General features: G+C 71.7%; 56 protein-coding genes (1 of these 56 cut by a window edge). 36 read left to right on the top strand and 20 right to left on the bottom strand.

Annotated elements, in window-relative coordinates:
• Positions 1 to 166, bottom strand: the beginning of a protein-coding gene (locus VK611_23140; GenBank protein HMG44248.1) for an SDR family oxidoreductase. It extends 593 nt beyond the left edge of the window; only the first 166 of its 759 coding nucleotides appear in the window; it begins with the start codon at positions 164 to 166; its stop codon lies beyond the left edge, outside the window.
• A 559-nt stretch (positions 167 to 725) separates the two neighbouring features.
• Here VK611_23140 and VK611_23135 point away from each other — a divergent pair.
• The 9 genes from VK611_23135 to VK611_23095 all read left to right on the top strand — a co-directional run bounded on the left by VK611_23135 (position 726) and on the right by VK611_23095 (position 9,333).
• Positions 726 to 1,817 carry an ABC transporter substrate-binding protein gene (locus VK611_23135; protein HMG44247.1) on the top strand — a complete coding sequence of 364 codons (1,092 nt, stop codon included), beginning with the start codon at positions 726 to 728 and terminating at the stop codon, positions 1,815 to 1,817.
• On the top strand, positions 1,814 to 2,704 hold the full coding sequence (locus VK611_23130) for an ABC transporter ATP-binding protein (protein HMG44246.1): 891 nt from the start codon (positions 1,814 to 1,816) through the stop codon (positions 2,702 to 2,704). The genes VK611_23135 and VK611_23130 overlap by 4 nt, the downstream gene beginning before the upstream one ends.
• On the top strand, positions 2,701 to 3,468 hold the full coding sequence (locus tag VK611_23125) for an ABC transporter permease subunit (GenBank protein ID HMG44245.1): 768 nt from the start codon (positions 2,701 to 2,703) through the stop codon (positions 3,466 to 3,468). The genes VK611_23130 and VK611_23125 overlap by 4 nt, the downstream gene beginning before the upstream one ends.
• Positions 3,456 to 4,262, top strand: coding sequence for an ABC transporter permease (locus VK611_23120; protein ID HMG44244.1), 807 nt, complete (start codon positions 3,456 to 3,458; stop codon positions 4,260 to 4,262). The genes VK611_23125 and VK611_23120 overlap by 13 nt, the downstream gene beginning before the upstream one ends.
• A 33-nt stretch (positions 4,263 to 4,295) precedes the next feature.
• Positions 4,296 to 5,057 (top strand): glutaredoxin domain-containing protein, encoded by a 762-nt coding sequence (locus tag VK611_23115; GenBank protein HMG44243.1) that lies wholly within the window; start codon positions 4,296 to 4,298, stop codon positions 5,055 to 5,057.
• Positions 5,054 to 5,383 (top strand): thioredoxin domain-containing protein, encoded by a 330-nt coding sequence (locus tag VK611_23110; protein HMG44242.1) that lies wholly within the window; start codon positions 5,054 to 5,056, stop codon positions 5,381 to 5,383. Before VK611_23115 ends, VK611_23110 begins: the two co-directional genes overlap by 4 nt.
• A 39-nt stretch (positions 5,384 to 5,422) precedes the next feature.
• Entirely contained in the window at positions 5,423 to 6,766 is a 1,344-nt protein-coding gene (locus VK611_23105; GenBank protein ID HMG44241.1) for an amidohydrolase family protein, read from the top strand.
• 93 nt (positions 6,767 to 6,859) lie between these two features.
• Entirely contained in the window at positions 6,860 to 8,308 is a 1,449-nt protein-coding gene (locus VK611_23100) for an MmgE/PrpD family protein (GenBank protein ID HMG44240.1), read from the top strand.
• Positions 8,309 to 8,328: 20 nt separating this feature from the next.
• A complete protein-coding gene (locus VK611_23095; protein ID HMG44239.1) occupies positions 8,329 to 9,333 on the top strand; it encodes a dihydrodipicolinate synthase family protein in 1,005 nt (334 codons plus the stop codon).
• Here the strand turns inward: VK611_23095 and VK611_23090 are convergent.
• From VK611_23090 to VK611_23070, 5 genes are all read right to left on the bottom strand, one after another.
• Positions 9,310 to 9,840 (bottom strand): fatty acid--CoA ligase family protein, encoded by a 531-nt coding sequence (locus VK611_23090; protein ID HMG44238.1) that lies wholly within the window; start codon positions 9,838 to 9,840, stop codon positions 9,310 to 9,312. The two genes, VK611_23095 and VK611_23090, sit on opposite strands and share 24 nt — an antisense overlap.
• A 274-nt stretch (positions 9,841 to 10,114) precedes the next feature.
• The gene (locus VK611_23085) at positions 10,115 to 10,399 is read right to left on the bottom strand and encodes a hypothetical protein (GenBank protein ID HMG44237.1); all 285 of its coding nucleotides are present in this window, start codon (positions 10,397 to 10,399) and stop codon (positions 10,115 to 10,117) included.
• A 67-nt stretch (positions 10,400 to 10,466) separates the two neighbouring features.
• Positions 10,467 to 11,432, bottom strand: coding sequence for a zinc-binding dehydrogenase (locus VK611_23080; GenBank protein HMG44236.1), 966 nt, complete (start codon positions 11,430 to 11,432; stop codon positions 10,467 to 10,469).
• Positions 11,433 to 11,446: 14 nt separating this feature from the next.
• Entirely contained in the window at positions 11,447 to 12,280 is an 834-nt protein-coding gene (locus tag VK611_23075) for an SDR family oxidoreductase (GenBank protein HMG44235.1), read from the bottom strand.
• Positions 12,277 to 12,909, bottom strand: a complete 633-nt coding sequence (locus tag VK611_23070; GenBank protein HMG44234.1) for a TetR/AcrR family transcriptional regulator — start codon at positions 12,907 to 12,909, stop codon at positions 12,277 to 12,279. Before VK611_23070 ends, VK611_23075 begins: the two co-directional genes overlap by 4 nt.
• A 194-nt stretch (positions 12,910 to 13,103) precedes the next feature.
• Between VK611_23070 and VK611_23065 the strand changes: the two genes are divergently transcribed.
• From VK611_23065 to VK611_23015, 11 genes are all read left to right on the top strand, one after another.
• Entirely contained in the window at positions 13,104 to 14,684 is a 1,581-nt protein-coding gene (locus VK611_23065; protein HMG44233.1) for an ABC transporter substrate-binding protein, read from the top strand.
• Between the two features lie 27 nt (positions 14,685 to 14,711).
• Complete coding sequence (locus tag VK611_23060; protein ID HMG44232.1) at positions 14,712 to 15,737, top strand: ABC transporter ATP-binding protein; 1,026 nt, start codon at positions 14,712 to 14,714, stop codon at positions 15,735 to 15,737.
• 5 nt (positions 15,738 to 15,742) lie between these two features.
• Positions 15,743 to 16,774, top strand: coding sequence for an oligopeptide/dipeptide ABC transporter ATP-binding protein (locus tag VK611_23055; GenBank protein ID HMG44231.1), 1,032 nt, complete (start codon positions 15,743 to 15,745; stop codon positions 16,772 to 16,774).
• On the top strand, positions 16,774 to 17,715 hold the full coding sequence (locus VK611_23050) for an ABC transporter permease (GenBank protein ID HMG44230.1): 942 nt from the start codon (positions 16,774 to 16,776) through the stop codon (positions 17,713 to 17,715). Before VK611_23055 ends, VK611_23050 begins: the two co-directional genes overlap by 1 nt.
• Before the next feature lie 3 nt (positions 17,716 to 17,718).
• Positions 17,719 to 18,642: an ABC transporter permease gene (locus tag VK611_23045; GenBank protein HMG44229.1), complete on the top strand. Its 924-nt coding sequence runs from the start codon at positions 17,719 to 17,721 to the stop codon at positions 18,640 to 18,642.
• Between the two features lie 35 nt (positions 18,643 to 18,677).
• Positions 18,678 to 19,718, top strand: a complete 1,041-nt coding sequence (locus VK611_23040) for a hypothetical protein (protein HMG44228.1) — start codon at positions 18,678 to 18,680, stop codon at positions 19,716 to 19,718.
• A 17-nt stretch (positions 19,719 to 19,735) separates the two neighbouring features.
• Positions 19,736 to 20,188, top strand: coding sequence for a zinc ribbon domain-containing protein (locus tag VK611_23035; protein HMG44227.1), 453 nt, complete (start codon positions 19,736 to 19,738; stop codon positions 20,186 to 20,188).
• Positions 20,185 to 21,387 (top strand): thiolase family protein, encoded by a 1,203-nt coding sequence (locus VK611_23030; GenBank protein ID HMG44226.1) that lies wholly within the window; start codon positions 20,185 to 20,187, stop codon positions 21,385 to 21,387. Before VK611_23035 ends, VK611_23030 begins: the two co-directional genes overlap by 4 nt.
• 42 nt (positions 21,388 to 21,429) lie before the next feature.
• Positions 21,430 to 22,671 (top strand): CoA transferase, encoded by a 1,242-nt coding sequence (locus VK611_23025; protein ID HMG44225.1) that lies wholly within the window; start codon positions 21,430 to 21,432, stop codon positions 22,669 to 22,671.
• 105 nt (positions 22,672 to 22,776) lie between these two features.
• Positions 22,777 to 24,036, top strand: coding sequence for an acetyl-CoA C-acyltransferase (locus tag VK611_23020; GenBank protein HMG44224.1), 1,260 nt, complete (start codon positions 22,777 to 22,779; stop codon positions 24,034 to 24,036).
• Complete coding sequence (locus VK611_23015; protein HMG44223.1) at positions 24,036 to 26,102, top strand: 3-hydroxyacyl-CoA dehydrogenase NAD-binding domain-containing protein; 2,067 nt, start codon at positions 24,036 to 24,038, stop codon at positions 26,100 to 26,102. The genes VK611_23020 and VK611_23015 overlap by 1 nt, the downstream gene beginning before the upstream one ends.
• 10 nt (positions 26,103 to 26,112) lie before the next feature.
• Here VK611_23015 and VK611_23010 read toward each other — a convergent pair whose 3' ends face one another.
• Positions 26,113 to 27,015 (bottom strand): ABC transporter permease, encoded by a 903-nt coding sequence (locus VK611_23010; protein ID HMG44222.1) that lies wholly within the window; start codon positions 27,013 to 27,015, stop codon positions 26,113 to 26,115.
• Between the two features lie 130 nt (positions 27,016 to 27,145).
• On the opposite strand from VK611_23010, the gene VK611_23005 reads away from it, so the two are divergent.
• Genes VK611_23005 through VK611_22990 form a run of 4 tightly spaced genes read left to right on the top strand, consistent with a single transcriptional unit; the run spans position 27,146 to position 30,268 of the window.
• Complete coding sequence (locus VK611_23005) at positions 27,146 to 27,823, top strand: SDR family oxidoreductase (protein HMG44221.1); 678 nt, start codon at positions 27,146 to 27,148, stop codon at positions 27,821 to 27,823.
• The gene (locus VK611_23000; GenBank protein HMG44220.1) at positions 27,820 to 28,605 is read left to right on the top strand and encodes an SDR family oxidoreductase; all 786 of its coding nucleotides are present in this window, start codon (positions 27,820 to 27,822) and stop codon (positions 28,603 to 28,605) included. Before VK611_23005 ends, VK611_23000 begins: the two co-directional genes overlap by 4 nt.
• Before the next feature lie 2 nt (positions 28,606 to 28,607).
• Positions 28,608 to 29,591: an LLM class flavin-dependent oxidoreductase gene (locus VK611_22995; GenBank protein ID HMG44219.1), complete on the top strand. Its 984-nt coding sequence runs from the start codon at positions 28,608 to 28,610 to the stop codon at positions 29,589 to 29,591.
• A 2-nt stretch (positions 29,592 to 29,593) separates the two neighbouring features.
• Positions 29,594 to 30,268, top strand: coding sequence for a TetR/AcrR family transcriptional regulator (locus VK611_22990; GenBank protein ID HMG44218.1), 675 nt, complete (start codon positions 29,594 to 29,596; stop codon positions 30,266 to 30,268).
• Positions 30,269 to 30,278: 10 nt separating this feature from the next.
• Here the strand turns inward: VK611_22990 and VK611_22985 are convergent, their stop codons facing one another.
• Complete coding sequence (locus VK611_22985; GenBank protein HMG44217.1) at positions 30,279 to 31,250, bottom strand: aldo/keto reductase; 972 nt, start codon at positions 31,248 to 31,250, stop codon at positions 30,279 to 30,281.
• A 50-nt stretch (positions 31,251 to 31,300) separates the two neighbouring features.
• Between VK611_22985 and VK611_22980 the strand changes: the two genes are divergently transcribed.
• Positions 31,301 to 32,365, top strand: a complete 1,065-nt coding sequence (locus VK611_22980; protein HMG44216.1) for an amidohydrolase family protein — start codon at positions 31,301 to 31,303, stop codon at positions 32,363 to 32,365.
• Here the strand turns inward: VK611_22980 and VK611_22975 are convergent.
• Positions 32,344 to 33,570, bottom strand: coding sequence for an alpha-hydroxy acid oxidase (locus VK611_22975; GenBank protein ID HMG44215.1), 1,227 nt, complete (start codon positions 33,568 to 33,570; stop codon positions 32,344 to 32,346). The two genes, VK611_22980 and VK611_22975, sit on opposite strands and share 22 nt — an antisense overlap.
• The gene (locus VK611_22970; protein HMG44214.1) at positions 33,567 to 34,784 is read right to left on the bottom strand and encodes a cytochrome P450; all 1,218 of its coding nucleotides are present in this window, start codon (positions 34,782 to 34,784) and stop codon (positions 33,567 to 33,569) included. Before VK611_22970 ends, VK611_22975 begins: the two co-directional genes overlap by 4 nt.
• 90 nt (positions 34,785 to 34,874) lie before the next feature.
• On the opposite strand from VK611_22970, the gene VK611_22965 reads away from it, so the two are divergent.
• The 5 genes from VK611_22965 (at position 34,875) to VK611_22945 (ending at position 39,549) form a co-directional block, all read left to right on the top strand.
• Complete coding sequence (locus VK611_22965; GenBank protein ID HMG44213.1) at positions 34,875 to 35,912, top strand: LLM class F420-dependent oxidoreductase; 1,038 nt, start codon at positions 34,875 to 34,877, stop codon at positions 35,910 to 35,912.
• Positions 35,913 to 35,980: 68 nt separating this feature from the next.
• Positions 35,981 to 36,535, top strand: a complete 555-nt coding sequence (locus VK611_22960) for a hypothetical protein (GenBank protein HMG44212.1) — start codon at positions 35,981 to 35,983, stop codon at positions 36,533 to 36,535.
• Positions 36,532 to 37,575, top strand: coding sequence for a hypothetical protein (locus tag VK611_22955; GenBank protein ID HMG44211.1), 1,044 nt, complete (start codon positions 36,532 to 36,534; stop codon positions 37,573 to 37,575). The genes VK611_22960 and VK611_22955 overlap by 4 nt, the downstream gene beginning before the upstream one ends.
• 19 nt (positions 37,576 to 37,594) lie before the next feature.
• On the top strand, positions 37,595 to 38,806 hold the full coding sequence (locus VK611_22950; GenBank protein HMG44210.1) for a Rieske 2Fe-2S domain-containing protein: 1,212 nt from the start codon (positions 37,595 to 37,597) through the stop codon (positions 38,804 to 38,806).
• The gene (locus tag VK611_22945; protein HMG44209.1) at positions 38,806 to 39,549 is read left to right on the top strand and encodes an SDR family oxidoreductase; all 744 of its coding nucleotides are present in this window, start codon (positions 38,806 to 38,808) and stop codon (positions 39,547 to 39,549) included. The genes VK611_22950 and VK611_22945 overlap by 1 nt, the downstream gene beginning before the upstream one ends.
• 15 nt (positions 39,550 to 39,564) lie before the next feature.
• Here the strand turns inward: VK611_22945 and VK611_22940 are convergent, their stop codons facing one another.
• From VK611_22940 to VK611_22905, 8 genes are all read right to left on the bottom strand, one after another.
• Positions 39,565 to 41,088, bottom strand: a complete 1,524-nt coding sequence (locus tag VK611_22940; protein HMG44208.1) for an MDR family MFS transporter — start codon at positions 41,086 to 41,088, stop codon at positions 39,565 to 39,567.
• Entirely contained in the window at positions 41,088 to 41,999 is a 912-nt protein-coding gene (locus VK611_22935) for a cyclase family protein (GenBank protein ID HMG44207.1), read from the bottom strand. The genes VK611_22940 and VK611_22935 overlap by 1 nt, the downstream gene beginning before the upstream one ends.
• A 4-nt stretch (positions 42,000 to 42,003) precedes the next feature.
• A complete protein-coding gene (locus tag VK611_22930; GenBank protein HMG44206.1) occupies positions 42,004 to 43,026 on the bottom strand; it encodes an LLM class flavin-dependent oxidoreductase in 1,023 nt (340 codons plus the stop codon).
• 78 nt (positions 43,027 to 43,104) lie between these two features.
• Positions 43,105 to 44,076: an acyl-CoA dehydrogenase family protein gene (locus tag VK611_22925; protein ID HMG44205.1), complete on the bottom strand. Its 972-nt coding sequence runs from the start codon at positions 44,074 to 44,076 to the stop codon at positions 43,105 to 43,107.
• Positions 44,073 to 45,590 (bottom strand): class I adenylate-forming enzyme family protein, encoded by a 1,518-nt coding sequence (locus VK611_22920; protein HMG44204.1) that lies wholly within the window; start codon positions 45,588 to 45,590, stop codon positions 44,073 to 44,075. Before VK611_22920 ends, VK611_22925 begins: the two co-directional genes overlap by 4 nt.
• Positions 45,587 to 46,732, bottom strand: a complete 1,146-nt coding sequence (locus VK611_22915; GenBank protein HMG44203.1) for an acyl-CoA dehydrogenase family protein — start codon at positions 46,730 to 46,732, stop codon at positions 45,587 to 45,589. Before VK611_22915 ends, VK611_22920 begins: the two co-directional genes overlap by 4 nt.
• Positions 46,732 to 47,436 carry an enoyl-CoA hydratase/isomerase family protein gene (locus VK611_22910; protein ID HMG44202.1) on the bottom strand — a complete coding sequence of 235 codons (705 nt, stop codon included), beginning with the start codon at positions 47,434 to 47,436 and terminating at the stop codon, positions 46,732 to 46,734. The genes VK611_22915 and VK611_22910 overlap by 1 nt, the downstream gene beginning before the upstream one ends.
• Positions 47,437 to 48,627: an acyl-CoA dehydrogenase family protein gene (locus tag VK611_22905; GenBank protein HMG44201.1), complete on the bottom strand. Its 1,191-nt coding sequence runs from the start codon at positions 48,625 to 48,627 to the stop codon at positions 47,437 to 47,439. It abuts the gene before it with no gap.
• Positions 48,628 to 48,795: 168 nt separating this feature from the next.
• Here VK611_22905 and VK611_22900 point away from each other — a divergent pair, with 168 nt between their 5' ends.
• Positions 48,796 to 49,524: an FCD domain-containing protein gene (locus VK611_22900; GenBank protein HMG44200.1), complete on the top strand. Its 729-nt coding sequence runs from the start codon at positions 48,796 to 48,798 to the stop codon at positions 49,522 to 49,524.
• Here the strand turns inward: VK611_22900 and VK611_22895 are convergent.
• Positions 49,510 to 50,613, bottom strand: coding sequence for an LLM class flavin-dependent oxidoreductase (locus VK611_22895; GenBank protein HMG44199.1), 1,104 nt, complete (start codon positions 50,611 to 50,613; stop codon positions 49,510 to 49,512). The two genes, VK611_22900 and VK611_22895, sit on opposite strands and share 15 nt — an antisense overlap.
• A 73-nt stretch (positions 50,614 to 50,686) precedes the next feature.
• Complete coding sequence (locus VK611_22890; GenBank protein HMG44198.1) at positions 50,687 to 51,457, bottom strand: SDR family oxidoreductase; 771 nt, start codon at positions 51,455 to 51,457, stop codon at positions 50,687 to 50,689.
• Positions 51,458 to 51,591: 134 nt separating this feature from the next.
• On the opposite strand from VK611_22890, the gene VK611_22885 reads away from it, so the two are divergent.
• From VK611_22885 to VK611_22865, 5 genes are read left to right on the top strand one after another with little or no spacing between them, the layout of a single operon-like run.
• Positions 51,592 to 52,767 (top strand): acyl-CoA dehydrogenase family protein, encoded by a 1,176-nt coding sequence (locus VK611_22885; GenBank protein ID HMG44197.1) that lies wholly within the window; start codon positions 51,592 to 51,594, stop codon positions 52,765 to 52,767.
• Between the two features lies 1 nt (position 52,768).
• Positions 52,769 to 53,743, top strand: coding sequence for an acyl-CoA dehydrogenase family protein (locus tag VK611_22880; GenBank protein ID HMG44196.1), 975 nt, complete (start codon positions 52,769 to 52,771; stop codon positions 53,741 to 53,743).
• Positions 53,743 to 54,783: an ABC transporter ATP-binding protein gene (locus tag VK611_22875; protein ID HMG44195.1), complete on the top strand. Its 1,041-nt coding sequence runs from the start codon at positions 53,743 to 53,745 to the stop codon at positions 54,781 to 54,783. The genes VK611_22880 and VK611_22875 overlap by 1 nt, the downstream gene beginning before the upstream one ends.
• Entirely contained in the window at positions 54,776 to 55,795 is a 1,020-nt protein-coding gene (locus VK611_22870) for an oligopeptide/dipeptide ABC transporter ATP-binding protein (GenBank protein ID HMG44194.1), read from the top strand. The genes VK611_22875 and VK611_22870 overlap by 8 nt, the downstream gene beginning before the upstream one ends.
• 20 nt (positions 55,796 to 55,815) lie before the next feature.
• Entirely contained in the window at positions 55,816 to 56,628 is an 813-nt protein-coding gene (locus tag VK611_22865) for a sugar phosphate isomerase/epimerase (protein HMG44193.1), read from the top strand.
• The last annotated feature ends 64 nt before the right edge of the window (positions 56,629 to 56,692 follow it).

The raw sequence follows: 56,692 nt of genomic DNA, 5'->3' as shown, positions 1-56,692 counted from the left end.
CGTCGCGGAGCGAGTCAAGGCCGCTTTCGTTGCGGTCGATGACCCAAAGTCTTTTCGCTCCTCGACGAGCTGCCTCGATAGCGGTATGCCGACCGATGCCACTGGCTGCTCCGGTGATGGCCACGGCAGTCATATCGCCTTCTTCGGCGGTCTCGCGTCCAGTCATTGAATGTTTGCCTCGCTCCCTGTTGCGGCTACGGCTGCAAACGCCGGATCGCGATCGTGACGACGCACCCGAGGTCGCCGACCTGACCGCGCGGTCCCCTTTCGCGTGCGGTAGCCGGTAGGCCCTAACGATCGATCGATAGATCCAGTGTTCCGGCGCCTGGCCCCGGGTGTCAACCCCCATGGTGCCCGTGTGGTGCGTCGCGCGGACGTGGGAGCGGGTGCCGAGATCGACGTCGGTCCAGGTCAGCGGCATGACCGCGGCGAAGCGTCGGCTGATCCGGTCTGCGACCGACCCTCGCGGCTGGGCCCGCACCCGGCCGCGTCCTGGGTCTGGCGAGTGGTTCGTTCTGGGATTCGAACCCTTGACACGGTCCACCCTGCATGAGACGCTCGTCACAGTTCAGCCTACCGAACGATCGATCGGGCATCGATCGGATCTCGACGTCAGTCGCGGGAACGTGCGCTGAAGTTCGAACATGCAAACAGGGGGAGACGTCTTGTTCCAGGTACGTGCGACTCCGCGGGAGTCCGTTGTCCAGGGTCGTCGTACGTTGCGAATGATCGGCGTGGCCCTGATCCTTTCTCTGGCTGTTGCCGCGTGCGCCGGTGACGACGACGCGACGACGACTGCCGAGAATGGCGACGCAGGGCAGTCGCTGAGCCAGGACACCCTCAAGGTCGCGATCTACGACGCCCCGAACAACGCCATGCTGCTTCGCACCGCCCTCGCTCGCGGGTACTTCGAGGACGAAGGACTCTCCCTGGAGATCCTCAACATCGGCACAGGGGCCGAGCAGCTCGCAGGCCTCACCGGTGGATCGCTCGACATGACCCAGTCGGGGCCCTCGACGACCATGATCCCGATGGAGAAGGGGGAGATCGACGTCAAGTTGGTCGGCACGGCGGCCGTCGGGAGCGATTGGCAGTTGGCGATCGATCCGGACTTCGCGGAGAGCCGAGGCTTCGATGCCGACACCGACCCCGAGGAGATCATCCCCGAGCTGGCGGGAGCGAAGTTCGGCGGAGTGGTCGGGCCGACCGATTCCATCGCCACGGTGCTGAGCTACGTGCTGAGCCAGTACGGCGTCGACCCCGCCGGCGAGACGACGACGGAGTACCTGGGTAGCACGCCGGCGATGTTGGCGTCGCTCGAAGCCGGCCGGATCGATGCGTTCCTCTCTCCGTCCGATCAGACGTCGTTCGCCAAGGACCGCGTCGGAGCGGTCATCGTCTCCCTGCAGGACCTCGAGAAGGTCCCGAACATCACGGACGGCGTGGCGAACTTCTTCACCGTGACGAGCTCCTTCGCGGAGGAGCATCCCGACACGCTCGATGCGTTCATGAAGGCCTACTGGAGCGCCTGGGACTACCTGAAGGACGAGGGCAACCAGGAGGAGGTCCACGACCTGATGAAGGAGGCCTACCCGGACATGAGCGAGGCGGTGTTCGACGCCACCTTCGACATCGGCTACCAGGTGTACAGCCGGAACGGCGCCTACGTCTCCGAGGGCGCCTTCGACTCGACCCTCGACCTGGTGAACAGCACGCAGGAGGCGCCGTTGGAGACGGTCTCGTACTCGGCGTCGTTCGACTCCTCGTTCCAGGACGCGGCGATCGCGGACCTGGGCATCACGCCGCCGAACGCATGACCGTGACGGACACCGCCCGGGATGTGGCAGAGCTGGGGACCCGCAGCGGGGCGAGCCTCGAGCTCCGCGGCGTCTCCCTCGCGTATCCGGGGCCGGGTGGCGCACCTCCGGCCCCCGTGCTGCAGGACGTGGACCTGTCCCTGCGGCCCGGTGAGCGCGTGGCGCTGATCGGGCCGAGTGGGTGCGGCAAGTCGACGCTGCTCAACATGATCGGAGGGCTGCTCGAGCCGGATGAGGGGCAGGTCACCTACGACGGCGGTCCCATCGCCGGGGTCAACACCGATGTCGGCTACATGACCCAGCGCGACACGCTGCTGCCGTACCGGACGGTGGAGGCGAACGTCGCCCTGCCCTTGAAGTTCCGGCACGAGAGGCCGGACGACATCCGCCGTCGCGTCGACGAGACGCTCGAGCAGGTCGGCCTGAGCGGCTTCGGGCGGGCGTACCCGGGCCAGCTCTCCGGCGGCATGCGCAGTCGGGCGATGATCGCCCGGACGTTGGTGTACCGCCCGCGCACGCTGCTGATGGACGAGCCCCTTGCGGCGTTGGACGCCCTGCTGCGTCAGAAGATGCAGAGCTGGTTGCTCGAGATGTGGGGGCGGGAATCGATGACCGTCCTCTACGTCACCCACGAGATCGAGGAAGCGCTCCTCCTGGCGGACCGGATCGTCGTCTTCTCCCGGCGTCCGGCGAGGGTGCTGCTCGACCTGGCGGTGACGGCCGGGAAGCCGCGGGACACCCGACGAGATCCCGACCTGATCGCGCTGCACGACCTCGTGTGGGAGACCCTCCGCGACCAGCTGGAGGCTCCCTCCGATGCCACGGCGTTCCAGGAGCACCGAGGGAGCTGGTGGAGCAGGCTCGCGAGGCGGCGGCACGCGGGGTGAGGGCGATCGTGCGTCGGCTCTCGTCGGATCGCCTGCACTCGGCGGCGGCGTTGATCGTCTTCCTCGCTCTGTGGGAAGGCGCGGTGCGCCTCGGCTACCAGGACGAGTTCTGGGTCAGCCGCCCGACGCTCGTCGTGGACAAGATCGGCGAGTGGCTCCAGGACGGGACGCTCTCCACGAACCTGGTGCGCACGATGAGGATCGCCGCCACGGCCTTCCTCATCTCGGCGGTCGGAGCCGTCGTCGTCGGGTCGGCGTTCGCCCGGCTCCGGTGGATCGACGACGTCCTCGGCTGGTACGTCGACATCGTCTATGCCGTTCCGAAGCCGGCGTTGGTCCCGCTCTTCCTCTTCGCCTTCGGCCTCGGTGACACCCCGAAGTTCCTCCTCGTCGTCCTGCTCGTCTTCTTCGTCTTCTACTACAACGTCCGCGCCGGCCTCGCGACGTCGAAGCAGAGCCATCGCGACGCTCTGCTGATGCTCGGCGCGAGCGAGCGCGACGTCTGGGTCAACCTGACGTTGCCGACGCTGGTCCCCTTCCTCGTCGCGTCCGCTCGGCTGAGCGCAGCCTTGGCGATCCTGGGAACGGTGTTCGCCGAGTTCTTCTCCTACACGCCGGGCATGGGACGGCTCGTGATCAGCGCCCAGTACGCGCTCGACGCGACGAGCCTGCTGTCGGTGGTGACGGTGCTCACCATGGTCGGCGTGCTCGTCGACAACCTCCTGCGGCGCTTCGATCGGAGGGTCTCGTCGTGGCGGCTGTGAAGGACCGGTCGGGCGCCAGGTACCGCTCGTCCGTGTGGCTCGGGAGGACGCTCATCCTCGTGGGGCTGCTGGCGTTCTTCGAGGTGGCCCCGGGCCGCTGGCTGGACGAGCTGCTCGTGGCGCAGCCCTCGGCCATCGGCCGGACCCTCGGGGAGTGGATGGGGTTGGACGGCGGTGACGCGGTGCTCTGGGGAGCGATCCGGTCGACGTTGGGCCGCGCCGCCGGCGGCCTGATCATCGGAACCGTCCTCGGGCTGGTGGCGGCGTTCCTGGTCTGGCGCAGCAAGCACATCGCCAACCTCTTCGAGCCGGTCGCCGCCGTCGTGAACAGCGTGCCCCGCATCGTGCTCGTGCCGCTGTTCATCCTGTGGCTCGGAAGTGGCCTCGCACCCATCATGGTCTACGTCGTCGGGACGGCCTTCTTCCCCATCTTCTACAACGTCCTGCAGGGGCTCAGGTCGTCCGATCGGGTCATGCTCGACAGCCTGCGGGTCATGGGCGCGCAGGACCGCGACCTCCTGTCGGCCTACCTCGTTCCGCACTCGCGGGAGTACGCCCTCGCGGCCCTGATGATCTCCGCTCCGTTGACGCTCGTGTCGACGATCGTGGGGGAGATGCTCATGAGCGCCGGCGGCCTGGGCGGCCTCCTCGTCGCGAGCCGGAACGACTTCGATACCGATGGCATCTACGCCGCGACGTTGGTGGCCGCGTCGCTCGGCGTCGTCACGAACGTCGCGGTGAGGAGCTGGAACACCAAGCAGAGGTCGCGGGCCCTGGAAGCCGAGGGCCTGTGAATCCGTGATCCTCACAAGGGGGGATGAGGTCAGATGAACATCGAGTTGTACTGGATCCCGGGGTGCACTGCATGCCTGCGGATGAAGGAGTTCGTCGAGTCGGCCGGACTCGCGTTCGACAGCGTCAACGTCGACGAGGACCCGGCTCGCGCGGAGCGGCTCCTCGAACTGGGAGCATCTGCGCCCGCCGCGGTCGTCGACGGTCGGTGGGCCGACGGTTGCGACCTGGCTGCGGTCGCGAGGCTGCTCGATGTTCCCTACGACGCTCGCGAGCCTTGTCCGCCGGGCGAGCTCCAGGCGCGGTACGAAGCGATCATGGCCGCGCTCTGCCGGCACATGGCCCAGGTAGCGCCGGAGGTCCTCGACACGAAGCCTCCATCCTGGGAGTGGACGTTGCGGGACATCTCACACCATGGCGCCTCGGTGATGCGCGAGTTCCTGTTCCTCTACGACCCGGACGCCTACCCCGATCGCTACGAGATGGACTACGAGAGGAACCGGGCACCCGGGGACATCTCGTCGGCGGAGCAGATCGTCGACCATGCGACGGAGACCCTGACGCGGGTTCGCCGGTGGTGGGAGGACGACGGCCACGACGATCCCCTGGATCGCGTGGTGGACACCTACTGGGGTCATCAGACGTTGCACGCAGCCTTCGAACGCGAGGTGTGGCACACGGCCCAGCACGTGCGTCAGGTCGAAGCGCTGCTGAGCGCGAGCGGCATCGAGCCGGACGGTCCGCTGGGGCCGAGCGAGCTCGACGGGCTACCGATGCCCGAGCGCCTGTTCACATGAGCGCGGACATCGTCGAGCTGTCGTTCGGCAACTTCGACGCCGTGGTGGGGCGGGCGGCACTGCCGGTCGTGGCGGACTTCTGGTCGGACGCATGTCCGCCCTGCGTCCAGGTGCGGTCGATCCTCCACGAGGTCGCGGAGGAGTACCGGGAGAAGGCGATCGTCGGATCGATCGACGTGAAGGCCAACCCCGGGCTCGCCGAGCGGTTCTCGGTCGCATCGGTGCCGACGTTGATCATCTTCGTCGGCGGAGAGCCCGTGAGGCGGTTGGTCGGCGCCCGACCGAAGCGGCACATCGTGCGTGAGCTGTCGAGCTGGACGCACTGAGCCCGGCGCGTGCCGGGTTCCACAAGGAAGGAGATCCGAGTGGACAGAATCCTCTTCGTATCGGCGGACGGGCACACGACGGCCCCGCCCGAGACGTTCCGGCCCTACATGGAGGCGCGCTACCGGTCGTGGATCGACGACGCGCTCCAGCGTGAGAACGAGAACTTCACCCGCTTCACCGGGGCCATCTCGAACCCTCCTCCGGAGGTGCTCGAGGCGATCGACGAGCGGCGGGCGATGCGGTCCGGCGGGTTGCTCGGGTCGTACGACGTCGGCCGGCGCCTGGCCGAGATGGACCAGGAAGGGGTGGCGGCGGAGATCCTCATCTACGGCACCCAGCTGGCGACGGTGCCGTTCTTCGGGGTCCAGAACGGCCCGTACCCGGCCGACGTCCGCTTCGCCGGCGTGCAGGCGTACCACCGTTGGGTCGCGGACTGCATGGCCGAGGCCGACGGTCGGCTGTTCGGGCTGGCCGATCCCGGCCCGTGCCTCGACATGGACGGGACCGTCGAGGAGCTGGAGTGGGTGGCGGCTCACGGCTTCCGGTCGATCGCCGTGCCCGGGATCATCTCCGACCCCGCCCTCCCGCCCCTCTACGACCCCTACTACGAGCCGTTCTGGCGGGCCTGTGCGGAGCACGGCATGGTGCTGTCGGTCCACGCCGGGCACGGCTACCCGCAAGGTCACATGCTCGGCTTCATCGAGCGGATCACGGTCGGCAAGACGCAGGAGGAGATCATCGCCGCGATGGTCAGCGGGGTCGAAGGGTCTCCCTTCGAGCTGGACCTGATTCCCCGCCAGGTGATGTGGTCGCTGATGCTGGGCGGCGTCTTCGACCGGCATCCCGGCCTCCAGCTCGCGCTGACGGAGGTCCGCGCCGACTGGGTGCCAGCGACCCTCGACCTGCTCGACGCGCGGTTCGAGCAGGGAGGCACACCTCTGGCCCGGAAGCCCAGCGAGTACTGGGAGCAGAACTGCTGGGCGGCGGTCTCTTCGATCAAGCACTCCGAGGTGCGCCTGCGCGCCGAGATCGGCATCGACCGGATGATGTTCGGCCGTGACTACCCCCACTTCGAGGGCACATGGCCCAACACGTGGGACTGGATACGGGACACGCTGCGCGACGTGCCCGAGGACGAGCTGCGCCTCCTCCTCGGCGAGAACGCGGTGCGCTGCTACGGGCTGGACCGCGAGAAGCTGGCGGCGGTCGCCGAGCGGATCGGCCCTCGTCCGAGCGACCTGCTCGGCGAGCATCACGTCGATCCCCGCGTGGTCGCGAACCTCCACATCCGGGGCGGTGGCACCACGTCGTACGAGCAGATCGACAGGGCCGAGGTGAGCGGGCTCTTCGAGGAGGACCTTGCAGGCGTGACCGGGCGATGACCCGGCCGTCCGCTTGACAAACGTCGGGCGCGGCTCGTTCAATGCCGGGAGTACCGATCGATCGTTCGGTAGGGAGGATGGAGGCATGACAGGGTGACAGTCATCGGAGATAGGCCGAACGTCGCGAGGGCCTGGGCCGAGTTCGCCGTCGAGACCCGCTTCGACGACCTGCCCGCCGACGCCGTGCACCGCATGAAGCGCAGCCTCCTCGACTGCCTCGGTGTCGGCATCATCGGTTCGCAGGCGCCGTCGAGCCGAGCGGTCCTCTCGTGGCTCCGGGAGCAGGGCGGCACCGAGGAGGCCACGGTCCTTCCGGGCGGGTTCCGGACCACCGCCTCCAACGCCGCCTACGCCTTCGGCACCTACGTGCACGCCACCGAGCTGGCGGAGTCCTTCACCCGAGCGACGATGCACGCCGGCAACGCCGTGCCGCCCGCGGCGCTCGCCGTGGCCGAGAAGGCCGGGGCCAGCGGCCGTGAGCTGCTGGCGGCGCTCGTCGTCGGCTACGAGATCTCGATCCGCTCGGGGCTGTCGGTCCGGGTCCATCCCGATTCGCCCACGTTCGCGGCGAAGGACGAGACGCGGACGTCGATCATCCCTCTCTTCCACCCCGTGCCGACCTTCGGGGTGTACGGCGCCACCGCCGCCGCCGGGCGGCTCCTGGGGCTCACCGTCGACGAGATGAAGCACGCGCTCACGATGTCCACGGCGATGACGCCCGCGGTCGGCCTCATCCGCTCGTTCATGGACGGCGGCCTCGTGAAGGACCTGTACCAGGGGTTCTCGAACAGCACCGCGGTGACGTACGCGGAGATGGCGGCGCACGGCGTGACCGGCCCCGCCGACGTGCACGACCACTACACGGTCCTCGTCGAGGACTACGAGCCCTCGCTGCTCCTCCGCAACCTCGGCAGCGAGTACCTGGTCAGCTCCGGCGGCCTGCACTTCAAGCTCCACCAGACTGCCGGGATGACCCAGTCGGCCGCGGACGCCATGCTCGACGCCCTCGAGGGCCAGCCGGCGATCCGGCCGGAGGACGTCGCGGAGATCGTCGTCGAGACCAACCACCGCGGGACGAGGCCGATGATGACCGATCCCGACCCCCGCACGGGGGTCGCCGCGAAGGTGAGCGTTCCCTACGTCACGGCGGCCGTCCTCGCCTACCACGACGAGCTGGCGGACGATCCGTACTTCCTCGACCTCTACACCGACGACAAGGTCGACGACGCCCCGCGGCGCGCTCTGTCGCAGCGCGTGCGCATCGTCGGGTCGGACGATCTGGAGCGCGGGTTCGAGCAGGAGTGGCCGATGCGCTTCGGGTCGAACGTCGAGATCCGGCTGCGCGGCGGCCGGTCGCTCCACGGGACCGCCGAGATCTGGTCGGTCAGCGCCAACCTCCCGGACGAGAAGGTCGTCGAGAAGTTCGCCCACCTGACCCGTCGCGTGCTGCCGTCGGCGGACGTCGAGGCGGCGTCGGCCGCGGTCTTCGGCCTCGACGGGGACGGCACGGTCGCCGACGTGGTCCGACTCCTCACCGCCTGAGCGCCCCTGGAGGGAGAAGCATGGTCAAGGCAAGCGAGCGCAAGGAATGGGCCCGCGAGCGGTGCGCCGGTCTGTTCTTCGGCAACACGACGCCGTTCACCCCGGACCTCTCGGCGCTCGACGAGGAGGGTCTGCGGCACAACCTGCGTCGCTGTGTCGAGCTGTCGGCCGACGGCCTCGGGGCCGGCGGGCCGCTGGGGGAGCCCTACACCCTGACGGTCGACGAGCGGAAGCGGGTGCACGAGATCCTCGCGGAGGAAGCCCGGGCGGCGGGCGTGGTCTCCTACGCGTACCCGGTCCACGAGACGCTCCCGGAGTTGCTCGACCTCGTCTCGCACTGCGCGCAGGTGGGCTGTGACCTGGCCATGGTCAACGTGCCGTTCGAGTGGGCGAAGAGCGACGGGACCATCTACCGGTTCTTCGAGCTCGTGTGCGAGGCCGCCGGCGACATGGGCGTGATGCTCTACAACACACCCCATGCGGGCTACATCCTGCCGCCGGAGCTCGAGGACCGCATCGTCGACCTCCCCAACGTCTGCTGCATGAAGGGCCACGACCAGAGCGTCGACCACGTCGTGAAGGTCAACGAGGCGATCGGTGACCGCATCGTCGTGTCGGCCGGCAGCGTGACCGACTGGCCCGCGTACGCGGAGGCGGGCATCGTGATGATGTCGCCGACGTCGGGCAACTACATGCTCCAGACCCCGGGCTGGACGCCCGTGCGGGAGATGTACGACCTCAGCGTGCAGGGCCGGCTCGACGAGGCACGCCGCATCTACGAGCGCGACCTCGCTCCCCTGGTGAGCTCCTGGCTGCGCATCTACGCACCGCTCTTCGACCGGCCCTTCGGGCGCGAGGAGCACCCGTGCGCGGGCATCAAGGCGTGGCAGGACGAGATCGGCATGGTCGGTGGGCCGGCCCGCCCGCTCACCCTCGAGTTCTCGGACGAGGACCGGACCTGGCTCCGCGCCGAGATCGCCTCCCACGTCGGACAGGGCCGGCTACCGGGTGTCCTGACGACCTGACCGAGGCTCCGCACCCGCGGTCCCGAAGACCTGGGCCAGCTCCGTGCGCAGGACGCGGCGGAGGAGCTTCCCGGTCTCGTTGAACGGCAGCCCGGTGCGGACCTGGATGTGCTCCGGCGTCTTCGTCGACCGCAGGCGGGCCCGGACGAAGGCGCGCAGCTCGTCCTCGTCCACGGCCACCCCGTCGGCAGGAACGACTGCTCCGACGACCTTCTCGCCCCACTCCGCGTCCGTGATGCCGACGACGGCCGCGGCCTGCACCTGCGGATGTTGGAGCAGGACGCTCTCGATCTCGCCGGGCGAGAGGTTCTCACCGCCGCGCACGATGACGTCGTCCAACCGACCGTGCACGAAGAGGTAGCCGGCCTCGTCGACGTGCCCGGCGTCGCGGGTGGGGAACCAGCCGTCGCCGGGCCCGCCGGCGTCCGGACCGAGGTACTCGCCGGAGACCTGCTCGCCCCGGACCCAGATCTCGCCGCGCCGGCCCGAGTACGTCGACGTCAGCACCGACGAGATGCCGGCGATGTGGTAGGGCGGTACGCCGACGATCGCCGCCTCGTCCTCGCCGGCGGACGCGAACTCGACGGTGGCGAGGACGTAGGCGGCGAGGTTCCAGGGCGGACCCGAACAGCGCGATCGGCACGGCCTCGGAGCTCAGGTCGACCAGGGCGACCCGCTCAGCGGCCCGGCCGGCGAACACGGCGGCGGCCCGACGGCCACGCGCTCGCCCACGCCGTCGGCGGCCATCTGCAGCAGCAGCTCGAGGCGCACGACCCGTGCCCTAGTCCGACGAGGGCAGCGGCTTGGCGCCCTTGACCACGAGCGGTTCGCCGGCCGTGGACAGCGCCGACGGCCCCGACTTCGTGCACAGCACCTCGATGGCGCCGGTGGCGTCGACGTACCGCTTCCCGATCGACGAGCCCCCGTCGACGGCCGTCCCGGGGCTGCCGGTGACGTCCTGTCGCACGACCCCGGCGATGACGGGCTCGCCGCCGCAGCGCAGGTCGACGGGCTCCGCCGGCGCCTTCACCACGATGAACTCGGCGGTGCATGTCGCCGAGCGCACTCGGCCTCCCGTTCGGAGCTGGATCGCCACGGTGTTCTCCTTCGTCGTAGGTCCGGACCGGTGCGGCTCATCGATGGAAGACGACCTTGCCCGCCGTCTCTCCGGCGATCATCGAACGGAAGCCCTCCTCCGCCTCGACCATGGGCAGCTCCCGGCCGATCTCGGGGCCCAGCCCGGCGCTCGCGGCGAAGTCCAGGAGGTCCGCCAGCTCCTGACGGGTGCCCATCGTCGATCCTTCGACCCGGAGCTGGAGGAAGAAGAGCCGTTGCAGGTCGGCCGGCGGGTTGGGGCCGCTCGTGGCGCCGCAGCAGATGACGGCCCCGCCGGGGCGCAGCGAACGCAGGGAGTGTGACCACGTCGCCGCCCCGACGCTCTCGAAGACCGCATCCACCCTGCCGGGAAGGCGCTCGCCGGTCTGGAAGGTCTCGTGGGCACCGAGGCGTTCCGCCAGCGCTCGCTTCTCGGGCGATCGCCCGGTCACCCACACGTGGAACCCTGCGGCGCGCCCCAACTGGACGAGTGCCGTGGACACGCCTCCCGACGCGCCCTGCACCAGCATGCGCTGGCCGGGGCGGAGTCGTGCCTTCGTGAACAGCATGCGGTAGGCGGTGAGCCATGCAGTGCCCATGACCGCGGCCTGCGCGGAGGACAGGGACGGGGGCTTGGGCAGCACGTTGCCGGCAGGTACGACGACGACGTCGGCGAACGTCCCTTGAGCCTGCTCGGTGAGCAGCTTCCGGCCCGGGTCGAGCGTCTCGTCGCCGCGCCACTCCGGGGCGTTGACGACGGGGTAGATGACGACCTCCGTCCCGTCGTCCAGCGTCCCGACCCCGTCGCAGCCGAGGATCATCGGGAACTGGTCGGGCGTTATGCCCACCCCGCGCAGGGTCCAGATGTCGTGCATGTTGAGGCTTGCGGCTGTGACCTGCACGCGCACCCAGCCCGGCGGGGGGACGGGTGCGGGCCGCTCGCCGATCCGGAGTGACGCGAGCGGTGCGTCGGCGTTCGGCTCGGATGCGTAGACGGCGAACATCTCCGGGCGCCTGCTCACCCGGTGCCGGCGCGGCGGGACGCGTCCCACCCGGCGGCGGCCGCGTTGTGCGCGGCCATGGTCGACAGGCCGCCGTCGACGACCAGCATCCCTCCCGTCTGGTAGCGCAGCGCGGGGTCGGCCAGGTAGAGCGCCGCCATGCCGAGGTCCTCGGGCAGGCCGAAGCGACCGGCGGGGATCGACGCCAGGCTGACCGCCCGCTTCTGGTCGGTCAGGTCGGCGGCGACGAGGCGTTCGCTCTCGGTGAAGCCGGGCACCAGCGCGTTGCAGCGGATCCCCGCCGGTGCCAGCTCGTGGGCGACCGCGCGGACCAGGGCATGGAGCCCGGCCTTCGCCGCGGCGTACTGGTGGATGAGCGGTGATGCCTGCAGGGCGGCCGCCGACGAGACCGCGATCAGCGAGCCGCCGGATCCCCGGGCGATCATCTGCCGCGCCGCGGCGCGGAAGCAGATGAACGCCGAGGTGAGGTTGCCGCGCAGCGAGCGCTCCCACAGCTCGACCGACGTGTCCACGAACGGGACCCGCGTCGACTGGAGGCCTGCGTTCGCGACGAGCACGTCCGGGGGCCCGGCCGCTCCGATGGTGGTCTCCATGGCGCGTTCCACGTCGTCCTCGACGGTGACGTCACAGCGGGCGGGCACCGTCGCGATGCCGTCCTGCGTCAGGGACTCCGTGGCCCGTGCCAGGCGGTCTTCGTCCCGGGCCCAGATGGCGACCGTCGCGCCGGCGGCTCCGAGGGTGCGGGCGATCCCGAGGCCGATCCCGGCACTGCCACCGGTCACGACGGCGACGCGGCCGTCGAGGTCGAACGCGGCGGGCTTGGGGGTCATCGACCGGCGCCCGACGGAGTCGGCATGGCCTGCAGCAGGCCGTCGACGACGAGGTCGGCGTAGAGGTCCGCGAGGTCGTCGAGCCGGAGCCCCGGACGGGACTCGTACCAGCGGTTGAAGTGGTTCAGCATGTCGAGCATCGCCCGAGTGGCGATCCGGGGGTTGGCGACGCGCAGCGTGCCCTCCCGCTGGCCGCGCTCGACCAACGTGGTCAGGCTGTCGAGCCACTGTCGCTGGCGTCGCCTGACCTCCTCGAAGTGCTCGGGCGACAGCTCTCGTAGCTCCCGCTCGGCCACCTGCTGCGCGAGCTTGTTCCTGCCGAAGTACACGACGTGGGCGCGGACCAGCGAGCGGAGCGTCTGCGGTACGTCCGTGTCTGTCTCGAGCGCCGGCGGGTGCGCGTCGATGAACTCGGTCGTGGCCCGGAGAGCGATGCGGTAGAGGAGCTCCTCCTTGCCCGGGACGTGGTGGTACAGCGACGACGGCTGCACGCCGACCGCGTCGGCGATCCGGCGGATCCCGACCCCTCGGTACCCGAGCTCGGAGAACAGCGTCGTGGCGGTCGTCAGGATCTCCTCGACCCGTTCGGAGTAGCTCTCGAGGCCGTTCGATGTGCTGGATCTGCCCACGTTGGGTCTCCCCTCGCCGGGTGGACTGCGCGACCGAACCGTACGAACGATCGTTCAGTTTGATGTGCGGCACCGGCCGGCGTCAAGCGATCTCAGCCTAACGAACGATCGGTTGACAGTCAGTGCGGAGAGTGGTTGTCTGATGCTCCACTTACGTCGGGCGGGGCATGCCCGGATAGAGGGGGAGGGTCTTGATGACGGGAATCCGTCGCAACGTTGCGATCTGTGCGGTCCTGGTGGCGGCGGCGGCCGCGTGTGGTGGCGGTGATGACGACGCCGCCGAGCCGGGCTCGTCGGAGGGATCGTCAGACGCATCAGTGGAGCTGGACGAGAACGGCACCCTGCGTGCGGCCTGGGCGGGCGGCTCGACCAACTGGGACCCGCACATGCCCACGAACGTCGGCGGCGACTTCGTGCCGCACTCGCTCGTGTACGACCGGCTGCTCTACCTCGATGCCGACATGAAGCTCGAGCCCATGGTGGCGACCGAGTGGGAGATGGCCTCGGATGCGGCCCACCTGGACCTGACCCTGCGCACCGACGTCGTCTTCCACGACGGCACGCCCCTCGACGCCGAGGCGGTGAAGGCGAGCCTCGAGCGGGCCCAGTCACTGGAGGGCTCGACCGTGGCGTCGCAGCTGAGCTCGGTGGCCGGCGTCGACGTGGTCGATGCCTCGCACGTGCGGGTTCGTCTCACGGGCCCGACGGGCGACCGGGTCTCGCTGCCCTACGCCCTGGCGCAGCACGCGGGGATGATCGTCAACCCGGCGAGCGCCGAGGAGCCCACGATCACCGAGCCGGCCGGGTCAGGGCCCTACACGTTCGCGGCGGGCGACAGCGACAACCTGACGCAGGTGTTCGTCCGGAACGACGACTACTGGGACCCCGAGGTGCCGAAGGTGGCGCGCTACGAGGTGCACACGATCCTGGACGACACCCAGCGGCTCAATGCGTTCCGGGCGGGCCAGCTGGACGTCGTCCTGGTGCGGGCCAGCCAGTACAACGACGCCGAGGCGCTCGCCGAAGGCCCGACCGCCGACCTGTTCGAGTACGAGACCATGAGCCCGCAGGGCCTGTACCTCAACACGAGCACGCCCGGCCTCGACGATCCCGACGTCCGTCGGGCGATCAGCCTGGCTATCGACCGGCAGGCGATCAGCACCGCGCTGCATGCCGGCAAGTGCGCGCCGACGGTCCAACCCCTCGGCTCGGCGGCGCTCGGGTACGACGCGGCCCTCGACGAGGCGATCGCCTACGACGTCGACGAGGCGCAGACGCTGCTCGAGGACGCCGGCGCGGAGGACCTCGAGCTCTCGCTGCTCGTGGGCGACTCCCCGGTGCTGCTGCCCGTGGCCGAGGTCGTGCAGGAGCAGCTGGCGGAGATCGGCATCACCGTGACGATCAGCCCCATCCCCGCCACCGAGATCCGCACCACGTGGCGGCAGGGCGACTACGACATGAACGTCAACACCATCCTGGCCGGCGTCGAGGCCAGCTTCACGATGGACAGCTACCTGCTCGAGAACGTCGGGCCGGTGCCGGACGAGCTCACCGGCCTCCTCGACGAGGCGAAGGAGCAGCCGCTGGAGTCCACGGAACGTGCGGATGCCTTCCGGGCCGTCAACGCGGAGCTGGCCGAGAGCCCCATCCACGTACCGATCTGCTCGCCCGCCACCATGTGGCTCGCCAACGACAAGGTGGTGGGCGCCGACGAGATCCCGTTCTCGGTCGTCGCTCCGTTCTGGGACCCGCGGCCGCTCGGGATGACCTCGTGACGAGCGACGGCCCGACCATCCCGTCCGATGACGGCTGAGGTCCGGACGTCGGAGCCGGTGCTGTCGGTGCGGGACCTGGCCGTCGACCTGATGGTCGACGGCCGGTGGACCGCCATCGTCAAGGACGTCAGCTTCGACCTGTTCCCGAACGAGACCCTCGGGCTCGTCGGCGAATCCGGGTCGGGCAAGACCGTCACGTCGATGGCCATCATGGGCCTGCTGGGCCGGTCGTCGGTCCGCACGCGAGGCCAGGTCCGCCTCGAGCAGACCGACCTGCTCTCGATGTCGGAGCGGGAGCTCACGGCCGTGCGCGGCCGTGACATCGCCATGGTGTTCCAGGACTCCACCCGCAGCCTGAACCCGGCCTTCACGGTCGGGGATCAGGTTGCGGAGGTCGTGCGGCGCCACATGTCGCTGCACCGCTCGGAGGCGTGGGAGCGGGCGATCGAGCTCCTCGAGCTCGTCGGCATCCCGCAGGCTCGCCGGCGGGCCAAGGACTACCCCCACCAGTTCAGTGGGGGGATGTGCCAGCGGGTGATGCTGGCATCGGCGATGGCGTGCGAGCCGAAGGTGCTCATCGCCGACGAGCCGACGACCGCGCTCGACGTCACGGTGCAGGCCCAGGTGCTGGACCTGATGCGGGAGCTGCAGGAGCGGGTCGGCATCGCGATCCTCCTGATCACCCATGACCTCGCTGTCGTCGCCGAGATGTGCCAGCGCGTCGCGGTGATGTACGCCGGCGAGTTGGTGGAACAGGCGGCTGCCGAACCCCTGTTCGTCCGACCCCGGCACCCCTACACCGCCGGGTTGCTCGCCTCGATCCCTTCACCTACGGCGGAGGCCGCGGCGTTCGGCTTCATACCGGGCGTCGTCCCGCGGCCCGGCCAGGAGGTGCGGGGCTGCCTGTTCCACGATCGTTGCGCCGACTTCGTGGCGGGGCGGTGCGACGAGGTGCACCCGGCGCTCGAACCACCCGAGGGCGATCACCGGGCCCGGTGCCTCCGTAGCGACGAGCTGGACCTCCGGGGCATCGACGCTCCGCGGGTCGCGTGAGCGCCATGGACCGGGCCGTACCGTCCCCGGAGCCCGTGCTGGTCGGGCGCGACCTGCACAAGTCCTACGTCCGGCGGCGGAACATCCTCGGCTCGGTCGTCGAGCGGACCCACGCCCTGCGCGGGGTGTCGCTCGACGTGCGTCGCGGTGAGACCCACGGCATCGTCGGGGAGTCCGGCTCCGGCAAGTCGACGCTGGCCCGGCTGCTCCTCCGCCTGGAGTCGCCCGACGAGGGAACGGTCCACTCGGAGGGCCAGGACCTGGCCCAGCTGGATCGCCGCCACCTCCGGCGCTGGCGGCGGCGGGCGCAGATGGTGTTCCAGGACCCCTTCGCCTCGCTCGACCCCATGATGGTGATCGGCGACTCCGTCGGCGAGGCGATCACGGTGCACGAGCGCGTCGACCGGGAGGAGCGGGACCGGAGGGTCCTGGACCTGCTCGAGCGCGTCGGCATGCGGTCCCACCACATGCACCGGTTCCCGGCCGAGTTCTCGGGCGGCCAGCTGCAGCGGGTCGCCATCGCTCGCGCACTGGCGACCGATCCCGACGTGATCGTCTGTGACGAGCCCGTGGCCGCGCTCGACGTGTCGATCCGGGCGCAGGTGCTGAACCTGCTGCGGGAGCTGCAGGAGGAGCGCGGCATCGCGATCGTCTTCATCACCCACGACCTCTCGCTCGTCCGGGTGGTCGCCGACCGCATCTCGGTGATGTACAGCGGGCGCGTCGTCGAGACGGGGCGACCGGCCGAGATCTTCGGCAGCGCCCGGCACCCCTACACCCGCACCCTGCTCTCGGCCATCCCGGTGCCCGACCCGCGCGTGCGGAAGGACCGGCTGCCGGCCGCCGCCGGCGCGGCGGGCGCCACCGAGGCGTCCCGGGGCTGCTCCTTCGCCCCCCGCTGCCCCCACGTCATGGAGGTGTGCCGGGAGGAGGTCCCGCCGCTGGTGGGCAGCGACGTGCGCTCGGTCGCCTGCCACCTCGAAGGCGAGACGCCCGTGGAGCAGCCGGCCCGGCCCCCGACCCCAGGGGCGGCGTGATGGTGGCGCTCGTCGGCCGACGCCTCCTCGCGATGGTCCCCACCCTGCTCATCGTCAGCCTGGTCGTGTTCTTCCTCCTGGACCTGACGCCCGGCGACCCCGCCCGCATCCTGGCGGGGGAGACCGCGACGCCGGAGCAGGTGCTCGACACCAGGGCCCGGCTCGGCCTCGACCGCCCGCTGCTCGACCGGTACGGCGACTACGTGGGTGGCGTGTTCACCGGCGACCTGGGTGACAGCTTCTTCAGCAACCGCCCGGTCCTCGACGAGATCGGTCGGGCCTTCCCCATCACGGCGTCGTTGGCGCTGGCCGCCCTGGGTCTCGCCGTGCTGGTGGCCGTGCCCGCGGGGTTGCTGGCCGCGCTCCGACCGGGTGGCCCGCTCGATCGACTGGTGAGCGCGGTCTCCGCCTTCGCCCTGGCCGTCCCGCCCTTCGTCATCGGTGTGCTGTTCGTGGTGTTCTTCGCGGTGGAGAACTCGCTGCTCCCGGCCGTGGGGTACGTGCCGTTCGCCGACGATCCCGGCGAATGGGCCCGCCACCTCGTCCTGCCCGCCATCGCGCTCGCGGTCGCACCGGCGGCGGAGCTGGCCCGCCAGACGCGGGGCGCGCTCGCGGACGCCCTGTCCCGCGACTACGTGCGCGCCGCGCAGGCCAAGGGGCTGCCCCGCCGCATCGTCGTCCTCAAGCACGCGGCCAAGAACGCGGCGATTCCCGTGGTCACCGTGCTCGGGCTGCAGATCGGCCGGGTGATCGGCGGGGCCGTGGTGGTGGAACAGGTCTTCGCCCTGCCCGGGTTCGGGACACTGGCCATCCAGGCGGTCAAGAACTCGGACTACCCGATGATCCAGGGGATCGTGCTGGTGAGCGGCTTGACGGTGATCCTCGTGAACCTGGCCGTGGATCTGTCGTACGCCTACTTCAACCCGAAGGTCCGGACCTAGCCCATGCTGCGACGACTCAGCCAAAGCCCGAAGGTCGCGCGCTTCCTCACGAACCGTGTGGCCGTCGCCGCCACCGCCGTGCTGCTCCTGCTCGTGGTCGTGGCCGCGATCGCCCCGATGCTGGCCCCCCAGGATCCCAACCACCAGGACCTCGCCAACCCCCTGCGGTCGCCGAGCGGGGATCACCTGCTGGGCACCGACGCGCTGGGGCGGGACACGCTGTCGCGCCTGATCATGGCCACACGCGTGTCGATGGTCGCGGCCGCACTGGCCACCGGCGTCGCCATCCTCGGCGGTGTCCCCGCCGGGCTGCTGGCGGGCTACCTGGGCGGCTGGATCGACGCCGTCCTGGGACGGATCACCGACGCGCTGCTCACCATGCCACCGCTCATCCTGGCGATGGCGATCATCGGCGTGCTCGGGCCCGGGCTCACGAACGCCATGTTCGCGGTGGGCGTCGTGTTCGCTCCCCGGTTCTTCCGCGTGGCGCGAGGAGCCGGCCAGTCCGTGCGCAGCGAGACGTACATCCTCGCCTGCCGGGCGATGGGCTGCTCGACCGGCCGGATCCTCTGGCGCCACGTCATGCCGAACACGAGCGGTCCGCTGCTCGTACAGACCTCGTTCACGGCCGGGCTCGCCATCACCGCGGAAGCCAGCCTCAGCTTCCTCGGCCTGGGCCTGCGGCCCCCCGCCGCGTCGTGGGGGAGCATGACCCAGCAGGCGTTCACGACCTTGACCACGAACTCGTTCCCCATCTTCCCGCCCGTCGCGATGGTGATCGTGGCCATCCTCGCCTTCTCCGTCATCGGCGACGCCTGGCGCGACGTCCTCGGGCAGGGAGCGATCGGCCCCCGACGTGGACCGCGGTGGAGGCTGGTCCGCCGGGTCGACCCGACCGTCGCGGTGCCCCCGGTCGAAGGCCAGTGAGAGTGGACCCCACCAGAGATCCGAGGAAGGACCCAGTGTCGAAGGGCACCGACGTCGAGAACCACCTCTTGCTCGTGGCGAGCGTGACCCGTGGCGTCCTCGACTTCTTCGAGTCGGCGACCGGCGCGCACCTGGCCCGGATCGACGGGCTGGTGGCCCAACCGCACGAGATCGCGGCCGACCACGAGCGGAGGCTGGCGTACATCGCACACACCTATCGCGAGGGTGGCTACAGCCGCCATGGTGCGCCGGCCCACGAGATCTCGGTCGTGGACGTGGACCGGCGGGCCGTCCACCAGGTCGTGGACATCTCGCCTTTCGTCGCGCCCCACGACGTCGAGTACGACCCCGTGCACGACCTCGTCTACACCGGTGTGGAGGCGAACGACGCCGGCAACGGCGTGCTCGTCCTGGAGCCGGTCACCGGCCGGATCCTGGACCACATCCCGACCCCGGCGAGGAACTCGCACTGGCTGTCGATCTCGCCGTCGGGCAACCGGTGCTACGTGACCCACAAGGAGGCACCCGAGATCACGGTGCTGGACCTCCTCTCGCGGCGCCTGGTGGGCACGGTCGCCGTCGAGGGCGGCGCCGAGGAGATCGACGTCTCCGCCGACGGCCGCTGGGCGTTCGCGGTGTCACCGGTCCAGACGTCGCCGCTCACCACCAGCGGTCCGTCCCGCCTCGTCAAGATCGACGTCGACACGTTGCAGATCGTCGGCGAGGCCGCGCTCGAGCCGGCCTGCTCGACGCTCCGCGTCGCCGCCGATCGGGTCCTCGTCTCGCAGCTGGCGCGCCAGGACCCGGCGGCGCCCGGGAGGCTCTGGGTCGTCGACGGCCGGTCCATGGACGTCGTCGGCACGGTGGACCTGGAGCACGGGTCCTTCACGATGCGTGCGTCCCCGGACGGGCGCCACGCGTACGTCGCCAACGCCGTGTCGGGCACGCTCAGCGTGGTCGACCTCGACGCGATGCAGGTGGTGGGGACCATCCGATGCACGCCGGGCGAGGGGGGCACCCACGGCCTGGCGGTGATGGCGCTCGCCCGACGAGAGCACCGAGCAGGAGTGGGCTGACGATGGTGAACGGACCGATGGAGCGAAGCGTCGACGACGTGCTGGCGGCGTTCCCGGATGCGGCGATCGACGGCGACAACCTGGCCTTCTACGCGGGCCTGCTCGAGCACCGCTACCTGGTGAACCACTGCGGCGCCTGCGGGCGGTGGTCCGTCCCGCTCCGGCCGCTCTGCCCCGCCTGCTGGAGCGAGGACGTCGCACCTGCGCCGATCAGCGGTCGCGGGACGTGTGAGCTGACCGTCGTGCTCCACCAGCCGGGCAGCGTCGACGTACCGGGTGCCGACTGGTCCACCCCGGTGCCGCTGGTGAGCGCCGCCATCGTCGAGCAACCGGGCCTGCGCGTGACGCTGCGGCTCCGGGGCCGCGATCCGGGCGACGTCACCCTGGCGATGCCCGTGCGCATGGCGTGGGAGACCGTCGGCTCGGCCGAGCTGCCCTTCTTCGAACCCGACCCGGACGGTCGGACATGAGCCCCGCACGCTCCCCGATCCAGGACCAGGTCGCGATCGTCGGCGTGGGGACCGCGCCGTACAGCCGCGGCGGCCGGCCCCGTTCGAGCCCCGCCCTGGCGCTGGAGGCCTGCCGCCGGGCGATCGTCGACGCCGGCCTCACCGCCGCCGACGTCGACGGCATCGCCGGCACCGCCACGACCGTGCCCTTCTGGCAGGTGCAAGGTGCCCTCGGGATACCGGAGACGACCTGGGGCACCAACCACCCGGGCGGCCTCCCGATCGGCTTCCAGCTCGTGGACGCCGCCAACGCGGTCTTCTCGGGCGCCTGCCGGTACGCGGTCGTCTACCACTCGGCCGTCCACCCGCCCGGGAAGCGGCGCTCGAGTGCGGACCCCCTGAGGGTCCGGGCCCAGGCGAGCGCACGCTCCGGCTCGTTCTCGTGGGTCACACCGGATCCACCCGGGATGCTGACCACCGGCGGCGCGGGCTACGCAGCCTGGGCCTGGCGCTACATGCAGGAGTTCGGCCTCACCCGCGACCAGCTCGCCCGCATCGCGGTGAACAACCGGACCCATGCCGTCCCCAACCCGAATGCCGTGATGCGGACGCCGCTGACCGTCGACGACTACCTCGCCGCGCCGATGGTCTACGACCCCCTGTGCCTCCTCGACCTCGACGTGGGTGTCGACGGGGCGGAGGCGTTCGTCCTGGCCCGGGTCGAGCGCGCCGCGGACACCCCCCACCGGCCGGTGCTGCTCCACGCGGCGACGACCGGGCGGACGGCCTTCGCCCGGGAGGACCAGCTGGAGGGCTTCGGGCGGCTCGGACCCGACGTCGCCATGCGCGCCCTGTGGGAGCGCAGCGACCTCGCCCTCGGCGACGTCGACCTGTTCTACCCCTTCGACGGCTTCTCGTTCGTGAGCGTGCTGTGGCTGGAGGCCGCCGGCTTCTGCGGTCCGGGCGAGGCCGGGAGCTGCCTCGACGAGGCGTGGCGGCCGGACGAGGGCCGCCTGTTGCTGGACGGCCGGGTGCCGGTGAACACGCACGGGGGCAACCTGTCGGAGGGCGCGACGCAGGGCGCCGGCGCGCTCCGCGAGGCGGTCGTGCAGCTGCGGGGTGACGCGGGGGATCGACAGGTCGACGGTGCCGAGGTGGCGCTGGTCGCACCGGGGGGCATCGTGTGGAACGCGGCGGCTGCGCTGCTCCGCACGCCGTGACGGAACCGATGTCGGCCGGTGGGCCGGTGGGCCGGTGGGCCGGTGGCCGGAGGGCCGGAAGAGGAGGTGCCCAAGGTGTACGACGTGCTGGCCGGTGTGCGGGTGATCGAGGTCTCGCTGTGGGGCTTCGTGCCGTCCGCCGCGACGACGCTGGCCGACTGGGGCGCCGACGTGGTCAAGGTCGTCCACCCCGAGACGGGGGACCCCATGCAGACCGCGGTCGTCGGCGGCGTCCCGCCGGTCGACGACGGCACCTCGTTCATGTGGGAGCTCGCGAACCGGGGCAAGCGCAGCGTCGGGATCGACCTGTCGGACCCGCGCGGCCGGGGCCTGCTCGACGTGCTCCTCGACGGCGCTGACGTGTTCCTCACCAGTCTCCTGCCCGATGCGAGAGAACGCCTCCGCATCGACGTCGACGACATCTGCGGGGTCAACCCGACGATCGTCTACGCGCGGGGTTCGGCGAAGGGCCCCGCCGGGCCGGAGCACCGCTCTGGCGGGTACGACGCCCTGGACTACTGGGGGCGCAGCGGTCTCGGCTACACGGTGGCGGAAGCCACCGGCGACTTCCTGCCCCAGCCCGGTCCGGCGATGGGTGACCTCAGCGCCGGCGTCATGCTGGCAGGTGGGATAGCGGCCGCGTTGGTTCGCCGCGCCCGCACCGGCATCGGAGCGGTCGTCGATTCCTCGCTGCTCGCCGCCGGCATCTGGGCGAACGCGCCGTCGGTAGTCGCCAGCGAGCTGACCGGCATCCGGGGCATCCCCGCCCGGCGCGACGGCGTGAACCCGGTGTACCGGGCGTACCGCACCGCCGACGACCGGCACCTGTTCTTCTCCGCGATGAACGCCGACTCGGCGTGGGAGGAGTTCTGCGGGCGCCTCGGCCGGCCCGACCTGGTCGCTGACGCCAGGTTCGGCAGCCATGCCGACCGGGTCGCGCACAGCACCGAGCTGGCGGATGTGTTGCAGGAGATCCTGGGGAGCCGTCCGCTCGCCGACTGGCGCGTGCGATTCGACGGCATGCGAATGCCGTGGACCGCCCTGCAGTCCTCCGACGAGGTCCATGCGGATCGGCAGGCGGTCGCGAACGGCTACCTGCCCTCCTCCCGCGTGTCGTCCGGCCGCGAGATGCGAACGGTCGCGACGCCCCTTCAGTTCGACGGGGAGCCGCTCGGCGTGACCCGCGCTCCCACGCACGCTGAGCACACCGACGAGGTGCTGGGTGAGGTCGGCCTGACGATGGAGGAGCTCTTGGAGCTGAAGATCGCCGGCGTCATCACCTGACGGGCACGCCGGAGCACCTCGGCCCGTCCGCTTGACAAACATCGGGCCGGATCGTTCAATGCCTGGAGTACCGATCGATCGTTCGGTAGGGAGGATGGAGGCAACATGAGGGTCGGGATCATCGACGGCTGTCGCACGCCGTTCGCCAAGGCGGGTGGGGACCTCTCTTCGGCGAGCGTGCTCGACCTGTCCATCCACGCCGTGCGCGAGGCGGGCCTCCGGGCCGGCCTCGCGACCGGTGACGCCGACCTCGTGGTGATGGGCGCCGCCACCCCCGACGGTAAGACGCCCTACCTCGCGCGTGAGACCACCATCGCCCTCGACTGGGGCTCCACGGACGCGTACTCCGTCGAGACAGCCTGCGCCACGGGCGCGCGGGCGATCGTGAGCGCGGCCCACCAGCTGCTGCTGGGCGAGGCCGAGGTCGCGATCGCCGGTGGGGCGGAGTCGATGTCGCACCAGCCGGTGACGGCGTCCGACCCGGTCGCCCAGGCACTGCGCGCCCGGGGGAAGGGCGTGTCGGATGTCGAGGCGCTGCTCGCCGTGTCCCTCCGGGACCTCCTCCCCGCCAGCCCGACGGTCGCCGAGCCCTACACCGGGCTGAGCCTCGGGGAGCACGCCGAGGAGATCGTGCGCGACTGGCGCATCACGCGGGAGGCGTCGGACGAGCTCGCCGTGACGAGCCATCATCGGGCGGCGGCGGCCACGTCCGACGGGCGGCTGGGCGCGGAGATCGAACCGATCGTCACGCCGGGCGGCCGGCGGGTGGCGGCGGACTCCCTGATCCGGCCCGACACGTCGACCGAGGCGGTGGCACGGCTGGCACCGGTGTTCGATCCGCACGGCACCGTGACCGCCGCCAACGCCTCGTCGCTCACCGACGGCGCCGCCGCCGTGGTCATCACCACCGACGAGCAGGCCGAACGGCGCGGGCTCCAGCCGAAGGTGTGGCTGCGGTCGTGGGCGTTCACGTCGCATCCCCACAAGCTCGGGGTGTTGCTCGGACCGGCGTACGCCCTTCCCGTCGCCCTCGACAAGGCCGGGCTCGGGCTGGCCGACCTCGGGCTGATCGACCTGCACGAGGCCTTCGCCGGTCAGGTCCTCGCCAACCTCGCGGCGATGGCGGACGACGAGTTCGCCCGCTCGTGCCTCGGTCGGGACCGGGCCATCGGAGCGATCGACCGGTCGCTCCTCAACGTGGCCGGCGGCTCGGTGGCCATCGGCCACCCCTTCGGTGCGACCGGCGCTCGCATCGCGCTGCAGCTCGCCAACGAGATGGTGCGGCGCGACGTGCAGTACGGCGCGCTCGCCATCTGCGCGGGCGGTGCGCGGGGAGCCGCAATGGTGCTCGAACGAGCGATCTGATGCCCGCCGAGACACTGGCGCTGTCGATCGAGGACGACGTGGCGACGATCACCCTGGACACCCCGGGATCGCCCGTGAACCTGGTCGGCCCGGGCGTGTGGGAGGAGCTGGAGCGGATCCTCGACGACCTGGACGGGCAGCAGCTGCGCGGGTTGCTGGTGCGCTCCGGGAAGAGCAACGGCTTCTCAGCCGGCGCCGACATCAGGTGGCTGTCCGGTCTGGCCGACGACCCGACCCTGCACGACACGGTCGTCCGGGCCCACCGCGTCATCACGCGCCTGGTGGGGCTGCCGGTGCCGACCGTCGCCTGCCTTCACGGCATCGTCCTCGGCGGTGGGATGGAGCTGGCCCTCGCCTGCCGCGGCCGGGTCGCCACCGCGAGCCCCGGGACGAGGCTGGGCCTCCCCGAGAGCACCCTCGGCCTCATCCCCGGCGGCGGGGGCACGCAACTCCTGCCCCGGATCGTCGGCATCGAGCGCGCGCTGGGCCTCCTGCTCAGCGGCCGCCAGATGTCGCCGGCCGAGGCCCTGGCCATCGGCCTCGTCGACGACGTGGTGTCGGAGGCTGCGCTGCTCGCCCGGGCGCATGCGCTCCTGAGCGAGCTCGACGGCGCCGTGCACGACGACCGCCTGGACGGTGACGTCGAACCTGCCGTCGCCGCCGCACGCGCGGCCGCGCCCCGCGGCGTGCCGGCGACGAGCGTCGAGGCGATCATCGCTGCCGTCTGCGCCGGCGCAGCCGGGCTCGACGCCGGACTGCGCGAGGAGGGCGAGCAGTTCGAGGCGATCGTCCGGACGGACGAGGCCGTGGCGCGCACGCACCTCTTCGTGGCCGAGCGCGACGTCGCCCGCCGGGCCAAGCGCCGCGCCGTGCCGAGCGACGTACGGAGCCTGTTCCTGCTCGGCGGCGGGATGATGGGCTCGGGCATCGCCGCCGAGGCCGTCGACCGGGGCTTCACGGCCCGGGTCCGTGACGTCGACGACGAGGCGCTCGGCCGCGTGCACTCGTACGTCGAGCGCGTCGTCGCCCGGCGGCACGGTGGAGCTGACGCGGACATCCGTCGGCTCGAACGGATCCACCGCCTCTCGACCTCGACCGGCCTCACCGGGCTCGGCGCCGCCGACGTCGTGGTGGAGGCCGTGTACGAGGACGCCGCGCTCAAGCGCGACGTGATCCGGCAGGTCGAGCCGCTGCTGCGGCCCGACGCGGTCCTGGCGTCGAACACGTCCGCCATCCCGATCAGCCACCTCGCCGAGGCGTCCTCGCGCCCCGAGCGGCTGATCGGCATGCACTTCTTCTCGCCCGTCGACCGCATGTCGCTGCTCGAGGTCATCCCCCACGCCGGGACCGACCCCGATGTGGTCGCGCGGTCCCTGGGGCTCGCCGCGGCGCTGGGCAAGGTCGCCATCGTCGTGGGCGACTCACCCGGCTTCTTCACCTCCCGCGTGTACGGACGGTGGCTCGACGAGGGAACCCGGCTGGTCGTCGACGGGGCGACCATCGACCAGGTCGACCGGGTGGCCCGGCAGCTCGGGTTCCCCGTGGGCCCGCTCCAGGCGCAGGACGAGGTCTCGATCTCGTTGGTGCACAAGGTCGCCAACGATCCCTTCCGGGCCCCGGTGCTCGGGGACCGTGTCGACCTCGAGGGTGCCCACCTGCTCCTCGACGCGCTGCTGGCCACGGGCCGGCTCGGGCGGCGAGCCGGTGCCGGCTGGTACCGCTACGGCGCCGACGGCGCCCGCCTCGAGCCGGACGCTTCGGTCGAGTCCCTCGTCGAGGGCGAGCGCCCGCCGCTCGACGATGCCGTGGTGGCCGACCGCCTCCTGTACTCCTTCGTGACGGAGAGCTTCCTGTGCCTCGACGAGGGGGTGATCGGCGCCCCTGAGGAGGGCGACGTCGCGTCGGTGCTGGGCATCGGCTTCCCGCGCCGCCTCGGTGGCCCCTTCCACCATGTCGCTCGCCTCGGTGGCGACCGGGTCCTCGACGTGGTCGAGCGGCTCGACGCCGAGACGGGGTCGTTCGCGGTTGCGGGGTCGCTGGGGGAGCACACCAGCGACCGCCGGTAGCGACCGCTCTTCAGACCTCGGTGCGCAGGCGGGGGTCGAGCCGATCCCGCAGCCAGTCGCCGAGGAAGTTCAGCGACACGACGGTGATCATGATCATGACGCCGGGGACGACCACGAGCCACCAGGCGCTGGTGATCTGGCTGCGTCCCTCCGCGACCATCCCTCCCCACGACGGGTCCGGCGGCGGGACCCCGACGCCGAGGAAGCCGAGGGACGCCTCGAGGATGATCACGTTCCCGACCTCGAGGGTGGCCATGACGATCGCCACGTGGGAGATGTTCGGCAGGAGGTGACGGGTGATGATCCGCAGGTTGGACGCGCCCGACAGGCGGGCGAACGTCACGAAGTCGCGCGTGTTCACCTCCAGCACCTCGGTTCGCACGATGCGCGCCGTCCGAGCCCAGATGAAGAGGGCGATGATGGTGACCACCATGCCGAAGCTGGCGCCGACCGCCACGGCGAAGAGCAGGGCGGCGAGCACCAGAGGGATCGAGAGCATCGCATCGGTGATCCGCATGAGCGTCGTGTCGATCCACGAGCGGTGCCAGTTCCCGGCGAGGAGCGCGACGAGCGTTCCCGCGGCGGTGCCGATGAGGATCGACACGCCCGCGACGAGCATCGAGACCCGGGCGCCGTGGATGGCGCGGCTGAAGACATCCCGGCCGAGGCCGTCGGTACCGAGCGGATGGTCCCACGAGCCGTCGCCCACCCAGAACGGGGGCTGGTAGCGGTCGACGAGCAGCTGCGCGTTCGGCGGCTGCTTCTGGAGAACGCCCGCGAAGACGGCCATGCCGATGACGACGAGGAGCAGGAACCCCGAGACGACGGGGTACCGGCGGAACGTCTGTGTGATGCTGTCGAGGCGTCGACGGCGCGGCACGGGGAGCTCCATCGCAGGCTGCAACACGCTCATTCGCCGATGCCCCCTTGTCCGTCGACCTCACCGTCTCGTCGTCCGACCGAACGATCGATCGGTAGCGTATACTGCCGGTCGTTCGACGTCGAGAGGGAGGGCCGTGCACGCGCAGACGCTGGATGGGCGGGTGGCACTCGTCTCGGGTGCGACCGCGTCGATGGCGGCGCAGTTCGCGCGCGACGTGACCGACCGCGGTGGGCGCGTGGCCGTCGCCGGGAAGTCGTCGGTCGAGCTCGACGGGACGATCGGTGCGCTCGGACCGGCACGAGCGCTCCTCGTGGGCGACCCGCCGGCCGACGAGGCGACCGCCCGCGCTCTCGTGGCGTCGGTGCACGAGGCCTTGGGACCGGTCACGATCGTCGTGCACGCCGCGGCTCCCACGGCGGCCGGGCCCGTCGCCGAGTTGTCGATCGACGACTGGCAGCGCGGCACCGCCGACGTCCTCGATACGGCGTTCCTCCTCGTCCAGGCGACCGCGCCGGCGATGGTCGAAGCGTCGTTCGGCCGGCACGTGCTGCTCGGCTCGTCCTCGGCGCACACCGGCCGGCCCGAGCGGGCCGTCCTCGCGGCGACGACGACGGCGGGGCTCGACGGCCTGGCCCGCACGATCGCCCAGGAGCTCGGTCGCCAAGGGGTCACCGCCAACGTGGTCCTCGCCGGGCCGGCGGACGGCACCCCGACCGCCATCGGCCGACCGGTCGACGAGGCGGAGGTCTCGTCGATGTGCATGCAGCTGTGCTCCGACGCCGGTGCCGCGGTCACCGGCGCCCGCGTCCTCGTGGACGGCGGGGTGCAGGGGCGATGACGGCGGCGACCCGGAACGGCGGACGGCGCTTCGAAGATCGCGTCGCGCTTGTGACCGGCGGCAGCCGCGGGATCGGGCTCGCCATCGCCCAGCGGATCGTCGACGAGGGAGGTGCTGTCGGCATCACGGCCCGGCGCCAACCCGAGCTCGACGCCGCCGCGGAGCAGCTGGGTCGGTCGGCGATCACGATCAGGGGCGCGGCGGACGACGACGACCACGTGGCCGAGACGGTCGATGCGGTGGTCGAGAGGTTCGGCCGGCTGGACCACCTCGTCTGCAACGCGGCGACGAACCCGGTGGTCGGCCCCCTGCAGACCTTCGACATGGGGGCCTGGGACAAGACGATGGCCGTGAACCTGCGGGCGCCGCTCGTCTTCGCTCAACACGCGTGGCGGGCCTGGATGGAGGCCCATGGCGGCTCGATCGTCAACATCGCCAGCGTGGGAGCGATCTCGGTCTCGCCGTCGATGGGCGCCTACAACGTGTCGAAGGCGGCGCTCGTCTTCCTCACCAAGCAGCTCGCGTACGACCTCGCCCCCGCGGTGCGCGTGAACGCGGTCGCTCCGGCGGTCGTCAAGACCGGATGGGCCCGGCCGCTCTACGAGGACGGCCGCAACCCGGAGTCGACCTACCCGCTCCGGCGCCTGGGCGAGCCCGACGACGTCGCCGCCGCCGTCTGCTTCCTGCTCTCCGACGAGGCCGGGTGGATCACGGGCGAGACCGTCGTCCTCGACGGGGGTGGCACGCTGGCCAGCCCCTATGCCGAAACGATGCCCCGGTGACCATGGAGATCCCAAGGACCGTCGTTGCCGGAAGGCCCTTCGCCGACGGGTCCGTGTCCATCGGCCTCTATCTGACACCAGGCGAGCCGCTCGACGCGATGCGCGTCCTCGAGCGGCACGCGCGCCTCGCTCTGTCCGCCGGCTTCGACGGCGTCACGCTCCCCGAGCACCACGGCACGCAACCGGGCTATGTGACCAACCCCGTCCTCGTCGCGACGCACCTGCTGGCCCACGTCGACCGGGGATGGGTGGCCGCCGCTCCGACCCTGGCCTCGTTGCGCCCTGCGCCGCTGCTCGCCGAGGATCTCGCCTGGGCCTCTCTGTTGTCCGGCGGACGGTTCGGAGCCGCGTTCGGCGCCGGCTACGACGCGCAGGACTTCGCCGCCACCGAGGTGCCCTTCGAGCACCGGATGCGTCGGTTCCGGCAGGTGACGGCGCAGGTCGCCCGCCGCCTCGGGCAAGATGCCGGCGACGACGGCGACGACGGCATACGGTTTGCCCGTCGGATGTCGATCCCGCTCCTCATCGCCACGAAGGGCCAGCGCAACGTCGAGCACGCGGCACGCATCGGCGCGGGGTTGTTCCTTCCGCCGTTACCGGTGGACGACTCGAGAGCGCTCGTCGATCGGTACACCGCCGCCGGCGGCGCGGGACCGGTGACGATCACACGATGGGTCTGGCTCGGAACGCACCCCGACGAAGGTGAGCGGGCCCTCAACCAGGGAGCATCCGGGGCCCAGCGCGACCAGCTCTGGCTCGACTCGAGCTCGGTCATCCGCGTCGAGTCGGGAACGGACCAGGCCGAGCTGGCAGGACGTCTGTCCGACATCGTCGATGCGTCGGGTGGGACGAACCTCAACGTACGGGTTCGGCTCCCAGGGATCGACGCGGCGGAGACGGCAGAGCAGATCGAGCGTGTCGGAGAGATCGCCGATCGAATGCGTGAGCGGACGGCGTACCGGGTCGTCGAAAGGACGAGGGGGTAGAGGTGCCCAGGAAGAAAGCCGCAACGACCGTGGCCGGCGGCCAGAGGTCGCGGGCCGACGGGAGGTCCGCCGATGACGAGGCGGGCCTCGCTCCGGGCAGCGTCAGAGCCGAGGAGATCCTGGCGACCGTCACCCGGCTCTTCTTCGAGCACGGCTACCGCGGTGTTGGCATCCGGATGATCGCGGACACGGTCGGCGCCCGGCCGTCGTCGCTGTACCACCACTTCCCCAACAAGGAGGCGATGCTCTACCGCATCGCGCTCCGGGCGACGACCGACTTCATCGACGCGCACGCGTCGATGGTCGAGGCGGAGGGTGACGTTCCCACGAAGCTGCGGGAACTGGTCAAGGCCCACGTCGTCTACTTCGGGGAGAACAAGCTCGCCCAGCAGGTGGCGGAGCGCGAGCTCCGCGAGCTCGACCCCGCCCACTACGACGAGGTGCGGCGACGCCAACGTGACTACCTGGAAGCGCTGAGCGACCTGATCCAGAAGGGGTGCGACGACGGCGACCTCCACGTCGACCACCCGCGGATCGCCACCCGGGCGCTGTTGGACATGCTCAACAACTTCAACAAGTGGTTCGAGCCGCGGAAGGACCTGGACCTCCGCGTCCTCGGTGACCTCTACTCGAAGATGATCGTGGAGGGTCTGCTGCGGGCGGCGCCCGCCGACTGAGGTCCGCCGGTCACGGACGGGCCTCCACGGCCTGGCCGAGGGCGCGGATCTCGTCGAGGTCGGCGGCGTCGGGAACCCAATCACCGGCCTGGGCGTTGGCCCGGACCTGCTCCGGCGTCGTCGCTCCGGCGATCACCGACGACACGCAGGGCTCGGCGGCGAGCCCTCCGATCGCGAGGTCCAGCGTCGAGATCGACCGGGCCTCGGCGAAGGTGTGGAGTCGCTCGACCGCCACCAGCCGGGCCTCGGTGAGGTACCCCGGCATCCCCCAGGTCTCGAGGCGTGACCCCGACGGGATGGCCCCGCCGCGGTACTTGCCGGTCAGCAGTCCGTGGGCCAGCGGGAAGTAGGGCAGCAGCCCGATCCCTAGTTGCGTGCAGGCGGGGATGATCTCCTTCTCCGCATCGCGTCGGAGGAGGCTGTACTCCGTCTCGACGCTCACGAACCGGTCGCATCCCCGGGCACGTGCCGTCCAGTCCGCGTCGACGAGTTGCCATGCCGCGAAGTTGGAGGCACCGGCGTAGCGGATCTTGCCTTCGTGTATGAGGTCGTCGAGCACCGAGAGCGTCTCCTCGATGGGAGTGCGCGGGTCGGGGTTGTGGATCTCGTAGAGGTCGATCCAGTCGGTCTGCAACATGCGCAGCGACCGCTCGACCGCGGTGCGTACGTACCGGCGGGAGCCGCGGGCGTCCCAGTCGGGCCCGTTGAGGCCGAACATGTCGTTGCCGAACTTGGTGGCGATCACCACCTCGTCGCGGTGGCTTCGCAAGGCCGTGCCCAGCATCCCCTCCGATCGGGGCGTCGTGGTGCCGTCCGCCCGGCCATAGGTGTCGCCGGTGTTGAACAGCGTGATGCCGCAGTCGAGAGCGGCGTTGCAGACGGCCCGGGCGGCGTCGAGCTCGAGCGTCTTGCCGAAGTTGTTGCAGCCGAGGCCGACGACCGAGACGGCGAGCCCTGACCTTCCGACGGTGCGATAGCGCATGCTCCCTCCGCTAATATGGTACCAGAAATATCGGAATAGGGAGTGGCCGGATGATCGTCGATTCGCACGTGCACGTCGCCACCACGGACGATCGCTACCCGGTGGCACCGACCGGGATCGGGACGGACTGGTGGAAGGAGCCCGACCACGATGCCGAGTCGTTCGTCGGCGCGATGGACCAGGCCGGCGTCGACCAGGCTGTGCTCGTCCAGGCCGTGGGGCCCTACTCGTTCGACAACCGCTACGTGGTGGCGGCATCGTCGGCGCACCCCGGCCGGTTGGCCGCGGTCGTCGCGGTCGACCTCGATGCGGCCGACCACCTCGCGCACCTCGAGGAGCTGGCAGTGCTTCCGGCCGTGACCGGCGTCCGCCTGTTCGGGATGACCACCGCCCGCCGGTGGATCGGGCGCGGCGGGGCGTCCACCGTGCTCGAGACGGCGGCGCGCCTGGGCCTCACGGCAGTGGTGACCGTGACGGCCGACGCCATCGCGCCGCTCCGACCGGCGTTCGCCGCGGCGGAGTGCCCGGTGGTGCTCGACCACTGCGGGTTCCCGGCCTTCGAGGACGGGCGGATCGCGCCGGGCGAGCCGGTCCTCGGCCTCGCCGAGCTCGACCGCATCCACCTGAAGGTGACGACGCACACGTTCCAACACGCAGACGGCGACCCTGCGGCCGTGGTGGACCAGCTCGTCGGGCTCTTCGGGCCTGGCCGGCTGCTCTGGGGGTCCGACCATCCGCAGACCTTCGGCGGCCTGGGGGCAGCGGTCGAGACGGCCCGGCAGGGCGTCCGCCGGCTGGCGGTCGAGGACCAGGCCCGGTTCCTGGGGGCGACGACCGCGGACCTGTTCGGCCTCGACCGGGGAGGGGCCGAACTGCCCCCGGGCGTGCACGACGCCCTCGATCCGCTCGCACGGTCGCTGGCGGCCGACGGCTACCGACTCGACGTCGTCGCGATCGCCGACGGCCGTGCCCGGCTGGACGTCCGGGCCGGAGAGGGTGCGTGCGACGACTGCCTCGTGCCCAAGGAGGTCTTCGTCGGCATCGCCGCCAACCGGCTCGAGCGGGCAGGGATCGAGCTGGCTCTCGAGGTCTCCTACCCGGTGGACGTGCCGTAGCCGGGCGCCTGGCCATCCCGCCACGCGCCGGTGACGAGCGAGGGTTCGAGGTCCTCGACGGACCGGCAACCGAGGAGCGCCAGCGTGCGCTCCACGCCCTGTTGGAAGAGGCGAAGGGTCTGGTCCACCCCGGCCTCGCCCGCGGCGGCGAGTGCCCAGATGTAGGGCCGGCCGATCAGGACCGCCCTCGCTCCGAGGGCCACCGCCTTGACGACGTCGACCCCGCGTCGGACGCCGCCGTCGAGCAGGACCTCCACGCGGTCACCGACGGCGTCGACGACCTCGGGGAGAGCGCGGAGGGTGGCCACCGATCCGTCGAGGACGTTGCCCCCGTGGTTCGAGACGACGACCCCGTCGGCTCCGACATCGACGGCTCGCCGCGCGTCGTCCGCGCGCAGGATCCCCTTGACGATCAGCGGGCCGGGCCACGCCGCGCGTATCCACTCGAGGTCCTCCCATGTCGGAGGGGGCTCCTGAGCGATGCTCGCGGCCGCCTCGCCCACCGAGAGCACTCGGCCCGATCCGTCGACGAGGTTGGGCACGTCGAGGGACAAGCCGTCTCGAACGAAGCCTGCGAGCCAGGCCGGCTTCATGAGCATCCCCGGTCCGTGGCGCAGCGCGGTCGCGAGGTCGATCTTCGTCGGGACCTTCCCGCCACGGAGCGGTCGCTCGGGGGAGCCGAGCGCCGCCATGTCGATCGTGACGACGAGCCCACCGCAGCCGGCGACACGAGCCCGCTCGATGGCTCGTTCCACGACGGCGCGCCCGCCGGCGAAGTACACCTGGTACCACGCGAGGTCGCCACCGGCGGCGTCGGCGATCGCCTCGATCGGCTGGCTGGACAGACTGCTGACCGCAGTCGCGATCCCCGCTCGCTGTGCCGCTCGCGCCGCACCCAACTCGCCGTCGCGGTGCGCGAGCCGGATGTAGCCGGCCGGTGCGAGCACCACGGGCATCGCCAGTCGCGTGCCGAGCACGTCCACGGAGGCATCGACGCCGGTCGGGGCGACGCCGACGTGGGGCCTGAACGCCAATGACCTGAAGGCCTCCCGGTTCGCCTCGATCGTCAGCCGCTCCTCCGAACCGCCCTCGAAGTAGCGGAAGACGCTCCCGGGGAGGCGACGACGCGCGGCACGCCGGGCGTCGTCGGGCCCGAGGAGGCGGCGGGCTCGACGAGGGAGCGGGGCGGCGGCCTCCGACGTCATCCCCGGAGGCGCAGGTCGAGTCGCTCGGGACCCCGGACCGAGACGAGCCGCTCCCACGGGACCTCGCCGGCGAGGTCCATGGCCGGGTAGCGAGCGGCAAGGGTCCTCAGGAGCTCCTGGAGCTCGGCACGCGCCAGCCAGGCACCGAGGCAGAGGTGCAGCCCGCTGCCGAAGGAGAGGTGGTCACCGGCGTCCTGCCTCGTCACGTCGAGCCGATCGGCGGCCGGGCCCCACTTGGCCGGGTCGCGGTTCGCCGAGCCGATCCAGCCGATGACGTCGTTCCCGGCCGGGATGGTGGCGGTGCCGAGCTCGAAGTCGTCGGGGGTCGTCCGCCACGCGATCTGGATGGTGTTGTCGTAGCGCAGCAGCTCCTCGACGGCGTTGTCGATCAGGTCGGGGTTGCCGACCAGGAGGTCCCACTGGTCGCGGTTGCGCAGCAGCGAGAGCAGTGCGAGCTCGACCGCGTTCACCGTCGTCTCGTGGCCGGCGGCGAACAGGAGGCGGACCTGCTCCACGACCTCGTCCTCGCTCAGCACCTCGCGCTCGTCGCCGGCGTTCAACAGGAGCGACATGAGGTCGTCGCCGAGGTGGTCCCGCTTCCACTCGACGGCGTCGCGGATCTGCTCGGTCAGCAGCTTGTTCGCCCGCACCACGGCGTCGACCTGGGCGCCGTCCATGAACGGCTCCATCGTCGCCACGACGAACGCGTGGGTGCACTCGATCATGAGCGAGTCGTCGGTGTCGGGCGGGTACCCGAGGAGCTCGCACATCACGCGGTAGGGCAGCGGCCGGGCCAGCTGTGCGCCGACCTCGATCTCGTCCCCGGCGCCGACGAGCAGCTCGTCGACGATCTCCCGGATGCGCGGGCGAAGGGCCTCCATGTGCCGAGGCGTGAACGCGGCGGCGAGCACGCGCCGCAGGCGGGTGTGCTCCGGCGGGTCGGCGCGGGAGAGGTGCGGTTTGGTGATGATCCCGGTTCCCCACGCCTCGACGAGTCGCTGCGTGCGCGGCGTGTCCGGCGCGTTGGCCAGGCGGCTGCTGATGCCCGGGCCTCGCAGTACCCGCTTCACGTCGTCGTACCCGAAGACCATCCACGGCCCGCGCGGGTCGTGGTGGACCGGGTTGGCGGCCCGGATCGGGGCGTAGTGCGCGTAGGGGTCGTCGAAGTACCCGGCCGCCGTCTCGTCGATGAAGAGCTGGGTGGAGCTGTCCACGGGTCCCCCTTTGAGGCGTGGCGAACGCGACGATACTGTCCGCAGTTGAGACTAACGAACGATCGGTCGGTTGTCTTGGAGGAGGGACGGATGGCGCAGGATTGGCCGGGCTCGGGGCAGTTGCGGCTGGCCCTCGACCTGGGTCAGCTCGGATCGGGCCTACCGGTGGTCGAGGCCGCGCAGCTCGCCGAGTCGCTCGGCTACCACAGCGTGTGGACGGCCGAGGCCTACGGGTCCGATGCGATCGCGCCCTTGGCATGGGCCGGTGCGGGCACGAGCCGGATCGGCCTCGGCACGGCGGTCATGCAGATGCCGGCCCGCACGCCGGCGATGACGGCGATGACGGCCGCCTCGATGGACCTGCTCTCGGCGGGCCGCTTCCACCTCGGCCTCGGCGTCTCGGGCCCGCAGGTCGCCGAGGGCTGGCACGGCCAGGCGTACGGGCGGCCGCTCGAGCGGACCCACGAGTACGTGAGCGTGGTCCGAGCCGCGCTGCGTCGGGAGGGCCCGCTCGAGCACCACGGCTCGCACTACGACATCCCGTACGGCGGGGCCGACGCGACCGGGCTCGGCAAACCGCTCAAGCTGATCGTCCGACCGGAACGGTCATCCGTGCCGATCTACCTCGCCGCGATCGGCCCCCGGAACGTCCGGCTCGCGGGCGAGATCGCCGACGGCTGGCTGGTGCCGTGGTGCTCACCGGCGCGGTTCGAAGCAGTGTTCGGGCCGTCCTTCGAGGGCTGCGACGTGACGTCGTTCGACCTCGCACCGTTCGTCCGCGTGGTCGTCGGCGACGACATCGATGCCTGTCGGGCCGAGGTGAAGCCCGCGCTCGCCCTCTACGTCGGCGGGATGGGGGCGCGGGGCGCGAACTTCTACAACGACCTCGCCGTCCGACTGGGCTTCGGGGAGGCTGCGGCCCGGATCCAGGACCTCTACCTGGCGGGCGACAGGAACGGCGCGATCGCGGCCGTGCCCGACGCCCTCGTCGACGAGGTGGCCCTCTGCGGCCCGCCCGGGCGGGTGCGCGACCGGCTGGAGGTCTGGCGGGCCTCCCCGATCACGACGCTGGTCGTGACGACGGACCGGCGGGACACGATCGAGCTCCTCGCGGGCCTGGTGGCGTGAGCAAAAGAAGTGCTAGAGGTATCTGTTTGTGAGACTATGTTCGCCAGGTCGAGTGAGAGGGGGGTTGCATGGGATCGACGTGGGTCCTGGTGGATCCGACGGGGGAGCCCCGCCGCGACGGGAGGACCGACGCTCGCGGCGAGCTCGCTCGCGCCGTGCGGCGGATCGGCCTGTTCAGCAACAACAAGCAGAACGCTGCGGAGATCGAGGATGCCGTCGGCACCTGGGCCCGCGAGCAGCATGGCGTCGAGGTGCGCTCCTACCTGAAGCTCAACGCCTCGGTGCCGGCCGAGCCCGAACTGGTCGACCAGATGGTCGCCGAGTGTGAGGTGGTTGTCACCGGCTCCGGTGACTGCGGGTCGTGCACGTCGGCCACCGTGCACGACACCGTCGCTCTCCGGCGGCGGGGGCTCGCCGTCGCGATGCTGACCTCGGACGCCTTCGTCGAGCTCGCCCGCATGCAGGGCGAGGCGCTCGGTGACGAGGACCTCGACCTCCTCGTGGTGCGCCACCCCATCGGGGGAATCACGCCAGACGAGCTCTGCGAGCGGCAGGCGGAGGCCGTGCAGGGGATCGCTCCGTGGTGGGACCACGTGACCCGCGATGTGGTCGCCGCGACATGACGACGTACACGGTGGAGGGCGACCTCGACGACGTGTACGGCTTCGTCGAGGCGCGAGGTTGGGCCGACGGGCTGCCGGTCGTCCCCCCTACCGCCGAGCGGGTCGCCACCATGCTCGGCTCCTTCAGCCCCGGTGGTTCCGCGGGCGTCGTGCCGCCGGGCTACCGGGAGGCGACGAACGAGGTGCTGGCCGCCAACGCGGTGATGGCCGGGTGCGCCCCGCCGATGTTCCCGGTCGTCCGGGCCGCCGTCGAGGCGATGCTGCAGCCCCGCTTCAACCTCGCCGGCGTCCAGGCCACGACGCACCCCGTGTCGCCCTTCCTCGTCGTCCACGGGCCCGTCGCCGACCGGGTGGGCGTGGGCTCGGGGCCAGGAGCGCTGGGCCCGGGCGTGGGCGCGAGCTCGTCGATCGGGCGGGCGTTGCGGCTGATCCTGATGAACGTCGGGGCGGCGCGCCCGGGATCGGGCGACCAGGCCACGCACGGGAGCCCGGCGAAGTTCGCCTACTGCATGGCGGAGAACGTCGAGGCGTCGCCCTGGCCGGAGTTCCACACGACGAAGGGCTTCGCTCCGGGAGACGACGCCGTGACGGTGCTGGCCGGCGAGGCGCCGCACAACGTTCACGACCACCAGAGCTCGACCGGGGTGCGGTTCGCGAACATCGTCGCCGACGTCATGCGCGCGCAGGGTCACGTGAGCTGGATCATGTCCAGGGGCAACGACTTCGGCGTGGTGCTCGGCCCCGAGCACGCGGGCATGCTCGCTCGTGACGGCTGGTCGCGCCACGACGTCCAGATGTACCTCTACCACCGTTCGTGCCGGCCGGTCCGGGACGTCATGTGGGGCGGCAACTGGACCGGCCGCGACTGGCCGGCCTGGATGGAGGGGCTCGCCGACGATCCCGAGAGCCTGGTGCCACCGGTGCGCCACCCCGACGAGGTCTGCGTCTTCGTGACGGGCGGGCCGGGCAAGCACTCGTTCCTGGTCCCGGCGTTCGGGAACTCGTCGGCCGTCACCTGGCCGGTGGCCGACCGCGACTGAGCATCGTCGAGAGGGAAACGTGCCCGACGCCTACACCGCACTCACCCGGTTCGGTCCGTCGACACCGATGGGCCGCCTCATGCGCGAGTACTGGATCCCGGTGCTGCGCTCGGCGCACCTCGAGGCCGACGGCCCGCCCCGGCGGGTGCGGGTCCTGGGCGAGGACCTCGTCGCCTTCCGCGACTCGACCGGCACCGTCGGCATCCTCGACGAGGCATGCCCGCACCGAGGTGTGTCCCTGGCCCTCGGCCGCAACGAGGAGTGCGGGCTCCGGTGCCTCTTCCACGGGTGGAAGCTCGACGTGCGCGGCCGAGTGGTGGAGGCGCCCAACGAGTCCGCGATCGACGGGTTCGTCGATCGCATCCCCGCGAACCACCATCCCGTCGACGAGGCGGGCGGCCTGGTGTGGCTGTACCTCGGACCCCGGTCGTCGCCCCCACCCCGTCCGGACCTCCCCTTCGTCGACCTCCCGGATGACCACGTGTTCGCGTCCATGGGCGTGGTGCACGCCAACTGGCTGCCGGTGCTCGAAGCGGGTTTCGACCAGGCCCACGTGCGCGTCCTGCACCAGTCGGCGCTGCGCGAGTCGTACGAGGGCGTGACGATGGCCGGCACGATGCTGTCGACCACGCGGAGCCGGTTCGAGTTCGAGCGACGGCCCTACGGCGGCCGGTGGCGGTTCCTGGAGCAGGGCCCGGACGGTGAGGAGGAGGTCCGGGTCGGCGAGCTCGTCCTCCCGTGGTGGGACCTCATCGGCCTGGCGGCCGACCCGGCGGAGGACCAGGCCATCCTGCTCAACGTTCCCGTCGACGACCGCACCACGATGCTGTGGGGGATCTTCTACAACACGGAGCACCCGCTGAAGGACGGGCAGCCCGGACGGGTCTTCGCGAGCCACGTCCGCTCGGAGGAGACCTTCCGCACCGACCTCCCGCACGACCCCGACGGGAACTGGGGCCAACGCCGCGACCTGATGGACCGGCACTGGACCGGGATCGGCGTGGGCCGGGGAGGGGTCGGCCTGTTCTACGAGGACATGGCGCTCATGGAGAGCATCCGACCCGGCTGGGATCGCAGCCGCCAGCACCTCGGCCCCTCCGACCACCTCATCACCCGCCTCCGCCACCTGCTCCTGGAGGCGGTGCGCGAGCACGAGGCGGGCACGGTCCCTTCGAGCGTCGATTGCGACGTGCGCGGCGTGATCCCCACCTTCGGACCGGTGGACCGCTGATGGCGCCGGTGAGCTGGGAGGGCCACGTCGTGGCGGTCACGGGCGCGGCGAGCGGCATCGGCCGGGCGACCGCGATCGCGTTCGCGGCGTCCGGGGCCGAGGTCGCCGCGATCGACGCCGACGGCGCGGCACTGGCGGGCATCGTGGATGAACAGGCGATGGCCGGTCGAGCCGTGAGCCCCTGGACGGTCGACGTGGGTGACGCCGAGGCCGTCGATCGCGTGGTCGTGCAGCTCGTGGACCGGTTCGGGCAGGTGGACAGCCTCGTCCACTGCGCCGCGATCAACCGGGGCTGTCCCGTGCTGGACCTCTCGGTCGATGCCTGGCGCAGCATCCTCTCGGTGAACCTCGACGGCGCCTTCTTCGTCGGCCGTGCGTTCGGCCGGGCGATGTCGGCCCAGGGCCGTGGCGCGATGGTGTTCCTGACGTCGGATCTCGCGACCCTCGGTTCCCCCGACTTCGCGGCCTACTCGGCGTCGAAAGGCGGGGTGATCGGGCTCGTGAAGTCCCTCGCCCTGGCACTGGGCCCCCAGGGCGTGACGGTGAACGCGCTCAACCCCGGCACCACCGACACGCCGATGGCCCGGGGCGGGCTCGGCGACGAGGGGCTCCGAGGGCGACGGGAGGCCGACCCCCTCGGGAAGATCAGCGACCCGAGCGAGATCGCGGCGACCGTGATGTTCCTCTGCGGTCCGGCCCGGGGCTTCATGACCGGGCAGGTCGTCGGCACCAGGATGCTCTGACGTCCGCGGGGGTTCCTACGTCGCCAGCGTCGGCGGTGGCGTCGACCGGAGCGGGACCTCGCGGAGGCGGGTGGATGCGAGGACGCCGACGGCCATGACCCCGATGTAGGCGAGAGCCCCCGTCGCGACGCCGTGCGCGAGGTGCTCGGAGAGCCGCGACAGCGTCCCGGGGTCGAGCCGGCCGAGCTCCTCCGGTGAGAGCCCGGAAGGGTCGATGCCAGTGCCGGCCGCGTCCACGGCGCGGCCCACCATCGAGCCGACGAGCGCCACTCCGACGAGGCCGCCGATCGCCCGGCAGAAGTACACGAGCGACGTGGCGATGCCCATGTCCTCGACGTCGACGCTGTTCTGGGTGGCGAGGGTCAGGATGTGCATCGAGAGGCCGATGCCGGCTCCCAGGAGGACCGTCGCGACCACGACGACCGCGCGGGGTGTGGTGGCGTCGAGGGTGGCCACGACGACGAGCGAGGCGGTCACCAGGGAGGACCCGACGACCGGCAGGCGCCGGTAGCGACCCGTCCGCGAGGCGATCTGGCCTGCCAGGGCGCTGCAGCCGATCAGCGAGAGGAGCAGGGGGATCAGGAGCACCCCGGAGTTGGTGGCCGACGTTCCGTACATCACCTGGATCAGCAGCGGAAGGAAGTTGAGGGCGCCGAACTGCACGGCACCGATCAAGAAGTTCACGCCGCCCGAGACGAGGAACGTGCGGTCGCCGAACAGGCGCAGGGGGACGATGGGCTCCGGCGCGCGCTGCTCGACGCGGAACAGCAGCAACCCGCTCACCGTCACGACGCCGCCCATGACCAGGAGGCCGGTCGCCGTCACCCCGCCCGGATCGTCGCGGCCGAGCACGAGCACCACGGTGGTCACCGCGGCGCCGACGAGCACAGCGCCCGTCCAGTCGATCCTGGGCACCCGCGACCGGGTAGGGACCGGCACCGGGCGGCCCATCGCGACCAGGGCGAACAGCCCGACCGGCAGGTTGATGCAGAAGACCCATCGCCACGAGAGGTGGTCGGTCAGCAGGCCGCCCGCCAGCGGACCGGCGATGACCGCCGCTCCCTGCACGGCACCGACGTAGCCCTGGTAGCGACCCCGGTCGCGCGGTGAGACGAGGTCCGCGATGAACGCGTAGCTGACGACGATCAACCCGCCGGCGCCGACCCCCTGCAGCGCTCGGAACGCGATGAGCTGGGCCAACGACTGCGCGACGCCCGCCAGCAGGCTCCCGACGAGGAAGATCACGATCGACGCCCGCAGCGTCCGCTGCCGCCCGAAGAGGTCGCCGAGCTTGCCGTAGACCGGGAGCATCACCGTCGAGGTGAGTAGGTACACGGAGGCGATCCAGGAGATGTGGTCGCCGGCCTCCAGGTCACTGCCCATGGTGGGGAGCGCCGTCGCCACGATCGTGGTGTCGAGCGAGGCCAGGGCCATGCCGACCACGATCCCGGCGAAGACCAGCCGCTTCCCGCTCGCGGCCAGCGTGGCCGCAGCGGGGGCGGCGACCACGGCGTGGTCGCCGCACAGCCCCCGGGCCATCAGGTCACGAGCAGCGGGTTGACCATGCAACCGGTGGCCTGCTCGAGGGCCAGGGGGGCCACGGAGAGCAGACCGGTCGGCGGTCGCCGACCCCGGAGCGCGTCGGCGGCCGCACCCAGTTCGCAGCAGTCGACCAGAGCGAGCCCGATGGCCCAGATGAGGTGGTGGACGACGAGGGGCTCGATGCCGGGGCCGTGCGCGTCCAGGAAGTCCCAGCACAACAACGAGACGCCGTTGTCGGCGATCCACTCGGCGGCGGAGCGGCCGACCCCGGGTCGCCCGTGCTCGGCACGCGCGATCGGGAGCAGCTCGTTGCCGGCTCGCTCGAACCGGTCGCGGCCCATGTAGAGGAGGAGGGCGTCGCCGGGGACGACCTCGACGTCTGCCATGTCGAGGCTGGCCTGGATGTCGTCGGCGGTGACCGGTGCTCCGACCTCCACCCACTCCGTGCCCCGGTGGGCCGGGATGTCGGCGAGCACCGCCCGTGTCACGAGCCCGTGCCGCGCCCAGGCGACGAGCGAGCGGTCCTCCTCCGACGGCGAGGCGCAGGGCCGGCCGCCGTGCCATTCACCGTCGATGCCGAAATGGGTCAGGCCGTCGAGGTGGGTGTTCGGTGTCCCGTGGGCGTCGAGCGTCACGCGGTCGGTGCCGACGGTGCGGTCGCCGGCCGTCTCGACGAACACCTCGATCTGCGCGGTCGGACGCCGGTCGTCGGCCCGGGCGGCCGCCTCGGCGGTGATCGGACGGCTGAGCGAGATCGCCTGGCCGGTCCGCACCGCCGCCGCGCCCCGGCGCCGCGCCTCGGCGTCGATGAGGCTGACGGTGCCCAGGCAGTCCTCGTCATGTGCCGACCGGTGCGCGCGAGCCCGCTCGCGGAACCAGTCGGGATCGAGCTCCGTAGTGCCTGTCACCGGGTCAGATGTCGGCGAGGCGAGGGATGAGCTCTCCGCCGAACTGCTCGAGTGCGTTCATGACCTGCAGGTGTGGCTGCCCGCCGATGTTGAAGAACCCGATCACGTTCTCCATGCCGGTGTGCGCGTGGTACCGCTCCAGGGCGTCGCCGACCTTCTCGCTCGACCCGACGAGGACGTTCGGGTGGCGGATGAAGTAGTCGTAGGGCTGCGTCTCCTTCGAGAAGCCGAACATCGCCCGGTTGCCGAGGGCCTCGAAGTACCACATGAGGCTGTCGCGGAACTCCTCGACGGCCTGCTCGGTGGTCGCCGCGACGTGCATCTGCTTCATCTGCCAGCAGCGCTGGAGCGTCTCCCGGATGGGCAGCTCGTCGTGGCCGGCCGCGGCGGCGGTCTCGCCGTAGAGGTCGAGCTTGTGCTTGACGTCGTCCCAGTCCGGGCCGGACCCGATGACGATCGGCAGGAGCCGCTCGGCGGCCCAGAGCACCGACGAGTCGCTCTTGGACACCATGACGTAGGTGGGCAGCGTCGGGCGCTGCAGGGGTGGAGGGAGCAGCTCCGCGTCGGCGAACTCGAAGTGCTGGCCCTTGAACTTCGTGCGCCCCGATCGCCAGATCTGGGTGACGGCCTCGTAGGTCTCCTCCCAGAGCTCCTCGCGATGCTCGAAGTCGATCCCGTACGACGCGAACTCGAGCTCGTCGTAGCCCTTGCCGATGCCCCAGTCCATGCGTCCGCCGGACAGGATGTCGACATAGGCGAGGTCCTCCGCGAGGTGCACCGCGTTGTGCAGCGGGAGCCGGACGATGGCCGTGCCGATCCGGATCCGCTTGGTCGCCGCAGCGATCGCCGCGGCCGCCACCACGGTGTTGCCGACCATGCCGTAGCCCCGGCCGTTGTGCTCGGCGAGCCACACCTCGTGGAACCCCGCCCGCTCCGCCTCGACGGACTGGGCCAGGCCGTGCTGCACCACGTCGTAGGGGTGCGAGTGGGGTGGGACCGCGTGGTATTGGAAAACCCCGAACCTCATCGTGCCCTCCTATCTGAGCAGTTCAGATCATAACGATAACACAGATACCGGTTTAGGCGAGAGGCAGGTGCTGCCCGCTCAGCGGTCGGCCGGAGCGGGCATCGACGATCGCAGCCACCCCAACGTGGCCGCCTCGACCGTTGCCGGCGGCGGGGGCTGGTGCCGAAGCTGCTGGGCCCGCGTGGACAGCGCGCTGAGGAGGGTCCCGGCGACGAAGCCCATGCCGCCCGCGAGCTGGTGGCCGAGCCATCCCGCCTGGGTGGCGATCTCGGTGGCGTAGAGCCGGGCGGCAGCGGCGTGGGCCGCGGCGATCTCGAAGTCGACGTCGCTGCCGCGCTCCAGCGCCTGTCCCGCCCCGACGACCAGGTCGGCGGCGACGTCGAGCTCGGCGCCCACCTGGGCCAGCCGGTGCTCGACCGTCTGGTAGCTGAGCAGGGTCCGGCCGAACTGGCGGCGTTCCGCGGTGTAGTCGAGCGACAGCTGGAGGGCGCGGCCGCCAGCGCCGACTGCGTACGCAGCGCCGACGACGTTGGCGACCGCGAGCGCGCGGCCGGCGGGAGCGGTCGGCCCGACCGGCTCCACGGCGACCTCGGCCCACGGCTCGCCGGCGAGCGTCGCCGCCGCCCGGGGCCGGGGCTCGGCGCGGGCCATGCCCACCGTCGAGGCGGCCAGGTCGAGCCGGACGAAGACGTCGGCGGCGCCGCCCCACGGCACCATCGTGTCGCCGTCGGCGACCGCCGCGATCCGGTCGCCGCTCTCGACGCCGTCGACCTCGAGCCCCGACGTGAGGACGAGGAACGTCTGGAGCAGCGGCCCGCAGACGGCCTCCGAACCGAGGACTTCGGCGACGACGACCGCGTCGCCGACATCGCCGCCGCCGGTCGTGGCCACGCCCCACGCGCCCGCGTCGCCGAGCGACCGCCACAGGCCCGCGTCGAACGGCCGCGACCTGTCCTCTCCCTCGTCGCCGTACGCATCCAGGCAAGCGGCTCGCACCGTCCGGCCGAAGAGCTCGGCGTCGTCGTGCACCGCCGTGCGGAGGGCCGTCATGGCGCCGCCACCGCCGCCGCTCGGAGCGCACGCCGGTCGACCTTGTTCAGGCTGGTCAGGGGAAGGGCGTCCACGAGCACGATGCGCTTCGGCACCTTGTACCCCGCGATGAGCGACCGGACGTGGGCCTCGAGCTCGCGCACGTCGACGACGCGGTCCTCGAGGACCACAGCGGCCTCGACCCGCTCGCCCCACTCCGGGTCGGGCACCCCGTAGACGGCGCAGGCGGCCACCGAGCGGTGACGGTGGAGGGCCGTCTCCACCTCCGCGGGGAAGACGTTCTCGCCGCCGGTGCGGATCGCCTCCTTCAGGCGGCCCGTGATGTGGAGGTACCCGTCGTCGTCGAACCGGCCGATGTCCCCGCTGCGGACGTAGCGACCCTCGAAGGCCGAGCGCTGCAGCTCCACGTCCGACGTGCAGTACCGCAGCATCTGCCACGGCGCCGACACGAGGATCTCCCCCTCCGGGCCGCCGACGGCATGGAGCTGGCCGTCGGCCTCGATCACGATGTCCGCGCTCGGCACGGGCCGGCCGACCCCGATCGGATCACCGTGCTCGTCGAAGTCCCAGCTGTAGGTTCGGGTCACCGGGCCGTACTCCGTGGTGCCGTAGCCGGTGATCACCGCCGTGCCGGGGAACGCCGCGGCGATGTCGGCGGCGAACCCACTGCGGGTGGAGCTCATGCCGAACTGGAGGAAGCGCAGCCGGGACGTCGAGAGGTCCTGCCCACGAGCGGCGCGCACCAACCTCTCCACGATCGTCGCGGCGCCGAGCATGCGGGTGATCCGGCCGTCGGCGATGTGCTCGACGGCTCGATCGGCGTCGAAGCGAGCGAGCGTGACCACAGTGGCGCCCTGGGTGAGGCTGGTCAGCACGCCGGTGACCAGGGTGCCGTGGAAGAACGGGGAGACGAACAGCTCGACGTCGGCGGCGCGCACCTGGTTGTTGGCGGCGCTGGCCGCGGTCCACAGCCACAAGCGCTCGTGGTCGAAGTGAGCGGCTTTGGGGACGCCGGTGGTGCCGCCCGTGCCCACCAGGAGCCCACCGGGCGCCAGGTCGTCGATCGGTCCGTGCACGGTCCGCCGTACGGCCACCTTCCCTCGGGCGCCGGGCAACCCCTCGACGTCCCGGCCCTCGACCAGGTCGAGCAGGTCGCGGTAGGGGTCCGAGGCGACGACGAGTGCAGGGGCAACCGGGGCGAGGAACTGCTCGACCTCGGCCGGCCGCAGCCGAGTGTTCAGCGGCACTGCGGCGGCGCCGGTCAGCATGGCGCCCAGCAGCAGGGCGACGTAGTCGGCGCCGGGGTCGAGTGCGAACGCCACCGCGGTGCCCGGCGTCGCGCCGGCCGACGCCAGCCCCTCGGCAGCTCGCACGGCCCCCGACCACAGCTCGCCGTAGGTCACGGGCACGCCGTCGTCGATCGCGGTCTTCCCCGCGCGGTAGCGCGCCTGGAGCGCGATCGCCCGGACGGGCGACAGTGGCGGCAGCACCGCGAGCTCGTCGCCGGCGATCACTGCGCCTCCTCCTGCAGGGACCGGCGGAGGCCGTGGCGGGCGACCACCGTGAGCATCATCTCGGTCGTCCCGCCGGCGACCGTCTCCATGATCGACTCCCGCCACAGCAGCTCGAGGTCTTCGCCCCGGAGCACCGCGGCGCGGCCTCCGACGCGGGCGGCGAAGCGGGCGATCTGCTGCATCAGCGTGGTGCCGACGATCTTGTTGCGCGCCGCTACGGCGGGCGTGATCTCCTCGTGCTGCGCCGCTCGCACCGACCGGTACACGGCCGCCCGTACCGCCAACGCCCGCGCGACCAGGCCGGCGTGCTCCTCGCGATGGCGGTCGCCCCGGTCAGGAAGGTCGTCGAGCAGCCGCTGCAGGGACTCGAGGTCGCGCTCGAGGCGACCCGGCATCACTTGCAGGTGCCGCTCGCGGGCGAGCGCGACGCGGATCATCTCCCACGCTCCGCCCTCCGGGCCGACGCGGTTCGCCGCGGGGACGACGACGTCGTCCAGCCGGACCTCGTTGAGTCGGTGCCCGTCGAGGGTCGGGATCGGCGACACGGTCACGCCGGCGCTCGCGAGGTCGACGACGAGCAGCGTGAGCCCGGCGCTGCGCTCCTCCTGGGTCCCGGTGCGGCAGAGCAGCCAGAGCCAGTCGGCGGTGTGGGCGTCGGACGTCCAGCGCTTCTCTCCGGTCACGACGTAGCTGTCGCCGTCGCGCCGCGCCCGGGTTCGCAGCGACGTGAGGTCGGATCCCGCCTCGGGCTCCGAGTAGCCGAGCGAGAAGGCCTCCTCACCGGAGCGGATGCCGGGGAGGAAGCGGTCGTGTTGCTCGGGCGTGCCCCACTCGACGATCGACCGGGCCACCATGCCGGCGCCGACCGGAGGCCGAGCCGCGCGTGCGTAGGCCATCTCGTCCCAGAGGACGAGCTCGTACATGGCCGGGCGGCCGAGGCCGCCGAGGGGTTCCGGCCAGGTGAGGCCGAGCCACCCGCGCTCGCCGAGCTCCCGGTAGAGCTTCGCCGTGGCACCCCCGCGGTCCTTGAAGATCTGGAAGCGGTCGCGCTGCGGCGCCGTCTCGGCCAGGAAGCCTCGCACTTCGGCGGCGAAGCGGCGCTCGTCCTCGTCGAGGCCGATGTCGCGCAGGGCCGAGCGCATCAGGTCCCCGCCGCCAGCTCGATCGCGAAGCCGTCCCAGAGCGCGGCGTCCTCGCTGTCGTTGAGCGCCCGCTTGACGCGCGCCACCGTGTCCGCGTCGAACGCCGTGACCTCCCGCGCCAGCTCGTCGGCGGCCGCCCAGGGGTCCTGGTCGTCGTCGACGAGGTCGCACATCCCGAGTGCCGCGGCGCGCGCCGCGGGGAGCGGGCGGGCGCTGAGGGCCATGCCCCGTACGACGCCGTGGGGCAGCAGGCGCAGGAGGTGGCGGGCGCCGCCGACGCTCCCGGCCTTCACCTCCGGAAGGCCGAAGGCCGCCGCCGAGGTGGCGACGCGGAAGTCGCAGAGCGAGGCGATCACGCAGCCGGCCCCCAGGGCGTGCCCCTCGACGATGGCGATCGTCGGGCACTCGAGGCCATGGAGCGTCCGGTACAGCTCGGTCACCGCGCGATGGCGCTCGGGCAGGTCCGCCGGCGATGTCGGGGGCTCCTTGAGGTCCCGCCCGCCGCTGAAGAACCTGGGGAGCGCGGACCCGATCTCGAGGCAGCGCGGCGGGGCGGCTCCGATCGCCCGCAGGACACCGCCGAGCTCCTGGTACAGCCGGAGGTCGAAGGCGTTGGCCGGCGGCCGGTCGAGGATCAGGCGCAGCGCGCCGGGCACCCCGTCGACCTCCTGGACCGTGATGTGCCTGGTGCTCGCGGCGGCCACCTAGTAGCGGACCTTTCCGGCGGCGAGCTGCTTGGCGATCAGGCGGCGCATCATCTCGGCGGACCCGTCGGCGATGCAGACCGCCCGGATCTCCTGCCAGGCCTGCGACAGGTGCGTCTCGTTGGTGATGCCCATGCCGCCGAGGGCCTGCACGGCCCGGTCGATCACCCGCACCGCGGTCTCGGTCGAGCAGCTCTTGGCGATGGCGCCCTCGATGGTGGCCGGGAGCCCGGCGTCCATGGTGCGGGCCGCGTGCAGGCCGAGGAGGTGCGCCGCGAGGGTTTCGGTCGCGCACTCGGCGAGCGCGAAGCCCACGCCCTGGTGCTCGATCACCGGCTTGCCGAACGTCACCCGCTCGGTGGCGTACTCGGTGGCGATCCGGAGCGCCCATGCGGCGAGCCCGGCGGCCCGGGCGGCGTTGTAGATCCGCCCGACGGAGGTGCCGGACAGCGCCAGGGGGAGGCCCTGGCCCTCCTGCCCGATCAGGGCGTGCTCGGGGAGCGCCACGTCCTGGAAGGCCAGGGTGGCCTCGTTGGAGCTGGCGTGGCCGAAGAGCCGCAGCACGCTGGCGACCGACGCGCCGGGGGTCGACATGGGGACGAAGAACCCGCTGATCCCGCCCCGGCGGGCCGAGGCCGCCGCCGGGTCGGTCACCGCGAACACGAGCGCAACGTCGGCGTAGGGCCCGTTCGTGATCCACTGCTTCTCGCCGTTGAGGAGCCACCCGTCGTCGGTGCGGACGGCGCGGGAACGCATCTGCCACACGTCCGAGCCGGCGTTCGACTCCGAGAGCGCGAAGCACAGGGTGACGTCGCCGCCCAGGATCGGCTCGTCGTAGGCCTCCCGGGTGGCGGCGGACATGTCCCGCAGCAGGTGGCTGGGCCCGGTGGCCCAGTGGGCGATGGCGTCGAAGGCCAGCCAGTTGCGCATGCCGGCCCGGCGGTACAGCGCGTGCCAGACGGCGTAGAGCGTGACGTTGTCCATCCCGCCGCCGCCGACGTCGGTCGGTGCGAACATCTGGTAGTAGCCGGCTTCGGCCGCGGTCCGCCGTATGTCCCTCCGGGCCGCCTGGACGTCGGGGTGCAGTCGGCGGTCGGGGCCGTAGAGCTGGTGGGGGTCGTCGAGGATCGGCTGGAGGTTCTCGATCCGGGGCTCTACGACGGCGTCGACGAACTTGTCGACCCCTGCCACAACCTCGTTCGTCTCCGCCGGAAGGTCAAGGAACACGAACCTCGATGATCGTCGCCGTCCACGTGCATGTCAAATACCTGAGATATCGATTTAACCTACTTCTGGGCGATCATCGTGGTAGCGTCGCCGAGCGGCGCGACGAGACGGAGGACCAGCACCCTGAAGCGGATGACGATCAACTCGGCGGCGCGGCAGGCGGCCGATCTCCTCGCCGAGGACATCCTCGCCCACGAGGGCGACGAGGAGGAGTGGCCGCTCGGCTCCGAAGACGAGCTGATGAAGATCCTCGGCGTAGGCCGGCCGACCATCCGCCAGGCGGCCCGGTTGCTCGAGCAGCAGCAGCTCGTGGTGGTCCGGCGCGGCATCAACGGCGGGATCTTCGGTCGGCGCCCGTCAGGGGCCGGTGTGACCGCGGCCGCCCGCGTGTTCCTGCAGTCCGAGCAGACGACCTTCCGGCAGCTCCTCCAGGCGGAGCTGGTCGTGGGACCGGCCGCCGCGGCACTCGCCGCCGAGCATGCGGACGTCGAGGGCCGTCAGGGACTGCTCACCTTCTGGAGCAGCACGACCGCCAAGGGCGCGGCGGTCTCCGCCCGCCAGTTCATGGAGCTCGCACCCACCTTCCAGCGGGAGGTCGCCCGGCTCAGCGGGAGCCCCGTGGTCTTCCTCTTCGTCGGCGTGCTGATGGACCTCGCCGCGCCCTCCGCCGGCATCGCCGACGTGTACGGCGACCCGGAGCGCCGCGCCCTCACGATCGAGCGCCACACCAAGATCGCCCAGGCGATCCACGGCGGTCAGGGATCGCTCGCGGAGCGGCGGATGTCGCAACACCTCAAGTGGATCCTGGAGACCGTCGACCCCCGATCGCTCGACGAACCGCTCGGCCTACGCCAGCGCTGAGACGAGCCGGTCGAAGGCCGCGTAGCTCGGGCGGACCAGCGTCGGATCGGTGAGGAACGACACGTTCGCGAGGATCGCCTGGTCACAGCCGGCGTCGGCGTAGCGGCGCAGGTCGTCGGCGACGTCGTCGGCCGAGCCGTGGATGATCGCCTCGCCGACGATCTCCGGCGGCACACCGGCGAGCAGCTCCAGTGCCGCGCTCTCGTCCCACGAGGACGGCACGAAGTCGAGCAGCCCGTACCGGCCGCTTCCCAGCGGGTGCTCGAGACCGTGTCGGGCGTAGGCGCTGGCCGGCAGGAGGAGGCCCAGGCACCGGAACACCGGCGACTCGAACATCGCCCGGCAGTGCTCGCGCGACTCGCCGACGGCGACGAACGCGTACAAGGCGGCGTCGAAGGGCCCCGACCGACCCGCGGCGGCCCGGCGGCCCTGGATGTCCGCGAGCGACGAGGCGTACTCGTCCGGGTCGACGAACATCGGCAACCAGCCATCGGCGTGCTCGGCGGTCAGGCGCCGCATCCGCGGGCCCCGGGCCGCCAGCCAGATGCGCGGGGGCTGGTCGGCGACGTGGGGCGCGAGCCCCAGGACGGCGTCGCGCAGCGGCCAGTAGCCGTTGTCCAGCGAGACCGGGCCGTCGGCCTCCCACAGCGTGCGGATGATCTCGAGGCCCGCCTCGAGTCGACTGACGGCGTCGTCCATGGCGATCCCGTAGGGGACGAGGTTCTCGGCCTCCCCGGCGCCGAGGCCGAGGACGAAGCGGCCCTCCGTCGCATGGTCGAGGGTGAGCGCCGTCCGGGCGACCACGGCGGGGTTGGTACGCAGCACGTCGGTGACACCGACGCCCAGCGTCAGGCGCTCGGTGGCGGCGGCCGCCGCCATCACGGTGCAAGCCGGGTCGAGGTAGTCGTGGGGCGAGGGACGCGCCGTCGCCGCCGCCGTGTGGGCGGGCGTCCAGATCGAGTCGGGGAACCAGCTCATCATGTGGTCGGCGTAGAGGGCCGTGGTGAAGCCCTTCGCCTCGGTCCGCGCCGCGTCAGGGCCGACGCGGGCGATCGGCGGGCGGGCGTTGCCGGCGATGCCCAGCTTCATCGACCGACCTCCTCCGCAGCAGACACAAACCGAACGAACGACCGATCGGGCATGGCTGGCAGCATAGGGGCAATCAGTCGCCGAAACCGAACGTCCCGCCGTCCGCGTTGATCGTCTGGCCCGTCACGATCGCGCCCTCCGGGCGGCAGAGGTGGAGGCACAGCGACGCGACCTCGTGCATCGACACCATCCGCCCGAGCGCCGAGGCATCGGCCGGGTTCCAGCCCCCGTAGGTCGGCACGACCGAAGCCCGCGCCTCGGTGTCGATCACACCGGGAGAGACGACGTTTGCCGTGATCCCGTCGCGCCCGGCCTCCTGGGCGATCGCCCGCACGAGCCCACGGAGAGCGGCCTTGGCGGTGGCGACGTGGCCGTGGCCGACAGGTAGCGCATTGACCATCGCGGACCCCCCGATGAAGACGAAGCGTCCGAAGCCGGCGGCCCGCATGGCGGGCAGCGTCGCCCGGGCGAGGAGGAAGGCGGCGTCGAGAGTCACCTGGCGCGGCCGGCGCCACTCGGCGAGCTCCAGGTCGACGAGCTCGCCGTGCGAGCGGTACGCGGCGCTGTGGATCACCGACGTCACGGGGCCCAACTCGCGCGCGCAGCGATCCACGACGGCGATCGCCTCGTCCTCGACGCCCACGTCGCCGATCAGGGCCAGCGCGGTGCCGCCGGCCTGCTCGACCTCCCGGACGACCCGGTCGGCGGCTTCGGCGTCGGAGCGGACGTTGACCCCGACGCGCGCGCCGCCGGCCGCCGCCTCCCGCGCGATCGTGCGCCCGAGGTTGCGTCCTGCCCCCGTGACCAGGACGACCTGCGAGGCAAGTGGGCTTTCCGGTGCCATGCATCCTCCTCTCGACCGGCCGCACACGCTTGACGCCGTGACGATCCCGCGACTTAGATCAACCGAACGAACGACCGATCGGTTGCGCACTCTAGTTGAGGGGCGATCGCTGGCAGACGAAGGGGGTCCGCACGGTGGGGCTGCGTGAAACGGGAGAGGACGCGGCGTTTCGCGCAGAGGCTCGCTCGTGGCTACGTCGTCATCTCCCCGAAGGCTGGGCCGACCGGTCCGCCCTGCGGTACTCGAGCGCCGAGGAGGCGTTGAAGATCCGCACGTGGTGGCAGCGCGAGCTGTTCGACGGCGGCTGGGCCGGGCTGTCGTGGCCGGAGGACTACGGCGGGCGCGGCGCATCGCTCGTGCAGCAGGTGATCTTCAACGAGGAGGCGGCGTCCCTGCAGGCGCCGGAGCCGATAAACGTCATCGGCCTGTACATGGTGGGGCCCACCATCATCGAGTGGGGCACCGAGGAGCAGAAGCGGCGCTACCTGCCTCCTCTGCTCGCGGCCGAGGAGATCTGGTGCCAGGGGTTCAGCGAGCCCGACGCGGGGAGCGACCTCGCGTCGCTGCGGACCCGGGCCCGCTTCGCCGACGACCACTACACCGTGGACGGTCAGAAGGTGTGGACGAGCTGGGCTCACGTCGCCTCCTTCTGCATGCTCCTGGCGAGGACCGGCGACGGGGACACGAAGCACGGGGGCCTCACGGTCCTGATCGTCGACATGGACCAGGCGGGCGTGGAGGTGCGGCCGCTGGTGCAGATCACCGGCGACGCCGAGTTCAACGAGGTGTTCTTCGACGGGGCGGTCGTCCCTGCGGAGCAGCTGCTCGGGCCCGAGGGGGAGGGATGGCGGGTCGCGCTGACGACGCTCATGCACGAGCGGGGCACGATGACCTACGCCCTCCAGGTCGCGTCGCGCATCCTCCTCGACGACCTCATCTCCGCGATCCGGCGGTCCGGGCTCGGCCGCGACCCGGTGACCCGGGATCGGGTCGCCCGGATCCAGCTCGACCTCGAGTCGCTGCGGCTCACCAACAACCGGGCCCTGCCGAGGATCATGGAGGGCACCCCGGGCCCTGAGGACTCCGTGCGCAAGCTGATCTGGGAGCGGGTGGAGCAGGGGATCGGCGAGCTGGCCATGGAGATCTTCGGCGTCGCCGCCCAGGTGAACGACGGCCCGCACAGCCTCGACGACGGGGTGTGGCCCTACCAGTACCTGCGGGGCCGTGCGCGGTCGATCGAGGCAGGGACCACCGAGATCCTCAAGTCTGTCATCGCCGAACGGGCGCTCGGCCTGCCGAGGGCGCGCTGACATGAAGGCGTTCTTCACCGAGGAGCAGGACCTCCTCCGGGCCACCCTCGTCCGAGTCTTCGACGACTGGGGTCGCCGGCCCGAGGGCGAGCGGGGGAGCGACGGGCTGTTCGACCGGCTCGTCGAGATCGGCTGCGCCGAGCTGCCGGGCCAGCCGGAGCGCGGGGTCCTCTTCGAGGAGGCCGGCTACGCCTGCGCCGGCGGCGCGATCGTGCCGGTGCTCGGGGTGGCGTTGCCGGTGCTGGAGGACCTCGATCCCACCGGCGCGCTCTGCGCCGCGGTGCGCGCGGGCACCGCGCTCCCGGTCGTGGCGCTCGACCGTTTCGTCGTCAGCGCGGACCAGGCGACCCACCTGCTGGTGCTGGAGGGCGACGAGGTCGGCGTGGTCGAGCGCTCCGGGGTCCGGCTCGAACCGGTGCCGTCGTTCGACCCGGGTCGTCCGCTCGCCGCGTTCGAGGTGGTTGCGGCGCCGACGATCGTCGGCGCGCTGGCCGACGTGCGATCGGTCATGGCTCGGGAAGGTCTCCTCGCCGTCGCGCACGAGCTCACGGGCATCGGGCGCGCCTGCCTCGACGTCGCCGTCGAGCACGCGCGGACGCGCCTGCAGTTCGGGAGGCCGATCGGCTCCAACCAGGCGATCAGCCACCAGTGCGTCGACATGTACATCGCCGTCGAGTCGGCGCGCAGCCACGTCTACAGCGCGGCCGACGCAGCCGAGCGGGGCGACCCGAGCGTCGAGCTGGCCGTCCGGCAGGCGCACGCCGTGGCGGCCGACGCCGCGATCTTCTGTGCCCACCGGTCGATCCAGGTGCTGGGCGGCCTGGGCTTCACGTGGGAGCACCCGGCCCACCGGTACCTGCGGCGGGCACAGTCGTCCGCCCACCTGGTCATGGACGCCCGTTCCAGCCGGGAGCGCGTCGCTACGCTGATCGGGCTCGGGGCGGGTGAGGGCATGGACGGCATGGAGGAGTCTTGATGGGAGCGATCGCATCGGACGAGTCCGCGGACCCGGCCACCGAGTCCGACGCGCAGACCGAGGCCGGGGTCGACGAGCCCCCGCCGGTGCTCGAGGTCAGGAACCTCAGCGTGCGGTTCCGGGACCGCCGCGGGGTCGGGCACGCGATCGACGACGTCTCCTTCTCGGTGCGCCCGGGCGAGGCCCTCGGCATCGTCGGCGAGTCCGGGTCGGGCAAGAGCGTCACGGCCCTTGCGGTCATGGGCCTCCTCCCGGCCAACGCCGAGATCGAGGGTGAGATCCTGTTCAAGGGCGTGGACCTGGCTGCCCTCCCGCCCAAGGCCCGGCGCGGGTACCGCGGCAAGCACCTGTCGATGATCCTGCAGGATCCGATGTCGTCGCTCGACCCGGTCTTCAGGATCCGCACCCAGATCAACGAGCCGCTGCGCATCCACCAGGGGCTCCGACGCCGCGAGCGCGAGCAGGCCGCGCTCCACATGCTGCGCCTCCTGCAGGTGCCGGCACCGGAGCGGGTGATGCGGTCCTACCCCCACGAGCTGAGCGGCGGCATGCGCCAGCGGGTGGCCGGTGCCATCGCCCTCGCCTGCCAACCCGAGGTCCTCCTGGCCGACGAGCCCACCACCGCGCTCGACGCGACCGTGCAGGCGAACTTCCTCGACATCCTCGACCAGGCCCAGACCCGCCTGGGTTTCGGGACCGTCCTCATCACCCACGACTTCGGGGTGGTCGCCCGGCTGTGCACCCGGGTGGTCGTCATGTACTCGGGCCGGGTGATGGAGGCGGGCGCCACGCGCGACGTCCTGCGGTCCGCGGCGAACCCCTACACCGTCGGGCTGCTGAAGTCGCTTCCGGATGCGAAGCGCAAGATCGACGTACTGCCGTCGATCGCCGGTTCGCCGCCGTCGATCTTCGACCGACCCGCCGGATGCCCGTTCCACCCGCGGTGCCCCGTCGCGACCGACGAGTGCGGCGAGGAGATGCCGGGCGCGACCGAGATCGGGCCCGGGCACCTGTCGCGGTGCTGGAGGCACGATGACTGACGCTGCGGTGCTCACGCTGGACGGGCTGACGAAGGAGTTCCCCGTCGGCGGCTGGCACGGCGCCCGGGTGCGGGCGGTCAACGGGGTCGACCTGGAGCTCCACGCCGGCGAGACGGTCGGCGTGGTGGGGGAGTCGGGGTGCGGGAAGACGACCGTGGCGCGGATGGTGCTGGGGGCCGAGCGCCCGACGACCGGCGCCGTCCGCTGGCACGGCGAGGACATCTCGCAGCTCGGGCGGCGAGAGCTCCACCGGTACCGAGCCGCCGTCCAGGCCGTCTTCCAGGACCCCACGTCGTCGCTCAACCCCCGCATGAAGATCGGCAGCTCCATCGCGGAGCCGCTGCAGATCCACAAGCGCGGCGGGCGCGACGAGATCGGGGCGCGGGTCGACGCGCTGCTGGAGGCGGTCGGGCTCGATCCCGCGCTGCGGTCGGGCTACCCGCACGAGCTCAGCGGCGGCATGCGCCAGCGGGTCGCGATCGCCCGGGCGCTGGCGCTGAAGCCGGAGGCGATGGTCCTCGACGAGCCGGTGTCGTCCCTCGACGTCTCGGTGCGTGCGCAGATCATGAACCTCCTGAAGGGCCTGCGCGAGGACTACGGGTTCGCGTGCATCCTCATCGCCCACGACCTCGCGTCGGTCCGGTACATGGCCGACCGCGTCATGGTCATGTACCTCGGCCGCATCGTCGAGCTCGGCCCCGTCGAGCAGGTCTTCACCGATCCGCTCCACCCCTACACGCGGGCCCTCCTCGACGCCGCGCTGTCGGCCCACGACGACGGCACCGGGAGCGCCGCGACGAAGCTGCGCGGCGAGGTCCCGTCGCCCCTGCACCCGCCGTCCGGTTGCCCGCTGCACACCCGCTGCCCCGTGGCCTTCGACCGGTGCTCGACCGACGCGCCCTCGCTCGCCGAGGTCAAGCCCGGGCACTTCGTCGAGTGCCACCTGCACGATCGTCGCGACGCACCCGTCGACGGCGTTCCCGTCGACGCGCCGATCGTCGTGCGCGATTGAGGCGCCCCGGCTGAGCCGCGATGCAGCTGGCCTACAGCCTCGGGAACCACTCCGCGCGCTTCGCGGGCGACGTGACCTTCGCACGGCACCTGCGCAGCGCGGTCGCGGCGGGCTTCACGTCGGTCGAGGTCGACGACTGGACCTTCGCGGGTGGGGAGCTGAGGGCTGATCCGCACCGGTTGGCGTCCCTGCTCTCGGCGCACGAGGCCGCCTGCGCGACCTTCGGCCCGCTGCGGGTCGGGGATGCCGCGTCGACCGAGGCGGCGATGGACGTCCTCGAGCCCGTCCTGCACGCCGTCCACCCGCCGTGGGTGCCGACCGTCGTCTACGACCGGGGCCCGACGACGGTCGGCAGCCTCCGGCGCTGCGCCGACCGGGCTCGGGAGGCGGGCTCCGGACTGGCGATCGAGTTCATCCCGTGGACCGCCGCGGCGACGCTGGACGAGGCCCGCGCACTGGCCGCGGCCGTCGGCCGGCCGTCGGTGAAGATCCTGGTCGACACCTTCCACGTCGGCTGCGGGAGCGCCACCTGGACCGAGGTCGAGTCGCTGGCCGCGGACGAGATCGCCATGGTGCAGCTCTCCGACGTCCGGCTCCCGGTGGTCGGTGACCTCCAGCACGCCAGTAGCCATCGGCGGCTCCTGCCCGGCGACGGCGACCTCGACCTCTCCCGCTTCGGCCGAGCGCTGGTCGCGAAGGGCTGGGACGGGCTGGTCAGCCTCGAGGTCCTCTCGGAGGAGCTGCGCCGGCAGGATCCGGTCCGGAGCACGTCGGACGCCTGGCGGTGTGGGGTCGGCACCGTCCGCGGGTGGGCGTGTGCGGAGGGGCCCTAGGCCTTCCGGACCGGGGGTTGAGGTGACGGGTGGGCTCTGGGTTGGGTCATGGTGTCAGGCTGTT

This window comes from Acidimicrobiales bacterium (assembly GCA_035316325.1).
Lineage (GTDB): Bacteria > Actinomycetota > Acidimicrobiia > Acidimicrobiales > VFJN01 > DASXTK01.
This window is presented reverse-complemented; position numbering and strand designations above follow the sequence as displayed.

What these genes read in the sequence shown, in the direction of transcription:
- VK611_23135 (HMG44247.1), top strand. Translation starts at nt 726, where the DNA reads ATGATCGGCGTGGCCCTGATCCTTTCTCTGGCTGTTGCCGCGTGCGCC.
- VK611_23130 (HMG44246.1), top strand. Translation starts at nt 1,814, where the DNA reads ATGACCGTGACGGACACCGCCCGGGATGTGGCAGAGCTGGGGACCCGC.
- VK611_23115 (HMG44243.1), top strand. Translation starts at nt 4,296, where the DNA reads ATGAACATCGAGTTGTACTGGATCCCGGGGTGCACTGCATGCCTGCGG.
- VK611_23110 (HMG44242.1), top strand. Translation starts at nt 5,054, where the DNA reads ATGAGCGCGGACATCGTCGAGCTGTCGTTCGGCAACTTCGACGCCGTG.
- VK611_23095 (HMG44239.1), top strand. Translation starts at nt 8,329, where the DNA reads ATGGTCAAGGCAAGCGAGCGCAAGGAATGGGCCCGCGAGCGGTGCGCC.
- VK611_23080 (HMG44236.1), bottom strand. Translation starts at nt 11,432, where the DNA reads ATGTTCGCCGTCTACGCATCCGAGCCGAACGCCGACGCACCGCTCGCG.
- VK611_23075 (HMG44235.1), bottom strand. Translation starts at nt 12,280, where the DNA reads ATGACCCCCAAGCCCGCCGCGTTCGACCTCGACGGCCGCGTCGCCGTC.
- VK611_23065 (HMG44233.1), top strand. Translation starts at nt 13,104, where the DNA reads ATGACGGGAATCCGTCGCAACGTTGCGATCTGTGCGGTCCTGGTGGCG.
- VK611_23060 (HMG44232.1), top strand. Translation starts at nt 14,712, where the DNA reads ATGACGGCTGAGGTCCGGACGTCGGAGCCGGTGCTGTCGGTGCGGGAC.
- VK611_23055 (HMG44231.1), top strand. Translation starts at nt 15,743, where the DNA reads ATGGACCGGGCCGTACCGTCCCCGGAGCCCGTGCTGGTCGGGCGCGAC.
- VK611_23050 (HMG44230.1), top strand. Translation starts at nt 16,774, where the DNA reads ATGGTGGCGCTCGTCGGCCGACGCCTCCTCGCGATGGTCCCCACCCTG.
- VK611_23045 (HMG44229.1), top strand. Translation starts at nt 17,719, where the DNA reads ATGCTGCGACGACTCAGCCAAAGCCCGAAGGTCGCGCGCTTCCTCACG.
- VK611_23035 (HMG44227.1), top strand. Translation starts at nt 19,736, where the DNA reads ATGGAGCGAAGCGTCGACGACGTGCTGGCGGCGTTCCCGGATGCGGCG.
- VK611_23030 (HMG44226.1), top strand. Translation starts at nt 20,185, where the DNA reads ATGAGCCCCGCACGCTCCCCGATCCAGGACCAGGTCGCGATCGTCGGC.
- VK611_23020 (HMG44224.1), top strand. Translation starts at nt 22,777, where the DNA reads ATGAGGGTCGGGATCATCGACGGCTGTCGCACGCCGTTCGCCAAGGCG.
- VK611_23015 (HMG44223.1), top strand. Translation starts at nt 24,036, where the DNA reads ATGCCCGCCGAGACACTGGCGCTGTCGATCGAGGACGACGTGGCGACG.
- VK611_23010 (HMG44222.1), bottom strand. Translation starts at nt 27,015, where the DNA reads ATGAGCGTGTTGCAGCCTGCGATGGAGCTCCCCGTGCCGCGCCGTCGA.
- VK611_23000 (HMG44220.1), top strand. Translation starts at nt 27,820, where the DNA reads ATGACGGCGGCGACCCGGAACGGCGGACGGCGCTTCGAAGATCGCGTC.
- VK611_22995 (HMG44219.1), top strand. Translation starts at nt 28,608, where the DNA reads ATGGAGATCCCAAGGACCGTCGTTGCCGGAAGGCCCTTCGCCGACGGG.
- VK611_22985 (HMG44217.1), bottom strand. Translation starts at nt 31,250, where the DNA reads ATGCGCTATCGCACCGTCGGAAGGTCAGGGCTCGCCGTCTCGGTCGTC.
- VK611_22980 (HMG44216.1), top strand. Translation starts at nt 31,301, where the DNA reads ATGATCGTCGATTCGCACGTGCACGTCGCCACCACGGACGATCGCTAC.
- VK611_22975 (HMG44215.1), bottom strand. Translation starts at nt 33,570, where the DNA reads ATGACGTCGGAGGCCGCCGCCCCGCTCCCTCGTCGAGCCCGCCGCCTC.
- VK611_22965 (HMG44213.1), top strand. Translation starts at nt 34,875, where the DNA reads ATGGCGCAGGATTGGCCGGGCTCGGGGCAGTTGCGGCTGGCCCTCGAC.
- VK611_22960 (HMG44212.1), top strand. Translation starts at nt 35,981, where the DNA reads ATGGGATCGACGTGGGTCCTGGTGGATCCGACGGGGGAGCCCCGCCGC.
- VK611_22955 (HMG44211.1), top strand. Translation starts at nt 36,532, where the DNA reads ATGACGACGTACACGGTGGAGGGCGACCTCGACGACGTGTACGGCTTC.
- VK611_22945 (HMG44209.1), top strand. Translation starts at nt 38,806, where the DNA reads ATGGCGCCGGTGAGCTGGGAGGGCCACGTCGTGGCGGTCACGGGCGCG.
- VK611_22940 (HMG44208.1), bottom strand. Translation starts at nt 41,088, where the DNA reads ATGGCCCGGGGGCTGTGCGGCGACCACGCCGTGGTCGCCGCCCCCGCT.
- VK611_22930 (HMG44206.1), bottom strand. Translation starts at nt 43,026, where the DNA reads ATGAGGTTCGGGGTTTTCCAATACCACGCGGTCCCACCCCACTCGCAC.
- VK611_22925 (HMG44205.1), bottom strand. Translation starts at nt 44,076, where the DNA reads ATGACGGCCCTCCGCACGGCGGTGCACGACGACGCCGAGCTCTTCGGC.
- VK611_22915 (HMG44203.1), bottom strand. Translation starts at nt 46,732, where the DNA reads ATGCGCTCGGCCCTGCGCGACATCGGCCTCGACGAGGACGAGCGCCGC.
- VK611_22900 (HMG44200.1), top strand. Translation starts at nt 48,796, where the DNA reads ATGACGATCAACTCGGCGGCGCGGCAGGCGGCCGATCTCCTCGCCGAG.
- VK611_22895 (HMG44199.1), bottom strand. Translation starts at nt 50,613, where the DNA reads ATGAAGCTGGGCATCGCCGGCAACGCCCGCCCGCCGATCGCCCGCGTC.
- VK611_22890 (HMG44198.1), bottom strand. Translation starts at nt 51,457, where the DNA reads ATGGCACCGGAAAGCCCACTTGCCTCGCAGGTCGTCCTGGTCACGGGG.
- VK611_22880 (HMG44196.1), top strand. Translation starts at nt 52,769, where the DNA reads ATGAAGGCGTTCTTCACCGAGGAGCAGGACCTCCTCCGGGCCACCCTC.
- VK611_22875 (HMG44195.1), top strand. Translation starts at nt 53,743, where the DNA reads ATGGGAGCGATCGCATCGGACGAGTCCGCGGACCCGGCCACCGAGTCC.
- VK611_22870 (HMG44194.1), top strand. Translation starts at nt 54,776, where the DNA reads ATGACTGACGCTGCGGTGCTCACGCTGGACGGGCTGACGAAGGAGTTC.
- VK611_22865 (HMG44193.1), top strand. Translation starts at nt 55,816, where the DNA reads ATGCAGCTGGCCTACAGCCTCGGGAACCACTCCGCGCGCTTCGCGGGC.